53 protein-coding genes (1 of these 53 running past the window's edge) are annotated in these 57311 nt (G+C 65.7%); 27 read left to right on the top strand and 26 right to left on the bottom strand.

The genetic code is table 11. From position 1 onward, the window contains the following. The 10 genes from GM672_RS05240 to GM672_RS05290 form a co-directional block, all read right to left on the bottom strand. The coding region (locus GM672_RS05240) for an SGNH/GDSL hydrolase family protein (RefSeq protein ID WP_260115677.1) at positions 1-693 on the bottom strand (693 nt) is incomplete at its 3' end. Between the two features lie 153 nt (positions 694-846). Next, positions 847-1866, bottom strand: coding sequence for an L-threonylcarbamoyladenylate synthase (locus GM672_RS05250; protein ID WP_170299936.1), 1020 nt, complete (start codon positions 1864-1866; stop codon positions 847-849). Next, entirely contained in the window at positions 1863-3104 is a 1242-nt protein-coding gene (locus tag GM672_RS05255) for a 5-(carboxyamino)imidazole ribonucleotide synthase (RefSeq protein ID WP_155469560.1), read from the bottom strand. The genes GM672_RS05250 and GM672_RS05255 overlap by 4 nt, the downstream gene beginning before the upstream one ends. Beyond that, on the bottom strand, positions 3097-3603 hold the full coding sequence (gene purE / locus GM672_RS05260; protein ID WP_155469478.1) for a 5-(carboxyamino)imidazole ribonucleotide mutase: 507 nt from the start codon (positions 3601-3603) through the stop codon (positions 3097-3099). The genes GM672_RS05255 and purE overlap by 8 nt, the downstream gene beginning before the upstream one ends. Position 3604: 1 nt before the next feature. Next, positions 3605-4501: a phosphoribosylaminoimidazolesuccinocarboxamide synthase gene (locus GM672_RS05265; RefSeq protein WP_155469479.1), complete on the bottom strand. Its 897-nt coding sequence runs from the start codon at positions 4499-4501 to the stop codon at positions 3605-3607. A 101-nt stretch (positions 4502-4602) separates the two neighbouring features. Next, positions 4603-5667 (bottom strand): class II fructose-bisphosphate aldolase, encoded by a 1065-nt coding sequence (gene fba, locus GM672_RS05270; RefSeq protein ID WP_155469480.1) that lies wholly within the window; start codon positions 5665-5667, stop codon positions 4603-4605. 75 nt (positions 5668-5742) lie between these two features. Then, positions 5743-7191 (bottom strand): pyruvate kinase, encoded by a 1449-nt coding sequence (pyk, locus tag GM672_RS05275; protein WP_155469481.1) that lies wholly within the window; start codon positions 7189-7191, stop codon positions 5743-5745. 90 nt (positions 7192-7281) lie between these two features. Next, positions 7282-8499 (bottom strand): phosphoglycerate kinase, encoded by a 1218-nt coding sequence (locus GM672_RS05280; protein WP_155469482.1) that lies wholly within the window; start codon positions 8497-8499, stop codon positions 7282-7284. A gap of 69 nt (positions 8500-8568) precedes the next feature. Beyond that, on the bottom strand, positions 8569-8898 hold the full coding sequence (locus tag GM672_RS05285; RefSeq protein ID WP_155469483.1) for an AzlD domain-containing protein: 330 nt from the start codon (positions 8896-8898) through the stop codon (positions 8569-8571). Next, positions 8895-9656: an AzlC family ABC transporter permease gene (locus GM672_RS05290; protein ID WP_155469484.1), complete on the bottom strand. Its 762-nt coding sequence runs from the start codon at positions 9654-9656 to the stop codon at positions 8895-8897. Before GM672_RS05290 ends, GM672_RS05285 begins: the two co-directional genes overlap by 4 nt. Before the next feature lie 195 nt (positions 9657-9851). Here GM672_RS05290 and GM672_RS05295 point away from each other — a divergent pair, with 195 nt between their 5' ends. The 4 genes from GM672_RS05295 (at position 9852) to GM672_RS05310 (ending at position 12144) form a co-directional block, all read left to right on the top strand. Then, a complete protein-coding gene (locus GM672_RS05295; protein WP_155469485.1) occupies positions 9852-10043 on the top strand; it encodes a zinc-finger domain-containing protein in 192 nt (63 codons plus the stop codon). A 30-nt stretch (positions 10044-10073) separates the two neighbouring features. Then, positions 10074-10496, top strand: coding sequence for a YybH family protein (locus GM672_RS05300; RefSeq protein ID WP_155469486.1), 423 nt, complete (start codon positions 10074-10076; stop codon positions 10494-10496). 76 nt (positions 10497-10572) lie between these two features. Then, positions 10573-11553 carry a YheT family hydrolase gene (locus tag GM672_RS05305; protein ID WP_155469487.1) on the top strand — a complete coding sequence of 327 codons (981 nt, stop codon included), beginning with the start codon at positions 10573-10575 and terminating at the stop codon, positions 11551-11553. 3 nt (positions 11554-11556) lie between these two features. Beyond that, a complete protein-coding gene (locus tag GM672_RS05310) occupies positions 11557-12144 on the top strand; it encodes a DUF2946 family protein (RefSeq protein WP_155469488.1) in 588 nt (195 codons plus the stop codon). A 15-nt stretch (positions 12145-12159) separates the two neighbouring features. Here GM672_RS05310 and GM672_RS05315 read toward each other — a convergent pair whose 3' ends face one another. Then, positions 12160-13929, bottom strand: coding sequence for a beta-barrel assembly-enhancing protease (locus GM672_RS05315; RefSeq protein ID WP_155469489.1), 1770 nt, complete (start codon positions 13927-13929; stop codon positions 12160-12162). 40 nt (positions 13930-13969) lie between these two features. Between GM672_RS05315 and moaC the strand changes: the two genes are divergently transcribed. Then, a complete protein-coding gene (gene moaC / locus GM672_RS05320; RefSeq protein WP_155469490.1) occupies positions 13970-14452 on the top strand; it encodes a cyclic pyranopterin monophosphate synthase MoaC in 483 nt (160 codons plus the stop codon). Positions 14453-14582: 130 nt separating this feature from the next. Next, positions 14583-15293: a flagellar brake protein gene (locus GM672_RS05325; RefSeq protein ID WP_155469491.1), complete on the top strand. Its 711-nt coding sequence runs from the start codon at positions 14583-14585 to the stop codon at positions 15291-15293. Here GM672_RS05325 and GM672_RS05330 read toward each other — a convergent pair whose 3' ends face one another. From GM672_RS05330 to recA, 8 genes are all read right to left on the bottom strand, one after another. Then, positions 15294-15593 carry a hypothetical protein gene (locus tag GM672_RS05330; RefSeq protein ID WP_155469492.1) on the bottom strand — a complete coding sequence of 100 codons (300 nt, stop codon included), beginning with the start codon at positions 15591-15593 and terminating at the stop codon, positions 15294-15296. Positions 15594-15665: 72 nt separating this feature from the next. Next, positions 15666-16208: a pilin gene (locus tag GM672_RS05335; protein ID WP_155469493.1), complete on the bottom strand. Its 543-nt coding sequence runs from the start codon at positions 16206-16208 to the stop codon at positions 15666-15668. A 201-nt stretch (positions 16209-16409) separates the two neighbouring features. Then, positions 16410-17039: an FHA domain-containing protein gene (locus GM672_RS05340; RefSeq protein ID WP_155469494.1), complete on the bottom strand. Its 630-nt coding sequence runs from the start codon at positions 17037-17039 to the stop codon at positions 16410-16412. An 83-nt stretch (positions 17040-17122) separates the two neighbouring features. Then, positions 17123-18004 (bottom strand): succinate--CoA ligase subunit alpha, encoded by an 882-nt coding sequence (gene sucD, locus GM672_RS05345; protein WP_155469495.1) that lies wholly within the window; start codon positions 18002-18004, stop codon positions 17123-17125. A 14-nt stretch (positions 18005-18018) separates the two neighbouring features. After that, the gene (sucC, locus tag GM672_RS05350; protein WP_155469496.1) at positions 18019-19188 is read right to left on the bottom strand and encodes an ADP-forming succinate--CoA ligase subunit beta; all 1170 of its coding nucleotides are present in this window, start codon (positions 19186-19188) and stop codon (positions 18019-18021) included. A gap of 86 nt (positions 19189-19274) precedes the next feature. Beyond that, complete coding sequence (locus tag GM672_RS05355) at positions 19275-19847, bottom strand: DUF2889 domain-containing protein (protein ID WP_155469497.1); 573 nt, start codon at positions 19845-19847, stop codon at positions 19275-19277. A gap of 386 nt (positions 19848-20233) precedes the next feature. Further along, positions 20234-20701 carry a recombination regulator RecX gene (recX, locus tag GM672_RS05360; protein ID WP_155469498.1) on the bottom strand — a complete coding sequence of 156 codons (468 nt, stop codon included), beginning with the start codon at positions 20699-20701 and terminating at the stop codon, positions 20234-20236. Positions 20702-20881: 180 nt separating this feature from the next. Further along, a complete protein-coding gene (gene recA, locus GM672_RS05365) occupies positions 20882-21958 on the bottom strand; it encodes a recombinase RecA (RefSeq protein WP_155469499.1) in 1077 nt (358 codons plus the stop codon). A 155-nt stretch (positions 21959-22113) separates the two neighbouring features. Between recA and GM672_RS05370 the strand changes: the two genes are divergently transcribed. The 5 genes from GM672_RS05370 to GM672_RS05390 all read left to right on the top strand — a co-directional run bounded on the left by GM672_RS05370 (position 22114) and on the right by GM672_RS05390 (position 31292). Next, positions 22114-22806 (top strand): response regulator, encoded by a 693-nt coding sequence (locus GM672_RS05370; RefSeq protein ID WP_155469500.1) that lies wholly within the window; start codon positions 22114-22116, stop codon positions 22804-22806. Between the two features lie 6 nt (positions 22807-22812). Beyond that, complete coding sequence (locus tag GM672_RS05375; protein ID WP_229427688.1) at positions 22813-24318, top strand: sensor histidine kinase; 1506 nt, start codon at positions 22813-22815, stop codon at positions 24316-24318. A gap of 32 nt (positions 24319-24350) precedes the next feature. Beyond that, positions 24351-24611 carry a DUF4212 domain-containing protein gene (locus GM672_RS05380; protein WP_155469501.1) on the top strand — a complete coding sequence of 87 codons (261 nt, stop codon included), beginning with the start codon at positions 24351-24353 and terminating at the stop codon, positions 24609-24611. Continuing rightward, positions 24608-26668, top strand: coding sequence for a sodium:solute symporter family protein (locus GM672_RS05385; protein ID WP_155469502.1), 2061 nt, complete (start codon positions 24608-24610; stop codon positions 26666-26668). The genes GM672_RS05380 and GM672_RS05385 overlap by 4 nt, the downstream gene beginning before the upstream one ends. Before the next feature lie 85 nt (positions 26669-26753). Continuing rightward, positions 26754-31292 (top strand): beta strand repeat-containing protein, encoded by a 4539-nt coding sequence (locus tag GM672_RS05390; protein ID WP_155469503.1) that lies wholly within the window; start codon positions 26754-26756, stop codon positions 31290-31292. Positions 31293-31321: 29 nt separating this feature from the next. On the opposite strand, the gene trbK is transcribed toward GM672_RS05390, so the two are convergent. After that, entirely contained in the window at positions 31322-31537 is a 216-nt protein-coding gene (gene trbK / locus GM672_RS28240) for an entry exclusion lipoprotein TrbK (RefSeq protein ID WP_170299937.1), read from the bottom strand. 103 nt (positions 31538-31640) lie between these two features. On the opposite strand from trbK, the gene GM672_RS05400 reads away from it, so the two are divergent. The 4 genes from GM672_RS05400 (at position 31641) to GM672_RS05415 (ending at position 36596) form a co-directional block, all read left to right on the top strand. After that, positions 31641-33662 (top strand): S9 family peptidase, encoded by a 2022-nt coding sequence (locus GM672_RS05400; protein WP_155469505.1) that lies wholly within the window; start codon positions 31641-31643, stop codon positions 33660-33662. 64 nt (positions 33663-33726) lie between these two features. Continuing rightward, positions 33727-34701 (top strand): hypothetical protein, encoded by a 975-nt coding sequence (locus GM672_RS05405; protein WP_155469506.1) that lies wholly within the window; start codon positions 33727-33729, stop codon positions 34699-34701. 86 nt (positions 34702-34787) lie between these two features. Then, positions 34788-36002, top strand: a complete 1215-nt coding sequence (locus GM672_RS05410) for a 6-phosphofructokinase (RefSeq protein ID WP_155469507.1) — start codon at positions 34788-34790, stop codon at positions 36000-36002. 18 nt (positions 36003-36020) lie between these two features. After that, positions 36021-36596 carry a hypothetical protein gene (locus GM672_RS05415; RefSeq protein ID WP_155469508.1) on the top strand — a complete coding sequence of 192 codons (576 nt, stop codon included), beginning with the start codon at positions 36021-36023 and terminating at the stop codon, positions 36594-36596. Between the two features lie 37 nt (positions 36597-36633). On the opposite strand, the gene purM is transcribed toward GM672_RS05415, so the two are convergent. Then, positions 36634-37677 carry a phosphoribosylformylglycinamidine cyclo-ligase gene (gene purM / locus GM672_RS05420; RefSeq protein ID WP_155469509.1) on the bottom strand — a complete coding sequence of 348 codons (1044 nt, stop codon included), beginning with the start codon at positions 37675-37677 and terminating at the stop codon, positions 36634-36636. Between the two features lie 291 nt (positions 37678-37968). On the opposite strand from purM, the gene hda reads away from it, so the two are divergent. Genes hda through GM672_RS05445 form a run of 5 tightly spaced genes read left to right on the top strand, consistent with a single transcriptional unit; the run spans position 37969 to position 41689 of the window. After that, on the top strand, positions 37969-38637 hold the full coding sequence (gene hda / locus GM672_RS05425) for a DnaA regulatory inactivator Hda (protein ID WP_155469510.1): 669 nt from the start codon (positions 37969-37971) through the stop codon (positions 38635-38637). Between the two features lie 15 nt (positions 38638-38652). Then, positions 38653-39321: a histidinol-phosphatase gene (locus GM672_RS05430; protein WP_155469511.1), complete on the top strand. Its 669-nt coding sequence runs from the start codon at positions 38653-38655 to the stop codon at positions 39319-39321. Next, entirely contained in the window at positions 39314-40855 is a 1542-nt protein-coding gene (gene pcnB / locus GM672_RS05435; RefSeq protein ID WP_155469512.1) for a polynucleotide adenylyltransferase PcnB, read from the top strand. Before GM672_RS05430 ends, pcnB begins: the two co-directional genes overlap by 8 nt. A 1-nt stretch (position 40856) precedes the next feature. Then, positions 40857-41333 (top strand): 2-amino-4-hydroxy-6-hydroxymethyldihydropteridine diphosphokinase, encoded by a 477-nt coding sequence (gene folK, locus GM672_RS05440; protein ID WP_229427689.1) that lies wholly within the window; start codon positions 40857-40859, stop codon positions 41331-41333. Between the two features lie 8 nt (positions 41334-41341). Further along, positions 41342-41689, top strand: a complete 348-nt coding sequence (locus GM672_RS05445) for a DMT family protein (protein WP_155469514.1) — start codon at positions 41342-41344, stop codon at positions 41687-41689. Between the two features lie 18 nt (positions 41690-41707). Here GM672_RS05445 and GM672_RS05450 read toward each other — a convergent pair whose 3' ends face one another. The 3 genes from GM672_RS05450 to GM672_RS05460 are packed head-to-tail and all read right to left on the bottom strand — an operon-like array spanning position 41708 to position 45183. Then, positions 41708-43246 (bottom strand): FAD/NAD(P)-binding protein, encoded by a 1539-nt coding sequence (locus GM672_RS05450; RefSeq protein ID WP_155469515.1) that lies wholly within the window; start codon positions 43244-43246, stop codon positions 41708-41710. Between the two features lie 24 nt (positions 43247-43270). Next, positions 43271-44794, bottom strand: a complete 1524-nt coding sequence (locus GM672_RS05455) for an acyl CoA:acetate/3-ketoacid CoA transferase (protein WP_155469516.1) — start codon at positions 44792-44794, stop codon at positions 43271-43273. An 8-nt stretch (positions 44795-44802) separates the two neighbouring features. Then, on the bottom strand, positions 44803-45183 hold the full coding sequence (locus GM672_RS05460; protein WP_155469517.1) for a cupin domain-containing protein: 381 nt from the start codon (positions 45181-45183) through the stop codon (positions 44803-44805). A gap of 232 nt (positions 45184-45415) precedes the next feature. Here GM672_RS05460 and GM672_RS05465 point away from each other — a divergent pair, with 232 nt between their 5' ends. From GM672_RS05465 to GM672_RS05485, 5 genes are all read left to right on the top strand, one after another. Further along, complete coding sequence (locus GM672_RS05465) at positions 45416-45985, top strand: TetR/AcrR family transcriptional regulator (protein WP_155469518.1); 570 nt, start codon at positions 45416-45418, stop codon at positions 45983-45985. 106 nt (positions 45986-46091) lie between these two features. Beyond that, the gene (locus GM672_RS05470; protein ID WP_155469519.1) at positions 46092-46601 is read left to right on the top strand and encodes an HPP family protein; all 510 of its coding nucleotides are present in this window, start codon (positions 46092-46094) and stop codon (positions 46599-46601) included. Between the two features lie 124 nt (positions 46602-46725). After that, on the top strand, positions 46726-47577 hold the full coding sequence (gene panB, locus GM672_RS05475; RefSeq protein WP_155469520.1) for a 3-methyl-2-oxobutanoate hydroxymethyltransferase: 852 nt from the start codon (positions 46726-46728) through the stop codon (positions 47575-47577). Positions 47578-47902: 325 nt separating this feature from the next. Continuing rightward, entirely contained in the window at positions 47903-50473 is a 2571-nt protein-coding gene (locus GM672_RS05480) for a TonB-dependent receptor plug domain-containing protein (protein ID WP_155469521.1), read from the top strand. Between the two features lie 110 nt (positions 50474-50583). Next, a complete protein-coding gene (locus GM672_RS05485) occupies positions 50584-51117 on the top strand; it encodes a DUF2726 domain-containing protein (protein ID WP_155469522.1) in 534 nt (177 codons plus the stop codon). Here the strand turns inward: GM672_RS05485 and GM672_RS05490 are convergent. Next, positions 51108-52592, bottom strand: a complete 1485-nt coding sequence (locus tag GM672_RS05490; protein WP_155469523.1) for an aldehyde dehydrogenase — start codon at positions 52590-52592, stop codon at positions 51108-51110. The genes GM672_RS05485 and GM672_RS05490 overlap by 10 nt on opposite strands. 214 nt (positions 52593-52806) lie before the next feature. On the opposite strand from GM672_RS05490, the gene GM672_RS05495 reads away from it, so the two are divergent. Both GM672_RS05495 and GM672_RS05500 read left to right on the top strand, forming a co-directional pair. Beyond that, positions 52807-54321, top strand: coding sequence for a catalase (locus GM672_RS05495; protein WP_155469563.1), 1515 nt, complete (start codon positions 52807-52809; stop codon positions 54319-54321). A gap of 241 nt (positions 54322-54562) precedes the next feature. Continuing rightward, complete coding sequence (locus GM672_RS05500; RefSeq protein ID WP_155469524.1) at positions 54563-56023, top strand: high affinity choline transporter 1; 1461 nt, start codon at positions 54563-54565, stop codon at positions 56021-56023. A 24-nt stretch (positions 56024-56047) separates the two neighbouring features. On the opposite strand, the gene GM672_RS05505 is transcribed toward GM672_RS05500, so the two are convergent. Next, positions 56048-57311, bottom strand: partial view of an aspartate aminotransferase family protein gene (locus GM672_RS05505; RefSeq protein ID WP_155469525.1) — the 3' portion only. The gene runs 146 nt beyond the window's last position; the window shows 1264 of its 1410 coding nt (coding positions 147-1410); the start codon falls outside the window, past its right edge — the gene reads right to left on this strand; its stop codon occupies positions 56048-56050.

A 57311-nucleotide genomic window follows, 5' to 3' on the forward strand; every position in this document is an offset into this window, starting at 1 on the left:
CGTGGCCAGCGCGGCACCGATGGCCTGCGCGCCCGTGGCCGGGCTGGTGGTGCCGGCGGCCAGCTGGGTCGTCAGGCTGGTGGCAAACGCCGTCTTGCCGGCCGCGGTGGCGCCCGTCTGCAGCGCCCCCAGGCTGCCCAGCACGTCGTTACCGCCGGCCATGACGAAGACCACTTCGTCGCCCTTGAACTTGCCGCCCACGCGGGCCAGGTGATTCTTGACCTGCGTAACGACAGGCACCGTCAGCGCGCCCAGCGGGCTACCGGTCAGCTTGTGGCCGGGCCCGATGGGATTGGTGACGCGGGCGCCGCCCTGGGCATAGCTGAAGCAGCTGGTGTTTTCCACGACGGGCACCGAGAAGCCCTGCGCGGCATTGCCGTCCAGGCCGGTCTGGGCGGGGCACGGCGCGGGCAGGCCCAGCTGGGCCGCCATCAGTTCCGTCCAGTTCTTGCCCGTCAGTTCCGTCGCCACGGCCGTGTTGTTGCCGTTGATGGTGAACTTGCCGCCGCCCAGCGCCTTGACGGTGCCGACGTTATACGTGCCGACGTCGGACAGGCTGTCGCCAAAGCTGACCTGGGACGCGAACTTGACGCGGTTGACCTGCGCGCCCGGCTGCGGATCGCCGCTGCTGCCGCCACAAGCGGACAGGACGGCGGCGGTAATCATGGCCAGCGCTAGTTTGGTGTGACGCATCTTGTCTCCTGTTGTTTGAGATACCGGCGTAGGGCCAGCGAACGGACGTGCTTATCCGCAAGCTGACTAATATGCCAGTCTCAAGCCCTGCCGTACAAGGGGATTCTGGTAAAAACAACAGGTTTGAGTTGGTTGCAATGCAGCATTCACTATTTACCGCTGCAACGAATCCTTGGCGAGGAAGTCCTGCAGGATGCCGGTGGAGCCGTGGGCGGCGCGGCGCAGGCGGTCGTTGACGCCGAGCCAGTTGTCGTCCTGGGGTGGGGTTTCGACGAGGATCAGTTCGGCTTCCGTGCGGTCCATCGCGCGCAGTGCCGCGTAGAGGCCGTGGGCGTAGCCGGCCGGGTCTTCCGGCAACGCGTGCTGGGCGCAGGCGCGGGTCAGCAGCGGTGAGTAATGGATCAGCGCCACCTTGCGGCCACGCTCGGCCAGCGCATTCAGCGTGCCCTGCACCTGCTCGCCTGGCACCAGCGCCACCGGTGCCTTCGGCGCGTAGTGCGATTCCAGCGTGCCGGAAGCGCGCGGTGCCGTCTGGTCCGGTGCGACGGGCATGGCGCCGATGACGGCGGCGATCTGGGCGGCACCGATATGGCCGGGGCGCAGCAGCACGGGGCCGTGCGTGGCCAGGCGCGACAGGTCGAGGATGGTCGATTCGATGCCGACCTGGCTGGCGCCGCCGTCCAGCACGGCGATGCCGGCATCGCCGCCGAATTCATCCCGCACGTGCTGCGCCGTGGTCGGGCTGACGTTGCCGAACTTGTTTGCCGACGGGGCCGCCACGCCGCCCTGGCCGCCCTTGAAGGCCGACAGCAGCGCCATCGCCACCGGGTGCGACGGGCAGCGCAGGCCCACCGTGTCCTGACCGCCGGAAACGGCGTCGGGAATGTGGGCGTGGCGCTTCAGGATCAAGGTGAGCGGACCGGGCCAGAAGGCGGCGACCAGCTGGCGCGCTTCCTCCGGGATATCTGCTGCCCAGTAATCCAGGTCGGCGCCGGGCGCCAGGTGGACGATGACGGGGTGGTCGTTCGGCCGGCCCTTGGCTGCATAGATGCTGGCGACGGCGGCCGGGTTTTCCGCGTCCGCCCCCAGGCCGTACACGGTTTCCGTGGGAAACGCGACCAGGCCGCCGGCCGCCAGCCTGGCGGCCGCATCAAGAATGGCCTGCTGCGTCACGGCGCGATACCGAGGATGGTGCAGGCGGCCTGCAACTGCTGCTGCGCCTGTTCCAGGGTGGGCGCGACAAACGTCACGTGGCCCATCTTGCGGCCCGGACGGGGATCGTCCTTGCCGTACAGGTGCAGGCAGGCACCGGGCAGCGCGACGACCTTGTCCCAGGCCGGTTCGCGGTACGTGTCGCCGTCGAACCAGACGTCGCCCAGGATGTTGAGCATCACGGCCGGCGAATGCTGGCGCACATCGCCCAGCGGCAGGCGCGCCATGGCCCGCACCTGCTGGGCGAACTGGCTGGTGATGCACGCATCCATCGTGTAGTGGCCGCTGTTGTGCGGACGCGGCGCCATTTCGTTGACGACCAGCGAACCGTCCGCCAGCACGAAGAACTCGATGCACAGCACGCCCACATAACCCAGTTCGGCCACGATGGCGGTGGCCGCGTCCTGCGCCTTTTTCGCGCACACGCCGGACACGTTCGGGCCCGGCACGGTGGTGGTAAACAGAATGCCGTCGCGGTGCACGTTCTCGGCGATGGGGTAGACGACGGACTGGCCATCGACGCCCCGCACCGTCAGCACGGATACTTCATAGGCCAGCGGCAGCATCTTTTCCAAGAGGCACGTGACCTGGCCCATGCCATCGAATGCGGCGCGCACGTCCTCGCGCGAAGCGACGCGCACCTGGCCCTTGCCGTCGTAGCCCATGCGCACGGTTTTCAGGATGCCTGGCAGCAGCTCGTCGCCGATGGCGTCGATGTCGTCCGTGGAGGCAATCACCTTGTGCGGCGCCGGCAGCACGCCGGATTTTTCCGCACAGGACATGAAGAAGCGCTTTTCCAGGATGCGGTCCTGCGCCACCGACACGCCGGCCGCGTTCGGCGCGACAAAAATCTGCTGCGCCAGGCGGGCCAGGCTGTCGGCCGGCACGTTCTCGAATTCCGTCGTGACGGCGGCGCACTGGGCGACCAGCTCGTCCAGCGCGGCGGCATCGGTGTAGCCGGCGTTCAGCAGGCGCTGGGCCACCTGGCCGGCGGGACAATCGTCGCTCGGTTCCAGCACGGCGACCTGGTAGCCCATGGCCTGGGCGGCCTGGGCGAACATGCGGCCAAGCTGACCGCCGCCCATCACGCCCAGCCACGTGGCGGGGTTGGCGGCGGGCACTGCGGGAAGTAATTGTGGCTCGGACAGCGCGGCAAAATCGATGCCGCCCTGCCCTGGCTGGGAAACGATATCAGTCATCATTCGCGGGTAAGGTCATGGCCTGGGCGGCGGCCGTCTGCTGGGCGCGGAAGGCTTCCAGTTGCGTGGCCAGCGCGTCGTCGCCGGCGGCCAGGATGGCCACGGCCGTCAGCGCGGCATTGGCGGCGCCCGCCTCGCCGATGGCGAAGGTGGCGACCGGCACGCCTTTTGGCATCTGCACGATCGACAGCAGCGAATCCTCGCCGCGCAGGTATTTCGAGGGAACGGGCACGCCCAGCACGGGCACGATGGTCTTGGCGGCAACCATGCCCGGCAGGTGGGCGGCGCCGCCGGCACCGGCGATGATGGCGCGCAGGCCGCGGGCCCGGGCCGTGTCCGCGTAGGCGAACATTTCGTCCGGCATGCGGTGGGCCGAGATCACCTGCGCTTCGTACGGCACGCCGAACTGCTTCAGGATCGCCACGGCGTTCTGCATCACGTCCCAGTCGGAACTGGAACCCATGATGACGCCGACCAGTGGCTTGATTTGCTCGGTCATGTCAGGCCTTCAGCTTCTCGCCCGTCAGGCGCTCGATTGCTTCGAAATACTTGGCCTGGGTTTTCTCGATGACCTCGGGCGGCAGCGGTGGCGCCGGTGGGGTCTTCTTCCATTCCGTCAGCGTTTCCAGGTAGTCGCGCACAAACTGCTTGTCGAACGATGGTGGCGACATGTCCGGCGCGTAGGAATCGGCCGGCCAGAAGCGCGACGAGTCGGCCGTCAGCACTTCGTCCATCAGGTGCATCACGCCGTTTTCATCCAGGCCGAACTCGAACTTGGTGTCGGCGATGATGATGCCGCGCGTGGCCGCGTAATCCGCGGCCGTCTTGTACAACTCGATGCTGATGTCGCGCATCTTTGCCGCCAGCTCAGGGCCGATGCGGCTTTCCATGTCGGCAAAGCTGATGTTCTCGTCGTGCTCGCCCAGGTCGGCCTTGGCGGCCGGCGTGAACAGGGGCTCGGGCAGCTTGTCGGCCTGGCGCAGGCCTTTCGGCAGTTCGATACCGCAGATGCTGCCCGTGGCCTGGTAGTCCTTCCAGCCCGACCCGATGATGTAGCCGCGCACCACCGCTTCGACCATGATGGGTTTGAGGCGCTTGGCGACGACGGCGCGACCCTTGACCTGCTCCACTTCGTCCGGTGCCACCACGGATTCCGGCGCCACGCCGGTCAAGTGGTTCGGCACGATATGGCCGAGCTTCTCGAACCAGAAATCGCTCATCTGGTTCAAGACCATGCCCTTGCCGGGGATCGGTTCGTTCATCACGACGTCGAAGGCCGACAGGCGGTCGGTGGTGACGATGAGGATCTTGTCGTCGCCGACAGCGTAGTTGTCGCGGACTTTGCCGTGGCCGAGCAGCGGCAGGGACTTGATGGAGGACTGGTGAAGGCTTTTCATGGGGAGGAAATGTCTTGACGCAAAAGAAACAAAACCGGCGGGAAGGATGAACCCGCCCGCCGGTCGAGTGGGGGGCGGCAAGCCGCCCGAAAGACGAGATTTTACTTCACAATCTGGGACAGTTGACCGGCCTTGTAACGTTCCGCCATTTTCTCCAGCGGAATCGGCTTGATCTGCGAGGCACGGCCTTCGCAGCCGAAGGACAGGAAACGGGCCTTGACCACTTCTTCGGCCGCCAGGCGGGCCGGCTTCAGGAAGTCGCGCGGATCGAACTTCGACGGGTTCTGGAACATGTACTTGCGCACCGCCGCCGTCATCGCCAGACGAATGTCGGTATCGATATTGATCTTGCGCACGCCGTGGCGGATGCCTTCCTGGATTTCTTCCACGGGCACGCCGTAGGTTTCCTTCATGTCGCCGCCGAATTCGCGGATGATGGCCAGCAGTTCCTGCGGCACCGACGAGGAGCCGTGCATCACCAGGTGGGTGTTGGGGATGCGGGCGTGGATTTCCTTGATGCGGTCGATGGCCAGGATATCGCCGGTCGGCTTGCGCGTGAATTTATATGCGCCGTGCGAGGTGCCGATGGCGATCGCCAGCGCGTCGCACTGGGTGCGCTCGACGAAGTCGGCGGCCTGGGCCACGTCCGTCAGCAGCTGCTCGCGCGTCATCGTGCCTTCGGCGCCGTGGCCGTCTTCCTTGTCGCCCTTCATGGTTTCCAGGGAACCGAGCACGCCCAGTTCCGCTTCCACGGTGACGCCGATGGCGTGCGAGAACTTGACCACTTCGCGCGACACTTCCACATTGTATTCGTAGGAGGCGACGGACTTGCCGTCCGCTTCCAGCGAGCCGTCCATCATGACGGAGGAGAAGCCGGAACGGATCGCGGCCATGCAGACGGCCGGCGACTGGCCATGGTCCTGGTGCATGACGACGGGAATGTGCGGATACGCTTCGATGGCCGCGTCGATCAGGTGGCGCAGGAAGGCCTCGCCGGCATACTTGCGGGCACCGGCCGAAGCCTGCATGATCACCGGGCTGTTGACGGCGTCGGCGGCAGCCATGATGGCCTGCACTTGTTCCAGGTTGTTGACGTTAAAGGCTGGCAAGCCATAGCCGTTTTCGGCGGCATGGTCCAGCAGCTGACGCATGGATACGAGGGACATGGTGTTACTCCAATCAAATAAAAACCTTGTGGCGGGCAGCTCGTGGCCGGCCCGCCGAATTCTGGGTGCCTGCGCTCAGCTGAATTCGCCGATCTTGACGATTTTCAGTGCGTTGGTGCCACCGACCTGCCCCATCGGCTCGCCCCACGTAACGACGATCATGTCGCCCTTCTTGGCGATGCCGTGCTCGACCAGCAGGTCCTCGGCCTGCTTCAGCACGTCGCGGCTGGTGCCCTGCTGCAGCAGGTAGTGCGCGCGCACGTTGCGGTACAGCGAAGCCTTGCGCTGCGTCGTCACGCTGGGGGTCAGCGCGAAGATGGGGGTGTCGATATTGTGACGGCTCATCCACAGCGCCGTGGAACCGGATTCGGTCAGGGCCACGATGGCCTTCACGCGCAGGTGGTGGGCGGTAAACAGGGCGCCGTACGCGATCGACTGGTCGATGCGGGTAAAGCGCACGTTGAGGAAATCGGCGTCGAGCTTGTTGTATTCGGACAGCTCGGCCTCGACGCAGACGGCGGCCATCATCTCGACGGTCTCGACCGGATAGCGGCCCGAGGCCGTCTCGGCCGACGTCATCACGGCGTCGGTGCCGTCCAGCACGGCGTTGGCCACGTCGGACACTTCGGCCCGCGTCGGCACGGCGTTGAAGATCATCGATTCCATCATCTGCGTGGCCGTGATGGCGATCTTGTTCGATTCGCGCGCCATGCGGATCATGCGCTTCTGCAGCGCCGGTACGGCGGCATTGCCCACTTCCACGGCCAGGTCGCCGCGGGCGACCATGATGCCGTCGGACGCGTTGAGGATTTCCTGCAGCGCCGGAATGGCTTCGGCCCGCTCGATCTTGGCGATCATCTGCGGCTTGTGGCCGTACGGTTCGCCGGCGATATTGGCCAGCTGGCGCGCCATTTCCATGTCGGTGGCGTTTTTCGGGAAGGAGATGGCCAGGTAGTCGGCCTGGAAGCTCATCGCCGTCTTGATGTCTTCCATGTCCTTGGCCGTCAGCGCCGGCGCCGTCAGGCCGCCGCCCTGGCGGTTGATGCCCTTGTTGTTCGACAGCTCGCCGCCGATCTTGACGGTGGTGTGCACTTCGCTGCCATTGATGCGGTCGACCACCAGCACGATCAGGCCGTCGTTGAGCAGCAGCACGTCGTTCGGGCGCAAATCGTTCGGCAGGTTCTTATAGTCCAGGCCGACGCGGTCCTGGTTGCCCAGTTCGCCGTTCTCGCCCCACTTCGCGTCCAGGATGAACTTGTCGCCGTTGACGAGGTCGATCTTGCCGCCTTCGAACTTGCCGACGCGAATCTTCGGACCCTGCATGTCGGCCATGATCGCCACTTCCCGCCCGCACTCCGCCGCCGCCTGCCGCACCAGGTTGGCGCGGTCGATATGGTCCTGCGCCTTGCCGTGCGAGAAGTTCAAGCGGACCACGTCCACGCCCGCGCGGATCATCTTGGTCAGTACGTTGAAGTCGGTGGAAGCGGGGCCGATGGTTGCGACGATTTTGGTGCCACGGGACATTGAGGGTTCCTTGAGACGGTTCGTTAAAGAGAAAAAAGCGCAGCTCCGGTCCTCGGACTCGTCGCTGCGCTCTGTCACCAGGCTTGCAGTTTATTGCCCCGCAGCGCGGGTCGTCAGGATCTCCACTGCCGGCAAGGTCTTGCCTTCCAGGAACTCCAGGAAGGCGCCGCCGCCCGTCGAGATATAACCGATTTTATCGGTAATGGCGTATTTTGCAATCGCCGCCAGGGTGTCGCCACCGCCGGCGATGGAGAAGCCGTTCGACTCGGCAATGGCCAGCGCCAGGGTCTTCGTGCCGTTGCCGAACTGGTCGAACTCGAACACGCCGACGGGGCCGTTCCACACGATGGTGCCGGCCTGGGCGATCTGTTCGGCCAGCTTCTTCGCCGTTTCCGGGCCGATGTCCAGGATCATGTCGTCGTCCGCCACGTCGGCCACGGCCTTGACGGTGGCTTCGGCCGTTGGCGAGAACTCTTTCGCACACACGACGTCCGTCGGGATCGGCACCTGCGCGCCGCGCTTGGACATCAGGTCGATGATGGCTTTCGCTTCCTCGACCAGGTCCGGCTCGGCCAGCGACTTGCCGATCTTCAGGCCGGCAGCGAGCATGAAGGTGTTGGCGATGCCGCCGCCGACGATCAGGTTGTCCACCTTGTCGGACAGGGCCTTCAGGATCGACAGCTTGGACGATACTTTGGAGCCGGCCACGATGGCCAGCAGCGGACGGGCCGGGGCGCCCAGCGCCTTGCCCAGCGCATCGAGTTCGGCCGCCAGCAGCGGACCGGCCGCGGCCACGGGGGCGAACTTGGCGATGCCGTGGGTGGATGCTTCGGCGCGGTGGGCGGTGCCGAAGGCGTCGTTCACATACACGTCGCACAGCTTGGCCATCTTCTGGGCCAGCTCGTCGCTGTTCTTCTTCTCGCCCTTGTTGACGCGCACGTTTTCCAGCAGCACGACCTGGCCATCCTGCAGCTTGTCCAGGCCGGCACCGTCGACCCAGTCCTGCTTCAGCTCGACCGGCTGGCCCAGCAGCTCGGACAGGCGCGCGGCCACGGGGGCCAGGCTGTCTTCCGGCTTGAACTCGCCTTCGGCTGGACGGCCCAGGTGGGACGTCACCATCACCTTGGCACCGGCCTTGACAGCGGCCTGGATGGCCGGCACGGAGGCGCGGATACGGGTGTCTTCGGTGATATTGCCGGCATCATCCTGCGGCACGTTGAGATCGGCGCGGATAAAGACCCGCTTGCCTTGCAGCGCGTTTTGCGCGACCAGATCCTGGAGACGAATGAAGTTCAGAACAGCTTGCATGGTTTCCCAAAGGACAAGTGATAGAAAGGCTGCTATTTTACCGCAAGCGCGCCCTTGCCAGCTTAACCATTAGAACAAATGCAACAGTCGCACGGCCGTGAACACGAGCATGCCGAACACGATGGTTTCCAGCATATTGCGCCGCCACAGGTACCAGCCGACGGCCGCCACGCCGGCCACGACCTTGCCGTTGACGAGCGTGAACGCCAGGGAGGACGGTTCCAGCAGCAGGTCCGGGCCGACGATGGCGGCCAGCGCGCACGAGGGCGCATAGCGCAGCATTTCCTGCACGCGGCGCGGGATCGCCACCTTGTGCCCGACCAGCCAGAAGCCACTGCGGGTAATGGCCGTCGCCACGGCCAGCGCGATGATGACGATCCAGATCTCCAGGTCGCTCATGGCCGGCCCTTCCCCAGCTTGTCGCCGATTTCCTCGACGGCCATGGCCGTGACCATGCCCACCAGCACGGCCGCCAGCAGACCCAGCTTGTAGGGCAGCCCTGCCGCCAGCACCGACACGACGCCGGCCACCAGCACGCCGCACAGCGCCGGCCGGCTGGCAACCATCGGCACCATCACGCAGATGATGGCCAGGGTACCGGCAAAGCCCAGGCCCCATTCCGTCGGCACGGCGTTGCCGAGGAACACGCCGGCAATCGAGCCCACCTGCCACGCCGCCCAGTTCGGATACAGCAGCCCCTTCAGGTAGGACAGCTTGCCTGGCGCAGGTGTCGGCTCGGGATAGCGTTGGAGGAACAGGGCGACGGAAATGTCGCCGGAGACGAACCCCAGCCCGAGCCGCTTGCGCCACGGCAGCATGGCGAAATGGGGCGCCAGCAGGGCCGAGAAGATAATGAAACGCAGGTTGATGACGATGGCTGTCGTGAAAATCACCCAGATCGGCGCGTTCGCGGCAATCAGGGGCAGCGAAGCGAGTTGGGCCGAACCGGCAAAGACCAGCAAGGTCATGCCCAGGGCCTGCGGCAGGGTCAGGCCGGACTTGATCATCGCCACGCCCACCACGAGGCCCCAGGCGCCGATGCCGAACAGCGTGGGCATGCCGGTGCGCACGCCGTCGCGCCAGGCAGCCGGATCGTGGGTGACAACGTCGCGCAGGGCTTCCGGGTCGCCCGGACCGCCTAGTTGATTAACATGCATTTGTGTGGCGAATTTGTGTAGCTTTCCTGCCACAGACTAACGACGATCGATGGCGGCACATGCTTGGGAAGAACCCGGCCATTCCCGCGCGCGTGGAATTGTCCGGATATCGTGAGGGCATCATTTTAGCGGCGAATGCTGTAGCACGCGCTAATCCGTTAAAATCGTGCTTTTTGAACTCCGGAGCATCACAAGATGAGCAACGCCACCACGCCAGTCGAACTCGAAGGTAAGGACCTGCCGGCATACTGCCCGAACCCGGCCATGCCGCTGTGGTCCGGCCACCCGCGCGTGTTCCTCGACTTTGCCGCCAATGGCGAAGCCAAATGCCCTTACTGCGGCACGGCGTACCGTATCAAGCCGGGCTCGGCAGTTCATCACCACTGATCCCCTGCTCCCTCGTCGGCGGAGACCGCGATGAAAAAGAAACAGCTCAACGGCAGTCCGGCCGAAGTGGAAGCGGCCTTCTACGACGCGCTCAACCGCGCCGACGTGGAAGCGCTGATGGCATTGTGGGCCGACGACGAGGAAGTGGTCTGCGTGCACCCGGGCGGCGCCCGCCTGATCGGCCACGCCGCCATCCGCGCCTCATGGACCATGCTGCTGGAACACGGCGGCCTGCACATCCTGCCGTCGCAGCTGCACGAAACGCATAACCTGATGAGCGCAGTCCACACCGTCGTCGAGGGCAGCACCGCCTCGCAGGGCGAACCGCAACACCTGGTGGCGACGAATGTCTACATGAAGACGCCGAAAGGCTGGCGCATCGTGCTGCACCACGTGTCGATGGCCCCCGGCACGGCGGCCCCGGCCGACGCCCGCTCGCAGGTCCTGCACTAGTTGCTTAAATAATGGGCGGTCCGTCGTTCCGGACAGACCCCATTTTCTGAGCAACTTTTCCTACGCCGCACACGCCATGCACTACAAAGCTCCCCTGTGGCTGCCAAATGGCCATTTCCAGACCATCTATCCGGCCAAATGCATCCCGAAGCCGGCCGTGCGCTTCCGGCGCGAGCGGTGGCCGGCGCCCGATGGCGACTTCATCGACGTCGACTTCATCGACGGCGTCCCGGGCCAGCCCTTTGTCGTGCTGTTCCACGGGCTGGAAGGCTCGTCGGACAGTCACTACTGCCGTGCGCTGGGCGCCGAGCTGGTGGCGCGGGGCTGGTCCGGTGCCATTCCGCACTTTCGCGGCTGCTCGGGCGAGCCGAACCTGGCGCCCCGCTTCTATCACTCGGGCGATGCGCAGGAGGTGGACTGGATCCTGCGGCGCCTGCACCGGCGCGCGACAGGCAAGTTCTACGCCTGCGGCGTCTCGCTGGGCGGCAATGCGCTGCTGCGGTGGCTGGGCGAGTCGCAGCATGCGGCCGAATTCGTCGATGCGGCCGTGGCCGTGTCCGCACCGCTGGACCTGGCGCGCGGTGGCGAGGCGCTGGGCCGGGGCTTCAACCGCCTGTACCAGCGCATGTTCCTGCAAACCCTGAAGCCGAAATGCGCAGCCAAGCACCGGCAGTTCCCTGGCCTGTTCGACCTTGATGCGATGCATGCCGCGCCCGACCTGTACACCTTCGATAATGTCGTCACGGCGCCGCTGCACGGCTACCGGAGCGTGGAGGACTACTGGGACCGGGCCAGCGCCAAGCACGTGCTGGAAGACATCACCGTACCGACCCTGGTGCTGAACGCCCGCAACGACCCCTTCCTGCCCGGCCAGTACCTGCCGCGCAAGGCCTCGTCCCATGTGCTGCTGGACTACCCGGCCGAAGGGGGCCACGTAGGCTTCGCCACGGGCGGCCCGCCGGGCAGCCTGGCCTGGCTGCCGCGCCGCATGATCCACTTCCTCGAGGGAGAACGCAGTATCGGCGCGCCACAAATGGCCGCGCTGTGCGATGCTTGAACCATGGACGATATCGTAAAACAGGCCATGGCCAAATGGCCGAACGTGCCCCACTGTTATGGCTGGCTGGCGCTGGACGCGCGGGGCAACTGGCGCATGCGCGACGAGCGCGCCCAGCATCTGGGCGAACCGGGCGACAAGCTCAATAACGCCGCCCTCGTCGGCTTCATCAACCGCAACTACCAGCACGACGAACGGGGCTGCTGGTATTTCCAGAACGGCCCGCAGCGGGTCTACCTGAACCTGGAAGCAACGCCGTATATCGCCCGCACCGACCCCGGCCACGGCCTGGTGCTGCACACGGGCGCGCCGCTCGCAAGCATCGAGCACGCCTTCCTGACGGAGGCGGGCGAGCTGATCCTGCAAGCGGGCGACGTCGTCGCGCAACTGGACGACCGCGATTTCGCGCAGGTACTGGAATGGCTGGTGGTGGATGGCAAGCCGCTGGCCGATGACGCGCTGCTGGCCTGGCTGGAGGATGGCGCGGCGCCGCTGACATTGCGCAGCGGCGAACACAGCGTGCCTGTGCAACGCATTGCCCGCGCCGACGTGGCCGGGCATTTCGGGTTCATCCGCCTGCCACAACCCTGAGAAACTGCCTTCGATTCAGCGCTGGCTGCCCCACGGCGTGGCGCGCGGCGCGCCGAAGCGGCCGTCGCTGCAACGCGGTGAGCTGGCCAGCACGCCCCGGCAGGCCGGATCGGTGCCGAAGGGGTCGTCTTCCCTGGCCTTGGCCTCCTTGCCGTCCTTGGCGTCCTTGCCGTTCACGCTGCCCGTGACGGCCAGGCCGCTGAAGCCGGCGCCCTTCTTCTCGCCCATCGCCTCGCGCCGCTTGGCCTGCCATTCCCGTTCGCGCGCGTCGATGACGGCCTGTTCGTAGAACGAGGCGTCGCGTGCCTTGCGGGCCAGTTCCAGCTGGTCCAGCGCGGCCTGGGTTCCGCCCAGTAGCGCGTACGATTCGGCCAGCGCGATATGCTGCAACGCGATCTTGCCCATCTTCGAATACGCCTGCGCCAGCAGGTCCTGCAGTTCCGGCTCGCTGCGGTACATCTGCAGCTGGTCGCGCAGGAAGCGTTCGGCCTGCTCCGGCTTGCCGCCCTTGATCAGCGCATCGGCATACTGCCAGACGATGCCGCGCGACAGGGGGAACTTGGCGTGGGCCGCCTCGCCTTCCTTGATGGCCAGGGCCATCACTTCCGGCTTGTTTTCCTGGTCGACCTTGATTTCCAGCGACGTGTAGGCCAGCACGCTTTCGGCGATGCCCTTCGGCAGCGGCGAACTGAAGGCACCGGGCGCGGGTGGCCGCCCGATGGTGGCGGCGCTCTTGTCCAGCCAGCTTTGCGCGCCGGCGTAATCGTGCCGTTTCAGGGCCAGGATGGCCATGCCGTACTGGGCGGACGCGATCTGGTGGCGGCTCGGCTGGGCCAGCTGGTTGCGCAGGAATTCCTCCGTCTCGGCCAGGCCCTTGCTGCTCGTATCCTGCAGCACGCGGGCGCGGGCGCGCACGAGGAAGAAGTCCAGCGCGTCGACCCGCTGCCGGTAAGGCTGCTCGCGGATGCGGGCCTGGATGTCGGCGATGCGCTCCGTCGTCAGCGGGTGGCTTTGCAGGTAGGCCGGCACCAGGTCGCTGTAGTTGCGCGTGGCAGATTGCAGCCGCTGGAAGAAGGCCACCATGCCGTTCGTTTCGTAGCCGGCCTGGCCCATGATCTGGAAGCCGATGCGGTCCGCCTCGCGCTCGGCATCGCGACCGAAGTTCAGCTGGCGCTGGATGGCCAGGCCCTGCCCGCCCATCATGACGCCCATGGCCGCATCGGGATTGGACTTGGCCGCCAGCGCGGCCAGCACCATCGCCGCCAGCGGAATCAAGGCATCGGTCTTCTGCTCGCCCAGCTGGCGCGCGATATGGCGCTGCGTAACGTGGCCGATCTCGTGCGACAGCACGGAAGCCAGTTCGGATTCCGTCTGGGCCGCCAGCAGCAGCCCCGAGTGAACGCCGATGAAGCCGCCGGGCAGCGCGAACGCGTTCAGCATGGGGTCGCGCACGCAGAAGAAGAAGTAATCGTAGTTCGCCTCGCCGCGCACGTCGGGCCGCGCCGACACCAGCGTGTTGCCGAGCGAGTTCAGGTATTCGATGATGGGCGGATCGTCCAGGTAATCATGGTCGAAGCGGATATCGCGCATGATTTCCTCGCCCAGCTTGCGCTCCGTGATCGGCGACAGCGCCTCGCGCGACGTATCGCCCAGGCTGGGCAGGTTGGGCGTATGGGTCAGCACGACCTGGGCCGGCGCCAGCGGCGCGGCGAACAGCAGCGCGCAGGACAGCGCGAGCAGGGATCGGCGGGGGAAGGTTTTCACGATGCTATGATACCTGTTCATCTCTTTGTTGTTTCACTCGACGCTCATTTACCGAACCAGCATGACCGACCAGCTCACCCATTTCGATACGTCCGGCCAGGCCCATATGGTCGACGTCGGCGCCAAGGCGGAAACCCACCGCATCGCCGTTGCCTCCGGCACCATCCGCATGAAACCGGACACTCTCGCCCTTATTCTATCGGGAACGGCCAAGAAGGGCGACGTGCTGGGCATCGCCCGCATCGCCGCCATCATGGGCGCCAAGCGCACCAGCGACCTCGTGCCTCTGTGCCACCCGCTGGCCCTGACGCGCGTGACGGTCGATTTCGACACGGACGAAGCCGAGTCCAGCGTCCACTGCCGCGCGCAGGTCGAAACCTTCGGCAAGACGGGCGTGGAAATGGAAGCGCTCACTGCTGTGCAGGTGGGCCTGTTGACCGTCTACGACATGTGCAAGGCCGTCGACCGAGGCATGGTGATGCTTGATATCCGCGTCATGGAAAAGCACGGGGGCAAGTCGGGGGATTGGAGTGTCACGAGCTGAAGAACGCTCGGTGGGTTCGTTGGGGCCATGATACGTACACTCAACTTTAAATGCTTTCTGAACATCTTTGCTGAGACTTGGTCGTTGCCGCCGCTATAATGATCGTTTCTCTTGCGTTGAAAGAGCAGCGATGGCGAGCAGTGCGCCGGGCGAGAATGCGCCCACGGTCTATGAATTCGAACAGATGAACCTGCAGGTTGGCGGGCGCGTGCAGTTCATCACGCATCGCACCTTGAAGCCCATCCAGCACTTCTCCAGCGTCATCGGCTGGGTCAAGGACGAGTACCTGATCGTCAAGATTCCGTTCGAGAACGGTGCGCCCATCGCGCTGAACGAAGGCGACAAGCTGACCCTGCGCGTTTTTTCCGGCGTGAACGTGTGCTCGTTTTCCTGCATCGTGCACCGCATCTTCCAGCGCCCGCTGTACTACGCCCACGTTTCCTTCCCCGACCGCATCCAGGGGACGAACCTGCGCACGTCGATGCGGGTCAAGGTCGACATCCCCGCCCAGTTGCGGGGCGACGCCGGCATCGACCAGCGCGTATTCATCGTCAACCTGAGCGTCTCGGGCGCGCTGGTGGAAAGCGCCCGCGAGTTCGGCCAGCAGGAAGGCGAAGTGGCGCTGAAGTTCACCCTGATCGCGCAGCCGGACAACCGCGAAGTGCTGATGACGACCCGCGCCATCATCCGCAATGCTGGCACGGTCAAGGCACCCGCGCCCGACCTGCCGCCGCGCTATTCCTACGGCCTGCAGTTCATCGACCTGGAACATGCGCATTACCTGATGCTGCAGAACCTGACGTACGAAGCGCTGATCGCGGACCGGCAGAAGATCGTCTGATCAGCCGCGGACGATCCAAAGGAGCAGGACGACGCCAGCGGCGGTTATTGCCAAGCAGCGCAGCACCTGCATCAGTGCCGACGGCTGCTCCCATGTGCCCTGCGTCAGGCAAATGCCTTTCACCAGCAGGAACAGCGGTGCCAGCAAGAATAGCGGATTGAACGTAACCGGCATGCCGGTCACGAGCTGCCAGCCCACCCGGGCAAACGGTGCAAGTAAACAGACGACAATCCAGAACAACACGAGATTCTGAAAAGGCCAGATGCGCAGGTCTTCCTTCAGCTTGCGTAGCCAGTACATTGTTTCCTTTTTTTCTGATTGATGGACGAAAAAAAACCGGGCCGAAGCCCGGTTTCTTCTTGTTGTATTTGCTTAGGTGCCGGTGCCGGTGCCCGTGCCAGTGCCAGTGCCGGTGCCGGTGCCAGTGCCGGAACCCGACGCTGCTGCTGGGTTGTTCTTCGTAATGGCTTCGACAGCGGCCGCGTTATCGGTAGCGCTGATATCGGTGCTGTTGGTCCAGGTGATGTTGCTGGTGCCTGGGTTCGACGTCATCGTGATCTTCTTGCCCGACGTGCCCTTGCCAATGTCGGTCAGGGTCAGCTCGACGTTACCGTTGGTGACGGTTGCAGCGGAGACTTCCTTGGTTGCAGTAAAGGTGTTGGCCGCCGGAATGCCATTAGCGCCGTTATCGCAGGCATCCTTGTCGCCGCTGGTTTCTTGCAGGCACATACCAACGACGGTCTTCAGCGAATCGCCGGCGGTCAGCGCGTTGGCGATTTTCGCCTTCACGGTGTAGTTGCTGTACTGAGGAATCGCGACAGCGGCCAGGATGCCGATGATGGCCACGACGATCATCAGTTCGATCAGGGTGAAACCGGCCTGGGCTTGTTGCTTCATCATTTTCATGGATTTCATTTGCTGCTCCTCGGGGTGAATTACGAATTGGGTTGCGACACTTGATGTACAGCAATTGGCGTGCCAGCCCGTTTACCCCCGTTTTCCCGTCCGAAACCGACAATTCGCGGCATTCTTCGGCCCCACATTGACGTTTTTTGTCAGTCCAACTCTCACAAATTGTCACAAGCGCGCGCCGGAATTGTCAGCTGACGAAATTTGTCAGTGGCTGCGGAAGGCCATCCGCGTGCCGGACAGTTCCAGCACGTCGCCGTCCGCGAGCGGTTGCGGCTGCGGGCCCAGCGGCGTGCCGTTCAGGAGCGGGACGCGGTCCCCTTCCGTGTGGGCGGCCGCGTAACCGGCGGGGCCGCGGCTGATGACGACCACCTGCACGCCACTGCGGCCCAGGCTGGTTTGCGGCTTGGCCAGTTCCAGGCGCTTGCCGGCATTGCTGCCGTTGAGCACTTCGATGCGGGCCGGTGGCGGCAGGCTTGCCGCCGTCGGCGCAAATGTGGCATGGGGCAGCGCGGCCGGCGACAGGGCGGCGCCCGTCAGGGGGCGGATGCCGTCGGCGACAAATTCGATGCGGTAGCGGGCCAGCTTGATCTGGTCCTTGTTCTGCAGGTAATGCTTGCCGATGCGGTGGCCGTTCACGAAGGTACCGTTGGTGCTGTACAAATCTTCCAGGAAGGAGTCGTCCAGGATGGTCGTGATGACGGCGTGCTCGCCGCTGACGGTGGGCTGCTCCAGCACGATGTCGTTGTGACGATGGCGTCCGATCGTCATGCGCTCGCGGGTCAGCTGCACGGTTTGCTCCAGCACGCCGTCGCGGGAAATCAGGATTTTCGCCAAATCGGTCCTCCAAATGAATAACGGGGGCTTGCGCCCCCGTTATTATCCCGCCAATGGCGGGTGCACGTCGTGAAACGTGTCGATTACAGCATGGCCTTCAGCAGGCGCGCCATTTCCGACGGGTTCTTCGTCACGGTGATGCCGCATTCTTCCATGATGTCCAGCTTGGCTTGTGCCGTATCGGCGCCACCGGAGATCAGCGCGCCGGCGTGGCCCATGCGCTTGCCTGGAGGCGCGGTTACGCCGGCGATGAAGCCGACCACTGGCTTCTTCATGTTGTCCTTGATCCAACGGGCGGCGTTGGCTTCGTCCGGACCGCCGATTTCGCCGATCATGATGACCGCGTCGGTCTCAGGATCATCGTTGAACATGCGCATCACGTCGATGTGCTTCAGGCCGTTGATCGGGTCGCCGCCGATACCGACTGCCGACGATTGGCCCAGGCCCAGCGCGGTCAGCTGACCGACCGCTTCGTACGTCAGCGTGCCCGAACGGGACACGACGCCGATACGGCCCTTCTTGTGGATGTGACCTGGCATGATGCCGATCTTGATTTCGTCAGGGGTGATCAGGCCTGGGCAGTTAGGACCCAGCAGCAGGGTCTTCGAGCCGGCTTTGGCCATGCGGTCCTTGATTTCCATCATGTCACGGACTGGGATGCCTTCGGTGATGCAAATGGCCAGTTCCAGTTCGGCTTCGACGGCCTCCCAGATCGCGGCGGCAGCGCCTGCTGGTGGCACGTAGATCACCGACACGGTCGCGCCGGTCTGGGTTGCGGCTTCCTTCACGGAACCGAAGATTGGAATGCCTTCGAAGTCTTCGCCGGCTTTCTTCGGGTTCACGCCTGCCACGAAGGCGTTCTTGCCGTTCGCGTAGTCGCGGCACATGCGGGTGTGGAACTGACCGGTCTTGCCGGTAATACCCTGGGTGATGACTTTGGTGTCTTTGTTGATCAGAATCGACATGTTGGTTCCTTAAATTATGCTTGGCCAGCAGCAGCGGCAACAACGCTCTTGGCTGCGTCTTCCATCGTATCGGCAGCGATGATCGGCAGGCCGGAGTCGGCCAGCATCTTCTTGCCCAGGTCTTCGTTGGTGCCCTTCATGCGCACGACCAGCGGAACCTGCAGGGAAACGGCCTTCGATGCGGTGATGACGCCTTCGGCGATCACGTCGCAACGCATGATGCCGCCGAAGATGTTCACCAGGATGGCTTTCAGGCCTGGGTTCTTCAGCATGATCTTGAATGCTTCGGTCACTTTCTCGGCCGTGGCGCCACCGCCCACGTCCAGGAAGTTGGCAGGCTCGCCGCCGAACAGCTTGATGGTGTCCATCGTGGCCATGGCCAGGCCGGCACCGTTCACCAGGCAGCCGATATTGCCGTCCAGGGAGATGTAGGCCAGGTCGAACTTCGACGCTTCGACTTCGGCTGGATCTTCTTCGTCCAGGTCGCGGTAGGCGACAATTTCAGGATGACGGAACAGGGCGTTGGCGTCGAAGTTGAACTTGGCGTCCAGGGCGATGATCTTGCCGTTGCCGGTGACGATCAGCGGGTTGATTTCGGCCAGCGATGCGTCCGTTTCCCAGTAGGCTTTGTACAGGCCTTGCAGGTTGGCGCGGGCGTCGGCGATCGAACCTTCCGGCACGCCGATCTTGCGGGCGACGTCGTCGGCATCCGCGTCGGTCAGGCCCACGGCCGGATCGATGATGATGTTGTGGATTTTTTCAGGATGGGACTCGGCCACTTCCTCGATGTCCATGCCGCCTTCGGAGGACGCCATCAGCACGACGCGCTGCGAGACGCGGTCCGTCACCAGCGAAACATACAGTTCCTGCTTGATGTCGGCGCCTTCTTCGATCATCAGGCGGCGCACTTTCTGGCCTTCAGGGCCAGTCTGGTGCGTGATCAGCTGCATGCCCATGATCTGTTCCGAGTATTCCTTGACCTGCTCCAGCGACTTGGCCACCTTGACGCCGCCGCCTTTGCCACGGCCACCGGCGTGGATCTGCGCCTTCACCACCCAAACCGGGCCGCCCAGCGTTTCGGCAGCTTTCACCGCCTCTTCCACGGTCATGCACGGAATGCCGCGCGGAACCGTCACTCCGAATTTTCGGAGGATCTCTTTGCCTTGATACTCATGGATTTTCATGCTGGCTTCCCTTCTGATACAGATTTGAATGGTTAATGGTACTAATGGGTGCAAATGGTGTTACGGATGCTGCGGTCGTGCGGCACCTAGGCTGTGTCGGCGGATTTGACCACCCAGCGTGGGTAGAACTGGGCAACTGCCCCGCCATCGGTACGGAGGGCGTGGCATTTGTCGAGTTGGAACGGTTTCTCGGTTGGCTGGACGGCGGTGGCACTGTCATAGGTGGGCCAGACGTCGTTGGCGAAGGCCTGGACGGCGGCCGTCGGCAGGATCTGCGCCAGCTCCGTCAGGTGCGTGCAGCCGGCAATGCCCGACAGGCGCGCCTTCAGCTCGTGCCGGAAGCCGCGCATCAGGTTCAATCCGACGAGGGCGCCGTAGGCGGGGCCGATGGTATTGCAGAAGCCGGTATAAGGCACGGCGTCCGACACAGCTTCGGCGGCGACGATGGTCAGCTGCCGGTCCACGGTAATACGCAACCAGAGATCATGCAGGGGCTGTCCGCCCGGGCGCAAGCCGGAAGCCAGCAGGGTGTCGGCGACTTTGATGTCGGTGATATGGGCGTCGAGGTCCCACAGGCCATCCTCGCGCGCGAACGCCTGGATGTCGATGGCGCGCGTATGGCGCAGCGCGCGACGTGAGACTGGAGTTGACAGGGACATAAACACCGATGCCGCTTGCGCGGCCAAATTAGTAAGCAGCCATGTACAGAAAAGTACGTTGCCGCAGCTTCTACGGACAACCACCGCACCCGCGGTGCTGCATAAAACCACAAAAGTGTAGCACACCGAACAGGGCTGCGCGAGCGATGTGATCGTACAACTACCCGGTTTATGCTGCACTGCAGAGTAAAACGGGCCGCAATCTTGCCATTCACACTACGAATCGCATGTGTCTCTTTTGCAACTAGCCAGCTTATAACTGGGAACGGCAGCAAAACGCCCCCCGTCTTCCTCTGTCGCCGAGAAACAGTTGCCGCAAAAATGGGGTCTGTCCCCATTTTTCGAGCAAGTTTCTTTAAAACAGGGGACTGTCCCCGGTTTTTTCGTCAGCCGAAGAAGTCGTCGTCGGGATCGATGCCCTTCATGGCGGCGCGGACGGCTTTCTGGGAGAAGCCGCGCTGGATCAGGAAGCGCATCTGCTTGGCGCGGGTTTCCGCGTCTTCGGCCACCTGGCCGTGGAACTTGCGTTGCCACACCTCGCAGCAGCGCGCCACCTCGTCTTCGGCCAGGCCGGCCTTCAGGTCCTGCAGCGCGTCGCCGACGATGCCGTGGCTTTGCAGCTCGGCCAGGATGCGGCTGTTGCCGTAGCGGGCCGAGCGGCGGTGCACGAGGGATTCGGAGAAGCGCTCCTGCGACAGCCACTTGTTTTTTTCCAGCCAGTCCAGCAGCGCCTCGACGTCCTCGCCCTCTTCCGCGTGGCGGGCCAGCTTGCGGCCCAGCTCCAGGCGGCTGTGTTCGCGGGTGGAGAGGAGGCGCAGGGCACGGGCTTTGAGACTGGGGGGTGGGGCTCGCATGGGCAACGCAAAGGTGGAGTTTGGGTAATCGACGGAGGTAGAAACGAGCAACAACGGAGCAACAACGGAGCAACAACGAGACCCAAGGCAGGGTCTCGGGGCAGGCGCCAACGAGAAACGCCACCGCCGCGGAGCGGTCGGTGGCGTTGGCATCTTACTGGATTTGCTGCGCTGCGGTGCTTAGTCGACGGCCTTCAGCTTCGGGGCCGGCGCATCGCCGTCGCCCGCCGATGGCGGCAGTTCGCGCACGCCCAGCGAGGCGCGAACCTTGTTCTCGATCTCGCGGGCCAGTGCCGGACGTTCCTTCAGGAAGGTACGGGCATTGTCCTTGCCTTGACCGATGCGTTCGCCGCCGTAGCTGTACCAGGAACCGGACTTCTCGACGATCTTCGCTTCCACGCCCAGGTCGATGATCTCGCCTTCGCGCGACGTGCCTTCTCCATACAGGATGTCGAAGTGGGCTTCCTTGAACGGCGGCGCGATCTTGTTCTTGACGACCTTGACCTTCGTTTCGTTACCGATCACTTCGTCGCCGGACTTGATCGAGCCGGTACGGCGGATGTCCAGGCGCACGGAGGCGTAGAACTTCAGCGCGTTACCACCGGTGGTCGTTTCCGGGCTGCCGAACATCACGCCGATCTTCATGCGGATCTGGTTGATGAAGATGACCAGCGTGTTGGTGCGGTTGATCGTGCCGGTCAGCTTGCGCAGTGCCTGGGACATCAGGCGTGCCTGCAGGCCCGGCAGCGAGTCGCCCATATCGCCTTCGATCTCGGCGCGTGGCGTCAGCGCCGCCACGGAGTCGATGACGATCATGTCCACGGAGCCGGAGCGCACCAGCGCATCGCAGATCTCCAGTGCCTGTTCGCCCGTGTCCGGCTGCGAGATCAGCAGCTCGTGCAGGTTCACGCCCAGCTTCTGGGCATAGGTGACGTCCAGCGCGTGTTCCGCGTCGATGAACGCGCAGGTGCCGCCGATCTTCTGCATCTCGGCGATGGTCTGCAGGGTCAGGGTGGTCTTGCCCGACGATTCAGGACCGTAGATTTCGACCACGCGGCCGCGCGGCAAGCCGCCGACGCCGAGGGCGATATCCAGGCCCAGCGAGCCGGTGGAGACGGTCTGCACTTCTTCCAGCGGAGCACTGGCGTCCATGCGCATCACGGAACCCTTGCCGAACTGCTTTTCAATCTGAGCCAGCGCTGCGGCAAGCGCCTTGGCTTTTTCCGATGCAGGTACTGCCGCTTTCTTGTCGTCCATGATCATCTTTCGCCTTAATCGTTTCGTTCAGCCGATACTGTATATGCATCCAGTGGTTTTTGCAAGCGCTGTTTATGCTCGCGTGCGCACCCCCAGATCGGCCGCCAAAGCCCCGCGCATTGAGTAGAATGAAAGCTACTCTTGTGCGGATCACCATGCGTATTTTACTAGCCGAAGATGACAGCGTCCTGGCGGACGGATTGACGCGTTCCCTGCGCCAGTCCGGCTATGCCATCGACTGCGTCAAGAACGGGCAGGAAGCCGACACGGCCCTGTCCACGCAGGAATTCGACCTGCTGATCCTGGATCTGGGCCTGCCCAAGCTGTCCGGGCTGGAGGTGCTGCGCCGGCTGCGCTCGCGCGCCTCGCTGCTGCCCGTGCTGATCCTGACGGCGGCCGATTCCGTCGAGCAGCGGGTCAACGGCCTGGACCTGGGCGCGGACGACTACATGGCCAAGCCCTTCGCCCTGTCGGAGCTGGAAGCGCGGGTGCGGGCGCTGACCCGCCGCGGCCAGGGCGGCGGCTCCACCGTCGTCAAGCACGGCCCGCTCACTTACGACCAGGTCGGCCGCAGCGCCTATATCAACGAGCAGATGCTGGAATTGTCGGCGCGCGAGCTGGGCCTGCTGGAAATCCTGTTGGCCCGCACCGGCCGCCTGGTGTCGAAGGAGCAGCTGGTCGATCACCTGTGCGAATGGGGCGAGGAAGTGAGCAACAACGCCATCGAAGTGTATGTGCACCGCCTGCGAAAAAAAATCGAGACGGGCGGCATCCGCATCGCCACCGTGCGCGGGCTGGGCTACTGCCTGGAAAAATACAGCGGCGCCGCGCCGGCCGACGTCAAGTAAGCCCCCGTGAGTGCCGACGACCAGAGCTGGAACGACGCGCCCGAGGAAGAAGGCGAGATCCACCATTCGCTGTTCGGCGAGATCCTCGACTGGATGCTGGCGCCGCTGCTGCTGCTGTGGCCGATGAGCATCGCCATCACCTACCTGGTGGCCAAGTCCATCGCCAACCAGCCGTTCGACCACGCGCTGGAGGATTCCGTCACCGTGTTGGCCCAGCAGGTACGCGAAGTGAACGGCAAGCTGGTGCAGCGCCTGCCCGGCTCGGCCCGCGACATCCTGCGCGCCGACGATATCGACAGCATCTACTTCCAGATCCTGGGTCCCCAGGGCGGCTATGTCGACGGCGACCGCGACCTGCCCCGCCCCGAGCCGCAGGCCGACGACGACACCCTGCACGCGGGCGCCGTGCGCTTCCGGGGCGACAACCTGCACGGCACGCCGATCCGCGTGGCCTACGCCTACGTCAATCTGGAAGAGGACGCCCGGCGTCCGCCCCGGCTGGCCCTGGTGCAGGTGGCCGAGACGCTGGAAAAGCGCGCCAAGCTGGCCAATGAAATCATCAAGGGCGTGATCCTGCCCCAGTTCATCATCCTGCCCGTGGTGCTGGGCCTCGTGTGGTTCGCCCTGTCGCGTGGCCTGCTGCCGCTGGCCGAGCTGCAGGAACGCATCCGCGCGCGCCCGTCGGACGATCTGTCGCCCATTGCGCCGACCCAGGTGCCGGAAGAGATCACGCCGCTGGTGCGCTCGCTCAACGAGATGCTGGCGCGCCTGTCGCAGTCGATCGACATGCAGAAGCGCTTCATCGCCGACGCCGCGCACCAGATGAAGACGCCGCTGGCCGGCATGCGCATGCAGTCGGAGCTGGCGCTGCGCCAGACCGACCAGCAGGAAATCCACCGCTCGCTGGAACAGCTGGCGAAAAGCTCGGAAGCGGCCACGCGCCTGGTGAACCAGCTGCTGGCGCTGGCGCGGGCCGAAAACCAGCCGCAATCGGGCGCGCCGTTCGAACTGCTGGACCTGGCCGACGTCGCCCGCAACGCCGTGCGCGACTGGGTGCCCGCCTCGTTCAGCCACCGCATCGACCTGGGTTACGAAGGGCCGGACAGCCCCGTCGATATCGACGGCAACCCCGTCATGCTGCGCGAGCTGCTGTCGAACCTGATCGACAACGCGCTGCGCTACACACCGGCCGGCGGTAGCGTGACGGTGCGGGTGCGCGCCGACGGTGACGCGGCCGTGCTCGAAGTGGAGGACACGGGCCCCGGCATTCCCCCGGCCGAACGGCTGCACGTGTTCGAGCGCTTCTACCGCATCCTGGGCAGCAATGTCGAAGGCAGCGGCCTGGGGCTGGCCATCGTGCGCGAGATCGCCCAGCAGCACGGCGCCGAGATCGACGTCTTCAGCAACCCGCGCGCCACCCAGCCGAAATACCCCGGCAGCCTGTTCCGGCTGACCTTCCCGCCCCGGCCGGCGCCGGCCGCCGTGGACGACGAACCGCCCTATTTCGGATAACAAGCGTGGATAACAAGCGTGGATGATGAACGATGACTGAAGAGCGCCTCGCGCGGCACTGGCGCGCCACCCGCCGCCTCACCGCGATCCTGCTGCTGGCCTGGCTGCTGACGGGCTTTTTCGCCGTCTTCTTCGCCCGCGAACTGAATGGCCTGACCGTGTTCGGCTGGCCCCTGTCGTTCTACCTGGCCGCCCAGGGCGCCTCGCTGGTCTACCTGGCCCTGATCGGCATCTACGCCTGGCGCATGCACCGGCTGGACCGCCGCTGGCGCCGGGCACGGGAGGCCGCTTGAGTTCCAGCCGCGCCGCGCAGCGCGCCTTCTTCCAGCGCCTGACGCGCTACTACGGCTTCTTCACGCTGGGCTTCGGCGCCTTCCTGGTGGCGCTGGCCGTGCTGGAAAACGAAGGCATGCCGCGCGTGTGGATCGGCTACATGTTCATGTTCGCCACCATCGTGCTGTACGCGTCGATCGGCCTGGTCAGCCGCACGTCGAACGTGGCGGAATACTATGTGGCGGGGCGGCGCGTACCGGCCCTGTACAACGGCATGGCGACGGCGGCGGACTGGATTTCGGCCGCCAGCTTCATCAGCCTGGCCGGCGGCCTGTACCTGCACGGCTTCGACGGCCTGGCCTACATCATGGGCTGGACCGGCGGCTACTGCCTGGTGGCCCTGCTGATCGCGCCCTACCTGCGCAAGTTCGGCCAGTACACCATTCCCGACTTCCTGGCGGCCCGCTACGGCGGCGCCAGGGGCGGGCGCGCCGTGCGGCTGGTGGCCGTTGCCGCCACCATCCTGATCTCGTTCACGTATGTGGTGGCGCAGATCTATGCCGTGGGCCTGATCGCGTCGCGCTTCACGGGCGTCGATTTCTCCGTCGGCATCTTCCTCGGGCTGGCCAGCATCCTCGTGTGCTCGTTCCTGGGCGGCATGCGCGCCATCACGTGGACCCAGGTGGCGCAGTACATCATCATCCTGGCCGCCTTCCTGATTCCCGCCATGTGGCTGTCGGCCAAGCACAGCGGCAATCCGATCCCGCAGGTCGCCTACGGCAAGCTGCTGCCGCAACTGAGCGCGCGCGAAGCGGCCCTGATCGTGGACGACAAGGAAGCCCAGGTACGGAGCATCTTCCGCCAGCGCGCGGCCGACTACCAGCACCGCCTGGACGGCCTGCCCGCGTCGTGGGAAAACGGCCGCGCCACGCTGCAGCATCATCTCGACAGCGTGCGGCAGCGCAATGCCTCGCTGATCGAGATCCGCAGCGCCGAGCGGGCCCTGATCGCCTATCCGAAAAACGCCACCGACGCCGTCGGCGCCTGGACCGCCCTGCGCGACGAGAACCTGGCGCGGGCCCGCCCCGTCACGCCGCATGCCGTGCCCTTCCCTGGCGCCAGCCGCGAGGAGTCGGACAGCAAGCGCAATAATTTCCTCGCGCTGGCCTTCTGCATGATGCTGGGCACGGCCGCCCTGCCCCACATCCTGATGCGCTCCTACACGACGCCGTCGGTGGACCAGGCCCGCATCTCCGTATTCTGGACCCTGTTCTTCATCCTGCTGATCTACCTGACCATCCCGGCCCTGGCGGTGCTGGTGAAATACGACGTCTACACGGCCCTGGTGGGCAGCGATTTCGCCCACCTGCCCACGTGGGTGTCGTACTGGGCCAACGTGGACCGGGCCAATCCCCTGATCAGCATCGCCGACATCAATGCCGACGGCATCGTGCAGCTGGCCGAAATCGCCATCGACGGCGACGTGCTGGTGCTGGCCACGCCGGAAATCGCCGGCCTGCCGTATGTGATCTCGGGCCTGGTGGCCGCCGGCGGCCTGGCCGCGGCCCTGTCCACGGCGGACGGCCTGCTGCTGGCCATCTCGAACGCGCTCTCGCACGACGTGTACTACAAGACCATCGATCCGAAGGCCTCGACGCAGAAGCGCGTCACCATCTCCAAGCTGATTCTGTTGGGCGTGGCGTTCGTGGCCGCCTATTCCGCCTCGACCCGGCCGGGCGACATCCTGTCGCTGGTGGGCGCGGCGTTCTCGCTGGCCGCGTCGACGCTGTTCCCGGCGCTGGTGGTGGGCGTGTTCTGGCGCCGCGCCAACCACTACGGCGCGCTGGCCGGCATGGCCACGGGCTACCTGGTGTGCCAGTTCTACATGCTGCACACCAATCCCACGCTGGGCGGCAGCACGGCCGACCAGTGGTTCCACATCGCGCCCATCTCCGCCGGCGTGTTCGGCGTGCCCGCCGGCCTGCTGGCCCTCGTACTGGTCAGCCTCGTGACGCCAGCGCCGGACGCGCGCAGCGCGGCGCTGGTGACGCATGTCCGCACGCCGGAAGGAGACTGACCACCCCGCAAAATCGCCGCCAGGTACTTGCCCAATGTTATCATTAGCAAAATAATAATTTAACCACGATAACAGGGATGTACTCATGGCACTAATCTCAGGCACCGGCGACGACGATCTCATGGAAGCCACCAGTGTGTTCAATGTCACGCTCGCGGGCGGCGCGGGCGACGACGCCTATCTGGTGTATTCCAGCGCGACGAAGGTGATCGAGCAGCCTGGCGAAGGCAACGACACCATCTTCACCACCCTGGCCAGTTATACGCTGGGGGCGAACGTGGAGAACCTGGAACACGAAACGGCGATCGGCTTCGTCGGCACGGGCAATGCACTGGACAACCTCATCCTCGGCCACAACGGCAACGACCGGCTCGATGGAGGAGACGGCAACGATACGCTGGGGGGCTTCGACGGCAACAATACCCTGCTGGGCGGCGCCGGCAACGACTACCTGGAAGCGGGCGGCACGACCGACCTGCTCGATGGCGGAACGGGCGACGACACCCTGTTCGGCAACGACGGCAAGTCAACCCTGATCGGTGGCACCGGCGACGACCGCTTCGTCGCACTTGGCATGGAAGGTCTGGTGGATGGCGGCGCCGGCGCCGACCGCATCTGGATGCCGGGCTCGCGCAAGGACTATGCCGTCATACGCCTCAATGACAACGATACGCAGTTGCTCGATGCCACCGGCAAGGCGGTCGTGCTGCGCGGCGTGGAAACCATCCAATTCATCGACAAGACTTACGCCATCGAATCGCTGCGGGCCAAAGGCGCGTCGGCCCTTGCCGAAACCATCACGACGACGGGCGACGGCCAATTGCTGGCCGGCGGCGGCGGCAACGACACCTATGTCATCGGGCATGCCGCCGCGATCGTGCTGGAGGCGGCCACGGGCGGCATCGATACGGTGCGCACGACGGGCAGCATGGGCCTGGCCGCCAATGTCGAAAACCTGGAACTGCTGGGCAACGCCGACCTGTGGGGCACCGGCAACGACCTGAAAAACACCATCACGGGCAACGACGGCAACAACCTCCTCGACGGGGGCGCCGGTGCCGACACGATGCGCGGAGGCCTCGGCAGCGACCTGTACATCGTCGACAATGCCGCCGACGTCATCGTCGAAGGACTGGACGCGGCCAACGTCTACGACATGGTCGAAACGACGCTGGCGACCTACACGCTGGGCCAGAACGTGGAAGACCTGCGCTATGCCGGCACGGCCGCGTTCACAGGCACGGGCAACGCCGCCAACAACTACCTCCACGGCGCCGGCGGCAACGACAAACTGACGGGCAACGCCGGCAACGACGGTCTGATCGGCAACGGCGGCAACGACAGCCTGCAAGGCGGCACCGGCAGCGACCTGCTGCGCGGCGGTGCCGGCAACGACACCCTGGACGGCGGCGCCATCGCCGGCAACGACCTGAACCGGGCGTCCTACGTGGACGCCACGGCCGGCGTCAACGTCAACCTGGCCACCGGCAGGGCCAGCGACGGGCTGAAAGGCACCGACACACTCGTCAACATCAACGGCGTGCAGGGCAGCGAGTACGACGACACCATCACGGGCAGCACGGCCCTCGTCGCCGAATCGTTCGACCTGCGCGGCGGTAACGACAGCGTGGACGGCGGCGCCATCACGGACACCCTCGGCTATGCCAACCGGAATATGGTCTTCTACGGCTTCTCGACCGAAGCCGTCACCGTCGACCTGGGCCGGCAGACGGCCACCGGCGCGGACACCGGCTCGGATATGCTGGTCAACATCAACCAGGTAGTGGGCGGACGTGGCCACGACAGCATCACCGGTTCGGACAGCGCCCTGATCGAATGGCTCGAAGGCGGCGCCGGCAACGACACGCTGGACGGCGGCGCCGGCACCGATTTCGTCAGCTACATCAATACGGGCGGGCGGGCCGTCACCGTCAACCTGGGCACGCAAACGGCCACCGACGCCAGCGGCAACACCGACACGCTGGCCAATATCGAGGGCGTGCTGGGCACGAACTTCAACGACACCATCACGGGCTCGGACGGCACGGCCATCGAGATCTTCACCGGCAACGGCGGCAACGACGTCATCGACGGCGCGGGCGGCATCGACCTGGCCGACTACCTGTCCAGCACCACCGCCGTGGCCGTGGACCTGGCCGCGCAGTCGGCGCAGGACGGCCTGGGCGGTACCGACCGGCTGCTCGGCATCGAAGGCGTGCGCGGCTCGGGCTTGCATGACACGCTGCAGGGCAGCGATGCCGACGAGTCCTTCAATGGCCGCGCGGGCAACGACGTGCTGGACGGCCGTGGCGGCTTCGACGTGGCCGATTATTTCGACGCCAGGGCCGGCGTCACGGCCAGCCTCGTCACGGGCAAGGCCAGCGACGGCTTTGGCGGCACGGATACCTTGCTGGCCATCGAAGGCCTGTCCGGCTCGCGCGACTTCGCCGACCGGCTGACGGGGAACGGCGGCCACAACCTGCTGAGCGGCCTGGGCGGCAACGACACGCTCGACGGCGGCGCCGGCAACGACACCTTGGCCGGCAACGGCGGCAACGACAGCCTGCAGGGCGGCCTGGGCGACGATGAGCTGCACACCGATGGCGGCAGGGACACGGTCGACGGCGGCGCCGGTGCCGATACGCTGGTGCTGGCGGGCGACCTGGGCGACTACGCGCGCGAAAAAGTGTCCGCCACGGACCTGCGCCTGACGCACAAGGCCGGCGGCGACACGGTCCTGGTGCGCAATGTCGAACAGTTCCGCTTCGACTCCGGCACCCTGGGCCTGGACGACGTCACGTTCAACATCGCCTCCTCCGCCAACGACACCATCGCCAGCACGCAGGCGGACGACGTGCTGGCCGGCGGCGCCGGCAACGACGTGTACGTGGTCAGGCACGACGGCGTAAAGGTCATCGAACTGGTCAACGGCGGCAGCGACACGGTGCAGTCCGACCGCAGCCATGTGCTGGGCGAGAACGTGGAAGCGCTGGTGCTGACGGGCGAGGCCACCATCGACGGCACCGGCAATGCGCTGAACAACGCGATCACCGGCAACGCCGCCGACAACACGCTGGATGGCGGTATCGGCAAGGACACGCTGGCCGGCGGTGCCGGCGACGACTTCTACGTGATCGACAATGCCGGCGATGTCGTCATCGAACTGGCCGGCGGCGGCAATGACGCCGTGCGTACCACCCTGGCCAGCTACACGCTGGGCAGCGCCGTCGAGCAGATGCTGTACACCGGCGCCGGCACCTTCACGGGCACCGGCAACGGCCTGGGCAACCTGTTGATGACGATGTCGGCGGCCGGTGCCAGGCTGTCCGGCCTGGACGGCGACGACACGCTGGTGGGCGGTGCCGGCGCGGACAGCCTGGCCGGCGGCAACGGCAACGATGTGCTGGTCTACAACGGCGGCAAGGACAGCATCGACGGCGGCGCCGGCACGGACTCAGTGGTCTTCCTGCCGGGCCTGGACAATTACGACACGGTGCGCACGGGCGAGCGCGAACTGCAGCTGACGGACAAGGCCAGCCAGGCCGTCATCGTCGTCAGGAATGTCGAGACCTTCCACTTCGGCCAGCAGGCTTATGATTTCGCCGACCTTGCCGGTGCGGGCAATCCCGGGTCCTGGGGCGACCGCGTCACGGGCACGGTGGACAACGACCTGCTGGATGGCAAGGGCGGCGCCGACACGATGACCGGCCTGGATGGCGACGACCGCTACACCGTCGAGAACAAGGACGACGTCATTGTCGAACAGGCCGACGGCGGCACCGACACGGCGCTGGTGACCATCGCCACGGCCGCGACCTATGTGCTGGCCGACCATGTCGACAACGCTGTCGTGACGTCGAAGGCAGCCGTCAACGTGACGGGCAACGGCGGCGACAATGTCTTGACGGGCAACGGCGCGGCCAATGTGCTGGACGGCGGCAGCGGCAACGACACGCTCGACGGCGGCGCCGGCAACGACCGGCTGCTGGGCGGCGCGGGCGACGACGTCTACCGCGTCGACACAGTGGGCGACAAGGTGGTGGAATTGCCCGGTGCGGGCACGGACACGGTGCAGACCTCGCTGGCCACCTATACGCTGGCGGCAGACGTCGAGACGCTGTATTACACCGGCATCAACGGCAAGGCGGGCAACTTCACGGGCACGGGCAATGCGTTGGACAACCTGATCGTCGGCAACGACGGCAAGGACAAACTGGCCGGCGGCATCGGCAACGACAGGCTGGAAGGTGGCCTGGGCGCCGACACGCTGACGGGCGGCGCGGGCGGGGATGCCTTCGTGCTCGGCCACGATGCGCTGGACACCGTCACTGATTTCGTGTCGGGCAGCGATCGCCTCGTGTTCCATGAACAGGGCGACCTGGTGTTCCTGCAGACGGCGGCGAAAACGCTGTCGGCCGCTGCCGCCGTGGCCGCTATCGGTGACGCCAGCCATGCCGACGGCACCCTCTTCGTGCTGGCCAATGCCGCCGCCACCGGCATCTTCGTCTACACGGCCGCCGACGGCGACGCCGTGGTCTCGGCCGCCGAGCTGACCCAGGTCGCCATCCTGACGGGCGTGAGCAAGGTCACGGCGGGCGATATCGCGTTCGACGGCCTGCCCTGACGGCGTGCCGGCCCTGGCGGGCCGGCAGCTTACTGGTTCGCCGCGCCCGGGCCCGCATCGCGCCGGGCGCAGCGGGCCGCGAACTTCTCGCGCACGGCTTCGTCGGCGATCTTGCCAATTTCCGCCTGGGCACAGGTAGCGTCGCTGAGCGTCATCTGGTCGGCCTGCAGTTGCGGGTCGACCTTGCTGTTGCAGGCAGCGAGGACAACGAGGGAGAGGGCGGCAAGCATCGTCTGGAGCGTCATGGTGTGGGCCTGTTCGGTGGAAGGAGCACCGGCAGTGTACGCCAAATGCCGCCAGGCCGGCGCCGTCGGCCCCTCCCCTTTTTTGACGATTCTTGAAATGATCATGCGTATCCTGTTTTCCTTTTTCACGTGGCTGCTGTGCGCCGCCATGCCGGCCCTCGCCGCCCCGGGCGCCACGCCCCCGCCGGCCAGTGCCTTCTTCAATAACCCGGGCTTTACCGGCGGCGTGCTGTCGCCCAACGGACGCTTCCTGGCCGCCAAGGTCGCCGCCAGGACGGACCGCGACGCACTCGTCGTCGTTGACCTGGACGACAATTCCGTCAGCAAGGTGGCCGGCTTCATCGATGTCGATATCGGCAACGTCCAGTGGGTCAATGACGAGCGGCTGCTGTTCGATACGGTAGACCGGCAGCTGGCCGTGGGAGCGATGCGCTACGCACCGGGGCTGTACACGGCCCTGCGCGACGGCACCATGTTCCGGCAACTGGCCGAACGCACGAATCCCATCGTGCGCAGTGGCAATGACCGGCGCATGCTGCCCTGGCATACCTACATGATGGACAGCGTGGGGAAGCAGGATTCCGACTTCGTCCATGTGCGCAATATTTTGTTCAACGGAACCCAGCCGGAAGCGGTGGAACTGCTGCGTCTCAATACCACCACGGGCCACACCACCCGCGTGCCGGCGCCCTTCACGGCCATCGCCTGGATGCTCGATCACGACGGCGAACCGCGCCTGGCGACGTCACGGGACGAAGGTGTGCTGACGGTCTGGCTGCGCGACCGCGCAAGCGGCCAGTGGCGCCCGCTGACGACGCTCAAGGCCTACGTCAACGACGGCAAGTCCTTCTATCCGCTGGGCTTCGGCCCGGACGGCACGCTGTACGCCACCTCTCACCAGGGCCGCGATCACCGTGCGGTGCACACGGTCGACCTGGCCACCGGTACCATCAGCGCCATGCCGGTGCTGATCGTGAAAGATTTCGATTTCACGGGAAGGCTGGTGGCAAACGGCCAGCGTCTGCTGGGCCTGCGCTACCTGGGCGAAGCGTACGAGACCGAATGGTTCGATCCGGGCTTCAAGGCCATCCAGGCCGATGTCGATGCCCAGCTGCCGAACACGATCAACCTGCTGACCGTGCCGCGCAGCCTGGACGCGAAAAACGTGCTGGTGACGGCGTTTTCGGACGCCCAGCCGAAAGTATATTTCATCTATAACACGGCCACGCGCAAGCTGAGCCGGGCCGTGCTGGCCCACGAGCAGATCAGCGCCCGCACGATGGGGCACCAGCATGTGGTCAGCTACACGGCGCGCGACGGCTTGAAGATTCCCGCCATGCTGACCTTGCCGCCGGGCGTCCCGGCGCCGGCGGCCGGCCAGCCGCCGGCCCGCCTGCCCATGGTGGTGCTGGTGCACGGCGGGCCGTATGCGCGCGGCAGCCGCTGGGAATGGGACCCGGAGGTGCAGTTCCTCGCCTCGCGCGGCTATGCCGTGCTGCAGCCGGAATTCCGGGGCAGCACGGGCTTCGGACGGCGCCACTTCGCGGCCGGCCTGAAACAGTGGGGCCTGGCCATGCAGGACGATATCGCCGACGGCACCCGCTGGGCCATCGCCCAGGGCCATGCGGACCCGGCCCGCATCTGCATCGCCGGCGGCGACTACGGTGGCTATGCCACCTTGATGGGACTGATCCGCGATCCCGACCTGTACAAGTGCGGCATCAGCCAGTCCGGCATCACCGACATCAACCTGATGTACACGGGCCACTGGCGCTCGGCGTACGACCTGCCGCAGGAATTCAAGCGCTACGGCATGCCGCAACTGATCGGCGACCCCGTCACGGATGCCGAGCAGCTGAAGGCCACGTCGCCGCTGCTGCAGGCGGCGCGCATCCGCCAGCCGCTGCTGCTGGCTTACGGTACCGCCGACCAGCGCGTGCCGTTGGTCCACGGCACCCGTTTCCGCGATGCCGTGCGCGCCACCAACAAGAACGTCGAATGGATCGAGTACCAGCACGAAGGCCACGGCTGGGCATTGCCGCAGACCCGCATCGACTTCTGGACCCGGGTCGAGCGCTTCCTGGCGCGCAACATCGGCACCGGCGCGGCTGCTCCCACGCCTTGAGCGGCCCAGTCCATTCATATACAATTGACAATTGTCTTTTTAAAAACGATGTGTCGACAACACCATGGATGACCTGAAAGAACCCGCCGCGCCCGGCGCTCCTCCTGCCGCGACCGATGCACCGGCGCCCCCGCGGCCGCGCCGGCGCTGGCTGCGCGCCCTGCTGTATCTGTTCGCCGCGGTCGGCGTGCTGGCGCTGGCCCTGGTCGGCTACGCCGTCTACGACCATTCCAAAAAGCCCGCGGCGCCGGCGCGCGTGACCATCGACGAGGCGGCCGTGATCGAAAGCATGATGGCCGACACCTACGGCAAATATTCGGCTTCGAAGAAGGGCTGGCTGTACGTGGGCGAGGACAATCGCACCTACCTGATGCGGGTGGTGCAGCAGGTGAAGATCCCAGACGGCGCCGACGGTGACGAGCTGTATTTCGTCGCCAGCGGTGGCGGCACTGATGGCGACGGCGCGGTCGTCGGTGTCTTCCACGTGCGTCCCACGGTGCCGCATGACGGCGGCCTGACCCAGGTGAACACGCAGCTTGCCATGCCGTGGGCGCAGGCGGTCAAGCCCGAGCAGGTGCATTTCGAGGCGCTCAGCGAGAACCTGTGGGGCTGGGTCGTCAAGGTGCAGACCGGCAGCGATGCCAAGGTGTCGCCCGTGACCGTCAGTAACATGGTGTTGGCCCCCCATGGCGACGAGATCGCCGTGCTGGGACGCTTCGATGGCGCCAGCGACTTCGATCCGGGCGTGCCCTGCGCCGAGGCCAAGGCCGACTGGGATGCCTACGTCAACCACGTGACGCCGGAAGTGGAAGGCGAGGACATCGAGGAGCCGGAAGAGCCCCTGCGCTGCGACAAGCGTCGCTGGACCTACCGCACCGGTACCGTCAGCGGCAATATTCCCGTGCCGATCACGGTGACGGCCGGCGGCACGCGGGACGGCCTGCCGGTCGAGCCGCGCAAATGGAAGCTGATGTTCGACATGAAGAGCTTCACCTACAACGTGCCGAACGAGTTGCACGAAACCACCGGCGAAGAGTAGGCACAAAAGGGGCGCGCCGGCGAAAACGGAGTAAGCTGGCGGCTCGGCCGGCACTGGACCGGCCGCCTTTTCCAAAGGAGACGCGCATGGGCTCTGGCAGGATTCTGGTGGCACAGGGAGGCGGTCCGACCGCCGTCATCAACCAGTCGCTGGTGGGCGTGGCGCTGGAAGCGCGGCGCTTCCGCGACGTCACGCGGGTGTACGGCGCGCTGCACGGCGTGCGCGGCATCGTCGACGAGGAGTTCGTCGACCTGACGCAGGAAACCAGCCATAACCTGGAGCTGGTGGCCGCCACGCCGTCGTCGGCGCTGGGTTCCACGCGCGACAAGCCGGACGAACAATACTGCGCCGAGATCTTCCACGTGCTGCGCGCCCACGAGATCGAGCACTTCTTCTACATCGGCGGCAACGACTCGTCCGACACGGTGCGCATCGTCAGCGAACAGGCCCGTGCCGCCGGCTACCCGCTGCGCGCCATCCATATCCCGAAAACCATCGACAACGACCTGGTCGGCAGCGACCACACGCCCGGCTTCCCGTCGGCGGCCCGCTTCGTGGCCCAGGCCTTCGCCGGGGCCAACCTCGACAACGCCTCGCTGCCGGGCGTCTACGTGGGCGTCGTCATGGGCCGCCATGCCGGTTTCCTGACGGCCGCCGCCGCGCTGGGCAAGAAGTTCCCGGACGACGGCCCGCACCTGATCTACGTTCCCGAACGCACCTTCGAGCTGGAACGCTTCCTGGCCGACGTCAAGGAAACCTACGCCCGCCACGGCCGCTGCGTCATCGCCGTCTCGGAAGGCATCCATGACGCCAGCGGCGCGCCCATCGCCACCTTGCTGGCCAAGGACGTCGAGAAGGACGCGCACGGCAACGTGCAGCTGTCCGGCACGGGCGCGCTGGCCGACCTGCTGTGCGACGCCATCAAGGCCCGCCTGGGCATCAAGCGCGTGCGCGGCGACACCTTCGGCTACCTGCAGCGCTCCTTCATCGGCTGCGTCTCCGACGTCGACCAGCGCGAGGCGCGCGAAGTGGGCGAGAAGGCCGTGCAGCACGCCTTCTGGGGCGAGCGCGACGGCTCGGTGGCGATCCGCCGCACGGGCTTCTATTCGGCCGACTACGCGCTGCTGCCCCTGACGGACGTCGCCGGCAAGACCCGCACGATGGAAGACGAATTCATCGCCGCCAACGGCACCGACGTCACCGATGCGTTCCGGCTGTACCTGCGGCCCCTGCTGGGGTCGGGAATGCCGGATGCGTTCCGGCTGCGCTGCGCGCGGGTGCCGAAGATTTTGAAACCGTAATCCCAAAAGGAAAATTACATGGCATTTCGAACGATCGCGGCCGGCTTGCTCGTTGCATGCGTGGCGCAGTGCGCCATGGCCGCGGAGACCAACACCTCCGCCGAACTGGCCAATCTGTTCAAGGAAGACCAGGCCGATCGCAAGGCGCAGGAAATCGACTGGAGCGTGGTGGGCGCACGCGACGCGGAACGCGAGCGGCGCGTGAAGGCGCTGATCGCCGCGGATGCGCTGAAAAGCGGCATGGACTACCTGCACGCCGCAATGATCCTGCAGCACGCCCATGCGCCGGAAGACCATCTGCTGGCGCACGAACTGTGCGTGATTGCGATCGCCAAGGGCGAGCACCGGGCGAAATGGCTGGCGGCCGCCAGCCTGGACCGTTTTTTGACGGGCATCGACCGGCCGCAGCGCTTCGGCACGCAATACCAGTCGAAGGGCAGGACGGACCCGCCGGTGCTGCTGCCCGTAGATCCGGCGGTGACGGATGCGCTGCGCCGCGAGATGAGCGTGCCAACGCTGGCCGAAGCGAAGCGGCAGGAAACGGAGTACGCGAAGGAGTTCGAGGAAAGGAAGAAGCGCGCGGGGGCGCGCTAGAAACCTGCCGCGGCGCTGCGCGGCAGGCCGGATCGTCTTAGATCACGATGGTCTGGTGCTCGCGTTCGGCGCGGGCGCGGATAGTGCCGATGCGCGAGACGGTTTCGCCGGCCGCCGTCAGCTGGGCGATGGCGGCGTCGGCGTTGTCGGCCGAGACGATGACCGTCATGCCGATGCCGCAGTTGAAGACGCGGTGCATCTCCGCGTCGGCCACGCCGCCGTGCTGCTGCAGCCACTGGAACAGCGGTGGCATGGTCCAGGATTTGCCGTCCAATTCGGCCGTCAGGTGCGGTTGCAGCACGCGCGGGATGTTTTCCACCAGGCCGCCGCCCGTGATGTGTACCAGGCCCTTCACGTCCATCGATTCCATCAGCGCCAGCAGCGGCTTGACGTAGATGCGGGTCGGGGCCATCAGCACGTCGGCCAGCTTGCGGCCGTGGAAGTCGGCGTCCAGGTCCGGCTTGGCCACCTCGATGATCTTGCGTACCAGGGAGTAACCGTTCGAGTGCGCGCCCGACGAGGCCAGGCCCAGGATCACGTCGCCCGGGGCGATTTTTGTGCCGTCGATCAGCTTCGATTTTTCCACCGCGCCCACGGCGAAACCGGCCAGGTCGTATTCGCCGGCCGGGTACATGCTGGGCATTTCCGCCGTTTCGCCGCCGATCAGGGCGCAACCGGCCTGCTCGCAGCCTTGCGCGATGCCCTTGATGACGTCCGTCGCGATGGCCACGTCCAGCTTGCCGCAGGCGAAATAGTCGAGGAAGAACAGCGGTTCGGCACCCTGCACGAGGATGTCGTTGACGCTCATGGCCACCAGGTCGATGCCGACCGTGTCGTGACGGTTCAGCTCGAATGCCAGCTTCAGCTTGGTGCCGACGCCATCCGTGCCGGACACCAGTACAGGCTCCTTGTACTTCTTGCTGATCTCGAACAGCGCGCCGAAGCCGCCGATGCCACCCATGACGCCCTCGCGCAGGGTACGCTTGGCAAACGGCTTGATCGCTTCAACTAAGGCATCGCCCGCGTCGATATCGACGCCGGCGTCACGGTAGGACAGGGATACATTCGAAGGTTGGCTCATGGTGTATTTCGCAGCGGAGGCGGTAAAATAGAAGGCGGAGGCCGCAATTCATACTTTTTGGGTGCGAATTGGGGCAAGTCCGCTATTTTATCAAAATGGCCCGTCCCTTCCCCTAAAAATCCAGCCATTCCCACTTCATGCCATTTCCGATGACCGAAAAACAAGAACAAACGGCATCCCGGGCCAGCGCCGCGCCACCCTTCCCGGCCCCCCTGCGCCGGCAGCTTCTATAATGCATGCTGTAATGAGCCAAAACACGATGCAGACCAACAGGAAACCGGGGCAGCCGCGATGAAGCAGCTGGTCCTGGACCTGGGCGCCGAACCGGTGCACACCCTCGAATCGTTCGAGGTGGGCCGCAATGCCGAAGTGGCGGCGCTGATGCGCCAGTTCGCCCAGCGCACCGCGCGCGAGCACTTCGCCTACCTGTGGGGCGAAATCGGCGCCGGCAAGTCGCATATCCTGAAGGCCCTGGCCGCGACCGACCGTGCGCGCTACATTTCGCCCTTCTCCATCGAGTCCGAATTCGTGTATTCGCCCGACATCGACCTGTACCTGCTGGACGATTGCGAGAAGCTCTCGCCCGTGGCGCAGATCGACGCCTTCGCCCTGTTCAACGAGATCCGTGCCAACGGCGCCTGGATGGTGTGCAGCGGCGCCGTGGCGCCGGCCGTGCTGCCGGTGCGCGAGGACCTGCGCACGCGCATGGGCTGGGGCCTGATCTACCAGCTGCACGGCCTGTCGGACGACGAAAAGGTGGCGGCCCTGTCGCAGGCGGCAGCCAGCCGTGGGCTGACGCTGTCGCCCGGCGTGTTACCCTATTTGCTGTCGCACTTCCGGCGCGACATGCGCTCGCTGTCCTCGATGCTGGACTCGCTCGACCAATATTCCCTGGAAACCCAACGCCCGATCACCCTGCCGTTGCTGCGCGAGTGGCTGCAGGCCGAGGCGAAAGACTGAAAACTGAGAGACTGCATGAACCTGGCCCTGTTCGACCTCGACCACACCCTGCTCCCGATCGACTCCGATTTCGAATGGGGACAGTTCCTGTGCCGCGTGGGCGCCGTCGATACGGCCGCCTTCGAACGCCGCAACAAGGATTTCTTCGGCCAGTACGAAGCCGGCACGCTGGACGCGGTCGAATACCTGGAATTCGCCCTGGGCACCCTGGCGACCATCGATCCGGCGCGTCTGGCCGCGCTGCACCAGCAGTTCATGGCCGAAGTGATCGAGCCGAACATCCTGCCCGTCGCGCGCGCGCTGCTGCAGAAGCACCTGGATGCCGGCGACCTGGTGGCCATCGTGACGGCGACGAACCACTTCGTCACCGCGCCGATCGCCAAGGCCTTCGGCGTCGAGCACCTGATCGCGGCCATGCCGGAAGTAGTGGACGGCCGCATCACGGGGCGCCTGGGCGGCACGCCCACGCAGGGCGAGGGCAAGATCGTCCACACCAAGGCGTGGCTGGAACAGATGGGCAAGACGCTGGACCATTTCGACGCCGTCTACTTCTACAGCGATTCGCACAACGACCTGCCGCTGCTGTCGATCGTCACACACCCCGTAGCGACCAACCCCAACGCCGCGCTGACCACGCACGCAACCGCGCAAGGCTGGCCTTTACTCCATCTATTCAATGATTAAGAAATTTATCCGCAAGATCCTGGGCGTCAAGGAAACACGCAGCGCCAACGAACTGGAAATACTGGGACCGGAGCAGCACGGCATCGACCCGAAGATGCTGTCGTCGAACGCCGTGCGCGTTACTTCCACGCTGCAGGAAGCCGGCTTCGAGGCCTTCGTGGTGGGCGGCGCCGTGCGCGACCTGCTGCTGGGCGTGAAGCCCAAGGACTTCGACATCGCCACCAATGCCACGCCCGAGGAAGTCAAGCGCCTGTTCCGGCGCGCCTTCATCATCGGCCGGCGCTTCCAGATCGTGCACGTGATGTTCGGCCAGGACCTGCTGGAGGTGACCACCTTCCGCGGCACCGCCACGGCCAACGCGCCGAAGGATGAACACGGCCGCGTCCTGCGCGACAACACCTTCGGCACGCAAGCCGAGGATGCCGAGCGGCGCGACTTCACCATCAACGCCATGTACTACAACCCGGCCACGCAACAGGTGCTGGACTACCACGGCGGCATGCGCGACATGCGCGCGCGCACGCTGCGCATCATCGGCCAGCCCGAAGCGCGCTTCCGCGAAGACCCCGTGCGCATGCTGCGCGTAGTGCGTTTCGCGGCCAAGCTGAAGTTCGACATCGAGCCCTCCACGGCGGCCCCTATCGCCGTGATGGCGCCGCTGATCGACAACGTGCCCGCCGCGCGCGTGTTCGACGAGATGCTGAAACTGCTGATGAGCGGCCACGCGCTGGCCTGCCTCCAGCAGCTGCGCAAGGAAGGCCTGCACCACGGCCTGCTGCCGCTGCTGGACGTGGTGCTGGAGCAGCCGCTGGGCTTCAAGTTCGTCACCCTGGCGCTGGACTCGACCGACCGCCGCATCGCCGCCGGCAAGACCGTGTCGCCCGGCTTCCTGTTCGCGTCGCTGCTGTGGCACCAGGTGCTGGAAAAATGGAACGCCTACCAGGCCGCCGGCGAATTCCCCATTCCGTCGCTGCACCTGGCAGCCGACGAAGTGCTCGACTCGCAGACGGAAAAACTGGCCCTGCAGCGCAAGATCGGTTCGGACATGCGCGACATCTGGGCCATGCAGCCCCGCTTCGAGCGCCGCAACGGCAAGAACCCGTACAAGCTGCTGGAGCACGTGCGCTTCCGCGCCGGCTACGACTTCCTGCTGCTGCGCTGCGCCTCGGGCGAGCTGGATCCGGAACTGGGCGACTGGTGGACCGCGTTCTACGAAGGCGACGAGATCACCCGCGCCGAACTGGTGTCGTCCGCATCCGGCACCGGCGCCAAGCGCAAGCGCCCGGCCCGCCGCGGCCAGCGCCACAAGGACGCGCCGGAAGGCACCGAGCAGGACGAACACGCCGAGCATGACGATCACGCCGCACCGGGCGAGCATGCGGACGCGGAAGCAGCCGAAGCGGCTGCCGACGACGCCTACTTCGATGCCGCCGCCGAAGCGACGGCCGCACCGCGCAAGCGCCGCCGTGGCCCGCGCCGCCGCAAGCCCGCCGGCGACGGCGGCGCAGCACCCGCGGGCGACACCGGCGAATAACGTGGTCATCGCGTATATCGGCATCGGCGCCAACCTGGGCGACGCCCGCGCCAACGTCGAGGACGCGGTAGTGCGCCTGCGCCGGCTGCCCGGGACGCAGGTCACGGGCGTCTCCAGCCTGTATGCCACCGCGCCCATCGATTCCTCCGGCGACGACTACATCAATGCCGTGGCCCGCGTCGACACGAACCAGGATGCGGAAAGCCTGCTGCAGGCGCTGCACGGCATCGAACTGGCCCACGGCCGCGAGCGGCCCTACCGCAACGCCCCGCGCACGCTCGACCTGGACGTGCTGCTGTACGGCGACGAACGCATCGCCAGCGCCACCCTGACGGTGCCGCATCCGCGCATGACGCAGCGCGCCTTCGTGCTGGTGCCGCTGCTGGAACTGGCGCCACGGCTCGACATTCCCGGCCTCGGTCCGGCGGCCGCCTTTGCGCCCGGCGTGGCGGACCAGGGCATCACCCTTCTTCCCTGAGAATTCCCATGCAGATCCCCGTGATTGCGCAGACCGTTGGCCTGTTGACCCTGTCGAATGTCTTCATGACGATCGCCTGGTACGGCCACCTGAAAAGCCTGTCGAGCAAACCCTGGTGGATCGCCGCCTTCATCAGCTGGGGCATCGCCCTGTTCGAGTACCTGCTGCAGGTGCCGGCCAACCGCATCGGCCATACGCAGTACAGCCTGGCCCAGCTGAAGATCATGCAGGAAGCGATCACCCTGACGGTATTCGTGCCCTTCGCGATGATCTACATGAACGAACCGTTCAAGACCGACTACATCTGGGCCGCCCTGTGCCTGGTGGGCGCGGTCTACTTCATCTTCCGCAGCTGACCGCGCCCTCCTCCTGGCTTACCCCTGCAGCCGGCGCGGTTGCGCCACGTCGGCTGTGTCGAATGCCGCCTGCGCGAAGACCGTGGCGCAACTGCGGGCATGGCGGGCGTTGATGTCGAGGGCACTGGTGAAGAAGAAGGTCCCCGTGGTCAGCTCGCCCAGCGCATGCAGGCGCCCCTTGCGGCCGCCCACCCCGATCACTTCATAGCTGCGCGGATCGACGGCGATGCCGCCCAGCGGATGGGCCACGGCCGTGCCCCGTTGCAGCAGGTTGGCCAGCAGGGTCGAGTCCAGCTGCCGGGCCGTGCGCGGCGAACCGGTGGCGTTGATCAGGTAATCGTAGCCCAGCGCCGCCTGCTGCCGGTCGCCACGCGGCTGGACCAGGGGCTTGCCGTCGGCATCGGCCTCGATCGAAAAGTCGCCCGCCTGGAAGCGCAGCTGGCCGGACTTCAGGTAGCCCAGGATCTTCGCCGCGTTCTCGATCGGGATCGACACCCGGTAGCTCATGAAGGTGCTGAAGTATTCCGACAGGAACAGCGCCTTTTCGCTTTCCTTCAGCGCGGCCCACAGCTGGTCGATGATGGCGTTGGTCGAGTACAGCACCGCCTGCCACGGGCGGGGACCGCGCGCCAGCTCGATTTCCCGTTCCAGGTAGGCGGCGAGGTCAAGGGGCGGTGCCGGTGCCCGTACCAGGTCCGGCGGCAGGTCGCCGCCACCGGCGCGGGCGATCTCCTGCCTGACCAGGCCGACGATGTCGCCCAGCCGCAGCTTGCCCTTGGCGCGCACCAGCGCCTCGATGCGGTCCTGGCGCAGGTACTCGGGCACGATGCGACCCTGGGTACCGCGCACGCAGGGGAAATAACCGCTGCGCGAATGGATGACGATGGGCCCGCGGTGGCCGCCCTCGACCAGGCCGATGACGGCGTCGATGCAACTGAGGCGTGCGCCGACGATGCCGACCTTCGCATCCAGAGGGATCTTGTGCGGCAGCTCGGCCACCGGATACGGGTTGGGCAGGATGCGCCCGGCCTCGCCCGCGAACGGCGCCTGCCGTGCCGGCAAGGTGCCGCAGCACAGGAACACGTGATCCGAGTGCAGGGTCAGGCTGCAGTTGGTGCGGGCGATATAACCGTTGCCGACGGCGGCGACGTCGATCACTTCCGCGTCGACCTGGATGATGCGGATGTTCGTGGCCAGCGCCTGCTTGACGACCCAGGCCATCCGCGCCTGCAGGTACATGCCGAACAGGGGCCGCGGCGCGTAGCTGTCCGGATCAGCGTCGAAGGCGGGGAAGTGCCGGCGCCACTGCTGCCCGTTCTCGCGCAGCCAGTCCAGGAAGTCGCCGGGCCGGTCGTGGAAGGGCGTGATGAATCCCGTCTTGGTGTTGAGGATGTTCGACGCCACGTCGGGCGCATAGGCGGCGCCGGGACCGAACACGCCGCGCTTCTCGACCAGGTAGATGGTGGTCTCGGGCCGGCGTTCGGCCGGCACGGCGGCGATATAGTTATACAGGAATGCCAACGACGTCGCGCCGCCGCCTACGATAGTAATGACCATGGTAATGCTCCAATATCTTCAGTCTCAGTGGATCGATTCGAAGCCCGCCATGGGCTTCAATGTGGGAGCGACGTCGAAGTCGCAGTCGACGGCGCGGCGGATGTCGGCCACGTCGATGCCGGGCGCCAGCTCGACCAGTTCCAGCCGGCCTGCGCCCAGGCGGAACACGGCCCGCTCCGTCACGTACAGCACTTCCTTCCCCTGCGTGGCGGCCCGCTCGCCGTTGAAGGTCAGCTGCGACACGTGCGTGTGGAACTTGCAGGTGCGCCCTTCGCGGGCGATGCGCAGCCGACCGTCCACGATCTCCACGGCCAGGCCGCCGGCCGTCAGGGTGCCGCAGAAGACGATTTTTTTCGCCGACTGCGAGATGTTGATGAAGCCCCCCGAGCCGACGAAGCGCCCGCCGAACTTGCTGACATTGACATTGCCTCGCGTGTCGACCTGGCCGAAGCCGAGGAAGGCCACGTCGATGCCGCCGCCGTCGTAGAAATCGAACAGCGCCGATTGCTCGATGACGGCGCGCGGATGCATGACGGCGCCGAAGGACAGGCCTTCGTCCGGCACGCCGCCGATCAGGCCCGATTCAACCGTCAGCGTGAAGTCCGCCATGCCCAGCGCGCGGGCCCGGGCCCCGATCAGTGCCGGAATGCCGATGCCCAGGTTGACGTTGGCACCGGGGTGCCTTGCCAGTTCCAGCGCGGCGCGGTGGGCGACGATGCGCTTGGCGCAGGCGAAGGCCTTGGCCGGCGCGTGCCGCCGCACGGACGGCGCCCCCGTGTAGGCCGGGTCGTAGAAGGTGCCGTAGGTCTGCGGATGCCGGTGCTCCGGTGCCGGCACGACGTAGTCCACCAGGAAGCCCGGAATCCTGACGTCGCGGTGGTTCGGCACGGGACCGTCCAGCAGCTGCTTGACCTGCACGATGACGATGCCGCCACTGTTGTGGGCCGCCTGGGCCTGCGCCAGCGCGTCCATGTACGAAGTCTCTTCGTCGAAGGTGATATTGCCTTCGCTGTCGCAGGCGGTGCCGCGCAGCAGCGCGCAATCGACGCGCCGGGCCGGATAGAACAGGTGGCGGCGCCCGTCGAAGTCGAGCTTCTGCACCAGCGGCGCGAACCTGCGCCGGTCGATCACGCCGCCTTCCACGTCCGGGTCGACGAAGGTATCCAGGCCGACATGGGTCAGCACGCCCGGCGCGCCGGCCGCGATGGCCGCGAACAGCTTGCTGACGACGCCCTGGGGCCAGTTGTGGGCTTCGATCGCGCCTTTCAGGCCCATGTCGGCCAGCGCCGGGCACAGGCCCCAGAAGCCGCCGATCGCCTTCGCCACGAGGCCGGGCACGGCGAGCATGTCGACGCCCTGTCCCGCCTTGTCGCCCGGGCCGGCCCCGAACAGCAGGGACAGGTCGCGCGGGCTGCCCGTTTCATCGAAACGCCGGCGCAGCGCTTCCGTCAGGGTATCCGGGTGGCCGCAGCTGCCGAAGCCGCCGGGGATGACGGTCCAGCCGTCCTGCACCAGCCGCGCCGCTTCATGTGCCGTGATGATCTTCATGGCGGACCTCACGTGAGCTGCTGCACCGGCACGTCGCGCATGGCGAGGATGGTGCAACCGTTCTTCGAGCGCATTTCATGGGTGGTGCCGGGCGCGCGGATGATCAGCGAGCCGGGTGCGAAGCTGACGTCGTTCTCGATATAGTCGCCCTGCAGCACGAATACCATTTCATAGCCCATGTGCAGGTGGCGCGGCGTGAACGCATCGGGCAGATAGCGGATCAGCGCCGCATCGGAGCCCTTCGGGTCGTCCTTCGTGTTGTCGAACAGGGGGTGGATCAGCACCCCCTTGCGCAAACCCGGCTGGTATTCGCGGAACGCGATATCGGGCAAGTGGATCGCGCCGACATCCATCTTCAGGACCTTGTCGAGCAGTTCTGGTGTGTTCATGTTTTCCCTGGCTTTCGAAATATGTTTTGGAAAGTTGGGCGAACCACGCCTTCGCCCTGGCCCAGCCCCGGCGGTAGCACAGGGCTGACGGAAGAGATGCTACCGAACGTTTGTTTGGTTTACTGCGCTGAATATTCCGAGATTTGTAACGACATGGCGGTGTTTCTTCATTTGACGGGCCGAGCCGGGCGGCGTAATCTAGCCAAACATTCAGTATGTTTGAAGCCCATCCATGCGCAAGATCATCGAAAAAGTCGACCTGGTCGACATCGCCGCCGGCCTGTTCCGGATGAAGGGCTACTCGGCCACGAGCATCGACGACATCGCCAAGGCCTGCGGCCTGACCAAGGGCAGCCTGTACCACCACTTCGCCGGCAAGGAGGAGCTGGCCGTCGCCGCGCTGGAGCAGGTGCACCAGTTCTACCGTGGCACCATCTTCGCCATCATCCGCGACAGCGACGCCCCCGGGGTGAAGGAACTGGAGGCCTTCAACCTGGCTGTCGAGCGCTTTTTCACGGATCACCCGCACGGCTGCCTGCTGGCCAACCTGAGCCTGGAAATCGGCGGCGCTGCGGACCTGTTCAGCCCGAAAATCAAGCGCTTCTTCGAGGAGTGGCTGGACTGCTACATGGTGGTATTCTCCCGCTACTTCCCCGCCGAGGAAGCCCGCCACCAGGCCCAGGATGCCGTCGCCATCGTCCAGGGCTGCATCCTGATGAACCGCATCTGGCGCAATATCTCGCCACTGCGGCGCCAGCATGCGCGGCTGCTGGCATCGTGCACGGCCGCGACATTGTCGTGACATAAAACCGCAAACGCAGTGAAATTCCTGTGCCACACTATCAGCATGAAACATACCAAACGTTTGGCATGATTGTCTTTTAACCCACCTTGAAAGGACCCACACCATGTACGCTTTCCTCAGCAAACTGCGCGGCGACGGCGCCGACCTGCCGCCCCAACCCAGCCACAAGAACGTGCTGCTCGCCTGGCTGGGCGGCGTCCTCGCCATCGCGGCCGTGGCGGCGCTGACGGATGCGATGTCGACCGTTCTCCTGCTGGGATCGTTCGGCGCCTCTTGCGTGCTGGTATTCGGCTACCCGGACGTGCCGTTCTCGCAGCCGCGCAACGTCGTCGCTGGCCACGTGTTCAGTTCCGCCATCGGCCTCGTGTTCCTGCACCTGTTCGGGCCGACGTGGTGGGCTGTTGCGCTGGCCGTGGGCACGGCCATTGCCGTCATGATGATGACACGCACCGTGCACCCGCCGGCTGGCTCGAACCCCGTCATCGTGTTCCTGTCCCAGCCCGGCTGGGGCTTCCTGCTGTTCCCCACCATGTTCGGTGCCCTCGTCATCGTCTGCGTCGCCCTGGCTTACAACAATGCCACGCGCAGCGCACGTTATCCGAAGTACTGGTAGGGCCGGCGGAGTCCGGCAAGCGGCCGTGCCGCAGTTTTCCGCACGGTCGTGCTGCAAGGTAGAATACGCGCCGTCAGCACATTATTGAAGGACTCCCATGTCTGGTTATCTGCAAGGAAAAGAAATGGCCGCACCGGCACCTGCCGCGGCGGGTTCGCCGGCACCGGCCGCCAAGGCGGTGGCCAACAAGGCCGTCACGACTCCGTCGCTGCGCGCGCTGCATGCGGCCGGCGAGAAGATCGCGATGCTGACCTGCTACGACGCCAGCTTCGCTTCGCTGATGGAACGCAGCGGCGTCGAGATCCTGCTGATCGGCGACTCGCTGGGCATGGTCTGCAATGGCCACACGTCGACCTTGCCGGTAACGGTGCAGGAAGTGGCCTACCACACGGCCGCCGTCGCGCGGGGCGCCAAGTCGGCGATGATCATGGCCGACCTGCCCTTCGGCAGCTACGGCTCGCCGGAACAGGCACTGGCCAGCTGCGTGCAGCTGATGCAGGCCGGTGCCCATATCGTCAAGATCGAAGGGGCCGGCTGGCTGGCCGACACGGTGCGCTTCCTGGTCGAGCGGGGCGTGCCCGTGTGCGCCCACATCGGCCTGACGCCGCAGTTCGTCCACCAGCTGGGCGGCTACAAGGTGCAGGGCAAGACGGTCGAAAGTGCCGAGGCGCTGAAGGCCGACGCGCTCAAGCTGCAGGCGGCTGGCGCCTCGCTCGTGCTGCTCGAAGCGGTGCCGTCGACCGTCGGCAAGGACGTCACGGCGGCGCTGTCGATTCCCACCATCGGCATCGGCGCGGGCCCGGACTGCTCGGGCCAGGTGCTCGTCATGCACGACCTGCTGGGCGTCTTCCCCGGCCGCAAGGCCCGCTTCGTGAAGAACTTCATGGACGGCCAGGCCAGCATCGAAGCGGCCTTCGGCGCCTACGTGGCCGCCGTCAAGGACGGCAGTTTCCCGGCGCTGGAACACTGCTTCTAAGCGCTGCCAGCCCGACCAAAACCGGGGACTGTCCCCGGTTTTTTTGCATAAGCTTTCCATTTTTTATTCGTTCGTCTCCGCCTTTGCCATCGGTATAGTGTGAACTCCCGCTTCACCTGATTGCCCAACCGTTCATGCCTTACCCGTCTCACATCGCCGACCGCCACGTCCTGTACATGCTGTGCATGGCGCAGTGCATGTGCCTCTCGCGCACGCTCTAATCCGCCACCCTTAAGCCTGCTGTCCCGCACCGTCCCACAAGGCCGGCCAGGGACGCGCTCGCCCTGTCGCATCGTGACGGGGTCACTCCCACCAAGAGGAAACCATGCATCAACCACTTCAGCGCCAGCTCGTCCTGGCCATCGCCGCCGCCCTGCCCCTGTTCGCCATCGCGCAGGAATCTGCCCCCATCGACAAGGTCGTCATCACCGGCTCGAACATCCGCACCACGCAGAAGGAAGGCGCCAGCGCCGTGCAGGTAATCTCGGCCAAGGAAATCGCCGCCAGCGGCAAGGCCAGCATCGCCGACGTGATCCGCGCCATCTCCGCCAACAGCGGCAACAGCTACAACGAGCAGTACACGGGCAGCTTCTCGGCCGGTACGGCCGGCCTGTCGCTGCGCGGCATCGGCCAGAAGAACACGCTGATCCTCGTGAACGGCAAGCGGGTCAGCCCGTATGCGACGGCGCAGGACCTGCAGGAAGTCTTCGTCGACCTGAACAGCCTGCCGATGGCGGCGGTGCAGCGCATCGAAGTGCTGAAGGACGGCGCGTCGTCCGTCTACGGCTCCGACGCCGTGGCCGGCGTCGTCAACCTGATCCTGTACAAGGAATTCACGGGCACCGAGGTGACGGGCCAGTACGGCGGTTCGACGGAAGGCACGGGCCAGCGCGAGAAAAGCGCCGCGCTGCAGGCGGGCTTCGGCAAGCTCGATGCGGACGGCTACAGCGTCGTGCTGTCGGTCGACGCCCAGCAGCGCGACACCCTGCAGCAGACCGACGTGGCATGGCTGAAGGACAGCGACTTCCGCGGCAACCCGAGCGGCACGCTGGGCTGGACCCCGACCAACTACGTCAACGGCAATCCGACCCAGCTGCTGGGCGGCCTGCAAGGCCCGCTGCAGCTGCAGCCCTACAGCGCCATCACGCCCGGCAAGAGCGGCCAGGTGCTGGCCTTCAATCCGTCCCGATACCGCACCTTGATCCCCAGCATCAAGCGCGTGCACGCGTCGCTGCGCGGCACCGTGAAGATCGACGACGACAACGAAGCGTATGCAGACGTCCTGTACGGCCACTCGCGCGCCGACCAGACCTTCGGCGCGCCGCTGACGGTGGGCAGCGGCCTGCGGGCCTGGAACAACGCCAGGCAGCAGCTCGACACGATCAACGTCGTGCTGCCGGTCGGCCATCCGAACAACCCCGGCACGACGCCGCTGCCCATCAACGCCACGCTGTTCGACCTGGGCGCGCGCATGAAGCAGGACAAGGTGGACTTCTTCCGCGTGCTGGCGGGGGCCAAGGGCACCGTGGCAGGCTGGGACTACGACGCCTCCATTGGCCGCTCGGGCAGCAAGTTGAAGGAGACGGTGCAGAACTTCGTCAACCGCTACGAATTCGAGAAGGTGCTGGCCGACGGCAGCTACGACTTCGTCAACCAGGCCAACAACAGCGAGGCGGTGCGCAACCGACTGCGCCTGTCCACCCTGCGCCCGGCCGAATCGAAGCTGACGACGGTGGACTTCTCGGCCACCCGCGAGTTGCTGCAACTGCCGGCCGGCCCACTGGGCTTCGCGGCCGGTGCCCAGTGGCGCCGCGAGGAGATGGATTCGCAAACGTCGACGGCCGTCCTGTCCGGCACCGAGCTGCGCCCGGCCATCAACATCATCGACGGCACGCGCGACGTGGCGGCGCTGTTCGCCGAGTTCAACGTGCCGGTAGTGAAGGACGTGACGGTCAACGTGGCCGGCCGCGCCGACCGCTACAGCGACTTCGGCAGCGCCTTCTCGCCCAAGGCCAGCGTGCGCTGGCAGGCGGCCCAGTGGCTGCTGCTGCGCGGTACCGTCTCGCGCGGCTTCCGGGCGCCGTCGCTGCCGGAGATTACCAACTCGACCTCCGTCAGCTACGGCAACGTGGTCGACCCGCGCGACCCGATCTCGCCGACGCAGGCGCGCGGCGTGACGAACCTGACCATCGCCAACGCCGACCTTAAGCCGGAGCGGTCGAACAACCTGAATCTGGGCGTGGTGCTGGCCCCGAGCAGCCGCACCAGCATCGGCGTCGATTACTATCACATCAGGACCAAGGGCGTGATCGACACCGAGTCGGCCGACAACATCATCGCCAACGAGGCGCAGGCGCCGCAGAAGGTGGTGCGCGACGCGCAGGGCCGCATCCTGACCCTGTATCGCCAGTACGCCAACCAGGGCGACCGCAACGTTTCGGGCATCGACATCGACCTGCGCCACACGCTGCCGCTGGGGTCATTCGGCAAGCTGACCGTCAACGGCCAGTTGAGCCGCGTGCTGAAGTTCGAGGCGCCGCTGGCATTGGGCGAGCCGCTGACGGAAGGCGCCGGCAACAACTGGTTCGGCTCCATCCCGAAATGGCGCGGCGTGACGGGTGCCACCTGGGACATCGGCGCCTGGTCGAACACGCTGGTGTGGAACTACGTGGACGGCTACGACCAGACCACGCGGCCCGGCGAGCGCGTCAAGCCGGTCGGCACCTTCGACGTGACCCTGGCGTGGAAGGCGACACCTGCGGCCACCGTCAGCCTGATCGTGCAGAACGTGGGAGACAAGCGGCCGTCGTGGGATTCGTCGCAGACCTTCTTCGACTTCACCCAGGCCGACCCGCGCGGACGGGTGGCGGCGGTGAAGGTGAATTACCGGTTCTGAGCGTTCCCGCCAACCCGTATGATTGACAGCATGGGAAGCGCATAAAAGGCTTGCCGAGATTTGTTTCCTTAAGGAATAATTAATTCCCCAAAGAAACATCAAGGATTCCCATGAACAGCAGTATGACCGTTCTCGTTATTTTGCTCGTGGTCGCCATGGCCGTGGCGACGCTCGCGGCCCTGAAGACAGCGAAGCGCCACGAGGCTACTTTCCGCGCCCGCCCGCCGATGACGGACAACGAACTGGAATTCTTCGGCCGGCTGGTCAAGGCCGTGCCGGAGCACTTCATCTTCCCGCAGGTTGCCATGTCTGCGATCCTGCAGACGACGGAAACGGACCGCAAGAAGGCCTACGGAGACCATCTGCGCATCGCCCAGCAGCGTGTCGATTACCTGGTGTGCAGGGCCGATGGCAGCATCGTCGCCGTCGTAGAACTGGACGACAAAAGCCACAAGGCGGCCAAGGACCAGTTGCGCGACGCTCGCCTGCAGGGGGCCGGCATCCGCACCCTGCGTTTCGAATCGCGCAAGAAGCCGGCGGTGCCGGCGCTGCGCGATGCGCTGATTCCGCCGCCAGCAGTGGAGACGCCGCGCGCCGTGCCGCCCACCTTACACGTCGTGCCGGCAGCCGTGGCTCAGACCTGAATCCACGTCGTCTTCAACTCCGTATATTTATCCAGCGCGTGCAGCGACTTGTCGCGGCCGTTGCCGGACTGCTTGTAGCCGCCGAAGGGCACGGTGATGTCGTCGTTGTCGTACTGGTTGACGTGCACCGTGCCTGCGCGCAGCGCGCGTGAGGTGCGGATGGCTTTCGACAGGTCGGCCGTCCACACGGCCGCGTGCAGGCCGTAGGGCGAGGCGTTGGCCTGCCTGACCGCCTCGTCGACGTCCGTGAAGCCAAGAACGGACAGCACGGGCCCGAAGATTTCCTCGCGGGCGATGCTCATGCCGGCGTCGACGCCGTCGAAGATGGTGGGCGCGACGTAGTAGCCGCCCGTCTCCAGCCTGACCCGTTCGCCGCCCGCCACCAGCCGCGCGCCGGCCGCCTTGCCCTGCTCGATATAGCCCAACACGGTGTTCAGCTGGATATCGTCGACGATGGCGCCCATCACGGTCGCCTCGTCCAGCGGGTCGCCCGGCGCGAAGGCCGGCACCATCGCCAGCGCCTGCTCGATGAAGCGCTCGCGGATCGATTCCTCGACGAACAGGCGTGACGGCGCATTGCAGCTTTCGCCCTGGTTGAAGAAGATCGAGCCGATCGACGCGGCCACGGCAGCGCCCAGGTCCGGGCAGTCGGCGCAGACGATATTGGCCGACTTGCCGCCCAGTTCCATCCAGGCCCGCTTCAGGTTCGACTGGCCCGCCATCTGCATGATCTGCCGGCCCGTGCGGGTCGAGCCCGTGAAGGCGATGCAGTCCACATCCATGTGCAGCGCCAGCGCGGCGCCGGCTTCATTGCCGAAGCCCGGCAGCACATTGAACACGCCCGGCGGAATGCCCGCCTGCAGCGCCAGGTCGGCCAGCCGGAGCGCCGTCAGCGGCGACTTTTCCGAGGGCTTGAGCACGACGCTGTTACCCGCCGCCAGGGCCGGGGCGATCTTCCACGACGCCATCAGCATCGGGTAGTTCCACGGCACGATGGCACCGACGACGCCGACCGGCTCGCGCGTGATCAAGGCCAGGCTGTCGCTCGGGGTGGGGGCGATTTCGCCATACACCTTGTCGATGGCTTCGCCGTACCAGCGGATGCAGTTGGCGGCGCCCGCGACATCGACGGCCTGGCTGTACTTGATGGGCTTGCCCATGTCCAGCGTTTCCAGCAGCGCCAGTTCGGCCGCGTGCTGTCCCATCAGGTCGGCGAACTTGAGCAGGATGCGCTTGCGTTTCGCGGGCGCGAAAGCGGCCCAGCGGCCGTCGTCGAAGGCGGCGCGGGCGGCGGCCACGGCGACATCGACGTCGGCGCTGTCGCAGCGGGCCACGACGCCCAGCTTGCGCCCGTCGATGGGCGAGTGGTTGTCGGACTGCCGCTCGCCCCGTGCCCAGACTCGTTCGCCATCGATCAGGGCGCGGCCGTCGATCTGCAGGTCGCGCGCGCGTTCGTGCCAGGTAGTGGTCGTCATGCCGGTCTCCTTGGTGGGTTTGTTCGATTCTACTGCGGGGCGCCCCGTGTGGACATTTAGGCAATAGCTATCTCATCGATAGCTACAATAAATTTCTATAATGACAGGTGAGTCGATAGCATAAGCATTCTCCAAACATATAAATCAATAGGAAGAGTATATGAGCAATCTTCTCGCCAGCCAGCCGGCCCGTACGCTGTTGTGCGGCCTCGTCATGTTGTCCGGTGTAGCGGCCTTCGCTACCGGCGCGCAGGCGCAAAGCCAGACCAATGCCCAGACCCTGACCAAGGATAACGGCGCCCCCGTGGGCGACAACCAGAACAGCCAGACCGCCGGCCCCGGCGGCCCCACCCTGCTGCAGGACGTGCACCTGGTGCAGAAGCTGCAGCGTTTCGACCGCGAGCGCATTCCCGAGCGCGTGGTGCACGCCACCGGCACGGGCGCCCACGGCACCTTTACGGCCACCGACGACCTGTCCGACCTGTCGAAGGCCAGGCTGTTCGCCAAGGGCACCGTCACGCCCGTGTTCGTGCGCTTCTCGACCGTGATTCCGGGCCGCTCCGGTGCGGAAACGACGCGCGACCCGCGCGGCTTCGCCACCAAGTTCTATACGCAGGAAGGGAACTTCGACCTGGTCGGCAACAACCTGCCGATCTTCTTCATCCGCGACGCCATCAAGTTCCCGGACATGATCCACGCATTGAAACCGGACCCCGTCACCAATGTGCAGGAACCGGAACGGGTGTTCGACTTCTTCTCGCACGTGCCGGAAGCGACCCATATGCTCACCCGCGTCTATTCGAACCTGGGCACGCCGGCCAACTACCGCCAGATGCACGGCAGCAGCGTCCATGCGCTGAAACTGGTCAATGCCAGGGGCGGCTACGTGTATGGCAAATTCACGTGGACGTCGCGCCAGGGCGAACGCAACCTGCGTCCCGGCGAGATCGCCGCCGTGCAGGGCAAGAGCACCAGTCACGCGACGGTCGATCTGTATGATTCGATCGCCAAGGGCGCCTTCCCCGTGTGGGACCTGACGGTGCAGATCATCAAGCCCGAAGAGCTGGACAAATTCGACTTCGACCCGCTGGACGCCACCAAGGTATGGACCGGCGTGCCGCAGCGTAAAGTGGGCACGATGGTGCTGAACCGCGTGCCGGACAACTTCTTCGAGGCCACCGAGCAGGTTGCGATGGCACCGGGGAACCTGGTGCCGGGCATCGAGGCGTCGGAAGACCGCATGCTGCAGGGCCGCCTGTTCTCGTACATCGACACGCAGCACCACCGCCTGGGCGCGAACTTCCAGTCGCTGCCGATCAACAAGCCGCTGGTGCCCGTGGTGAACAACCATATCGACGGCGCGGCCAATACGTCCGGCCGCACGGGCCGCGTCAACTACGAGCCGAGCCGCCTGGCCCAGGTCAAGGAAGACCCGAATGCCCGCAGCAGCCAGCTGCCGCTGGCCGGCACGACGCAGCAGGCGCGCATCGCCAGGACCCTGAACTTCCAGCAGGCCGGCGAGTTCTACCGCGCCCTGCCGGCGCAGGAGCGTGACGACCTGATCGCCAACCTGTCGGGCGACCTGAAACGGGTGAAGAACCAGGACAGCCTGTACACGATGCTGTCGCACTTCTGGAAGGCCGATGCCGACTACGGCCGCCGCCTGGTGAAGGCCGTCGGTGCCGATGGCGCCAAGGTCGCCACCCTGGCCGCCGGGCTGAAAGAGTAAGCGCACGTCCTGTCCGTGCAACAAGCCGTCGCCCTTTGACCGGGGCGGCGGCTTTTTTGCCCTGGGGACCGCGCAACATGCGTGGTATTCATACTACAATTGCCCGGCACGATATGCCCGGGCGTTCCCTGCCGGCCTGGCGACGCCGGCGCAAATCCGAGGACAGCCTCTTTCCGAAGCTGGTCCAATTGCCGGGTTCTGCCTTTATAATCGCGGATTTTCCGCCCGATATTTCTCGCCCATGAACACCACCCTGATCATCTTCGTCGTGCTCTACCTCCTGGGCACGCTGGCCGTCGGCATGTGGGCGGGCCGCCGCATCAAGAACACGGCCGATTTCGCCGTGGCCGGCCGCAGCCTGCCGCTGATCATGGTGATCACAACGACCTTTGCCACCTGGTTCGGCGCCGAAACCGTGATGGGCGTGCCGGCCAAGTTCGTCCAGGGCGGCCTGAATGCCGTCATCGAGGACCCGTTCGGCGCCGGCACCTGCCTGATCCTCGTCGGCCTGTTCTTCGCCACCAAACTGTACAAACTGAACCTGCTGACCATCGGCGACTACTACCGCCAGCGCTACGGCAAGGGCGTCGAGGTATTCTGCTCCGTCACCATCATCCTCAGCTACCTGGGCTGGGTGGCCGCGCAGATCACGGCCCTGGGCCTGGTGTTCACGGTGCTGACGAACGGCGCCATGTCGCCCGCCGCCGGCATGGTGATCGGCACACTGGCGGTGCTGATCTACGTCGTCGTGGGCGGCTTCATGGCAGTCGCCATCACGGACTTCATCCAGATGATCGTGCTCGTCGTCGGCATGACCGTCATCGCCTTCTTCGCCGCCGACCTGGCCGGCGGCGCCGACAAGGTGCTGGGCATGGCGCAGCAGGCCGACCTGTGGCGCCTGTGGCCCGAGCCGACCTTCACGGACATCGTCTTCTTCTTCGCCGCCGCCATCACGATGATGTTCGGCTCGATCCCGCAACAGGACGTGTTCCAGCGCGTGATGTCGGCCAAGAACGCGCCGACGGCGCGCAGCGGCGCCGTCATCGGCGGCGCCAGCTACATCCTGTTCGGCTTCGTGCCCATGTTTATCGTCGCCGCCGCCGTCGTCGTCATGGGCGACAGCGCCATGGACATCGCCAAGAACGACTACCAGCGCCTGCTGCCCACCTTCGTCATGACGAAGATGCCGCTGGTGATGCAGATCCTGTTCTTCGGCGCCCTGCTGTCGGCCATCAAGAGCACTTCGTCGGCCACCCTGCTGGCACCGGCCACCAGCTTTGTCGAGAACATCCTGAAGAACCTGCGTCCGGACATGAAGGACCGCCAGCTTCTGCTGGCCATGCGCGTGACGATCGTTGTCTTCGCCACGCTGGTGCTGGCCTACGCCATCGCCATGCAGGGCACGTCGATCTACGAACTGGTGTCGAGCGCCTACCAGGTCACCCTGGTCGGCGCCTTCGTGCCGCTGGTGATGGGCCTGTACTGGAAGCGCGCGACGACGCAGGGCGCAGTGCTGTCGATCGGCGCCGGCATCGCCGTGTGGGTGCTGTTCTTCCCGCAGCTGACCAGCTGGGGCACCGCCTTCCCCGGCCAGCTGGCCGGCCTGCTGGCGGCATTCGCCGGCATGTTCGTCGGTTCGCTGGCGCCGCAGGTGCTGCAGGACCGACAGGATGCGACCGCCCGCCTGCACGCAGGCGCCTGAAGCCCCCGCCCTGCCCAGCCGCGCTCAGCTCATCCAGCCGCGCCGCTCCAGGTCTTCCAGCGTGCGGTCCAGGCACAGGCGGATCAGTGCGATCATCTCGTCGATCTGGGCGCGCGTCATGACCAGCGGCGGCGCGATGATCATGCGGTCGCCCACGGCGCGCATGATGACGCCGTTGTTGAACATATGGCCGCGGCAGATCATGCCCACGCCCAGCGACGGGTCGAAGCGCACCTGGTAATGCACGTTGGCGGCCTTGCGCCGCACCAGGTTCAGCCCCGCCACGAAGCCGCAGCTCTCGGCCATGCCCACCAGCGGGTGCGCGGCCAGGCTGGCGAAGCGCGCCTTCAGGTAGGGCGCCGTGTCGTGCGCCACCTGCTCGACCAGCTTTTCCTCTTCCAGGATGCGGATGTTCTCCAGCGCGGCGGCGCAGGCCACCGGGTGGCCCGAGTACGTGAAGCCATGATTGAAGTCGCCGCCGGCCACGATGACGTCGGCCACGCGCTCGCCCACCAGCACGCCGCCCAGCGGCACATAGCCGGACGTGACGCCCTTGGCGAAGGTGATCAGGTCCGGGCGGATGTCGAACAGCTCGGAGGCGAACCATTTGCCGAGCCGGCCGAAGCCCGTGATGACTTCGTCCGCGATCAGCAGGATGTCGTATTTGTCGCAGATGCGGCGGATCTCCGGCCAATAGCCGGGCGGCGGGATGATGACGCCGCCGGCACCCTGCACCGGTTCGCCGATAAAGGCGGCCACCTTGTCCGGCCCCAGCTCCTTGATGCGCTCTTCCAGCCAGCCCGCCGCGTGCACGCCGAATTCCTCCGGCGTCATGCCGGCGCCGTGGTCGGCGTAGCTGGGCTGGTTGATATGGACGATGCCGGGAATCGGCAGGCCGCCCTGCACGTGCATGCCGCTCATGCCGCCCAGCGACGCCCCCGCCATCGTGCTGCCGTGGTAGGCATTGTGGCGGCTGATGATGACCGTGCGGTCGGGCTGGCCCTGCAGGTCCCAGTAGCGGCGCACCATGCGTACATTGGTGTCGTTCGCCTCCGAACCGGAGCCCGTGTAGAACACGTGCTTGAAGCCGGGCGGCGCGATGCGGGCCAGCTTGGCCGCCAGCTGCACGGCCGGGATCGTGGTGGTGTTGAAGAAGCTGTTATAGAAAGGCAGCGTGTCCATCTGCCGCGCCACTGCCTGCGTGATGCTGGTGCGGCCGTAGCCGACATTGACGCACCACAGGCCCGACATGGCGTCGAGCACCTTGCGCCCTTCGGAATCCCACAGG

The organism is Pseudoduganella buxea (genome assembly GCF_009720835.1).
GTDB classification, from domain to species: domain Bacteria; phylum Pseudomonadota; class Gammaproteobacteria; order Burkholderiales; family Burkholderiaceae_D; genus Rugamonas; species Rugamonas buxea.

Coding starts and splice junctions, on each gene's coding strand:
- GM672_RS05445 (WP_155469514.1), top strand. CDS start 41,342: ATGCAGATCCCCGTGATTGCGCAGACCGTTGGCCTGTTGACCCTGTCG.
- GM672_RS05430 (WP_155469511.1), top strand. CDS start 38,653: ATGAACCTGGCCCTGTTCGACCTCGACCACACCCTGCTCCCGATCGAC.
- GM672_RS05400 (WP_155469505.1), top strand. CDS start 31,641: ATGCGTATCCTGTTTTCCTTTTTCACGTGGCTGCTGTGCGCCGCCATG.
- hda (WP_155469510.1), top strand. CDS start 37,969: ATGAAGCAGCTGGTCCTGGACCTGGGCGCCGAACCGGTGCACACCCTC.
- sucC (WP_155469496.1), bottom strand. CDS start 19,188: ATGAAAATCCATGAGTATCAAGGCAAAGAGATCCTCCGAAAATTCGGA.
- GM672_RS05410 (WP_155469507.1), top strand. CDS start 34,788: ATGGGCTCTGGCAGGATTCTGGTGGCACAGGGAGGCGGTCCGACCGCC.
- GM672_RS05285 (WP_155469483.1), bottom strand. CDS start 8,898: ATGAGCGACCTGGAGATCTGGATCGTCATCATCGCGCTGGCCGTGGCG.
- GM672_RS05315 (WP_155469489.1), bottom strand. CDS start 13,929: ATGAACAGGTATCATAGCATCGTGAAAACCTTCCCCCGCCGATCCCTG.
- GM672_RS05415 (WP_155469508.1), top strand. CDS start 36,021: ATGGCATTTCGAACGATCGCGGCCGGCTTGCTCGTTGCATGCGTGGCG.
- GM672_RS05405 (WP_155469506.1), top strand. CDS start 33,727: ATGGATGACCTGAAAGAACCCGCCGCGCCCGGCGCTCCTCCTGCCGCG.
- GM672_RS05295 (WP_155469485.1), top strand. CDS start 9,852: ATGAGCAACGCCACCACGCCAGTCGAACTCGAAGGTAAGGACCTGCCG.
- sucD (WP_155469495.1), bottom strand. CDS start 18,004: ATGTCGATTCTGATCAACAAAGACACCAAAGTCATCACCCAGGGTATT.
- GM672_RS05485 (WP_155469522.1), top strand. CDS start 50,584: ATGAACAGCAGTATGACCGTTCTCGTTATTTTGCTCGTGGTCGCCATG.
- GM672_RS05335 (WP_155469493.1), bottom strand. CDS start 16,208: ATGAAATCCATGAAAATGATGAAGCAACAAGCCCAGGCCGGTTTCACC.
- purE (WP_155469478.1), bottom strand. CDS start 3,603: ATGACCGAGCAAATCAAGCCACTGGTCGGCGTCATCATGGGTTCCAGT.
- GM672_RS05330 (WP_155469492.1), bottom strand. CDS start 15,593: ATGTACTGGCTACGCAAGCTGAAGGAAGACCTGCGCATCTGGCCTTTT.
- GM672_RS05390 (WP_155469503.1), top strand. CDS start 26,754: ATGGCACTAATCTCAGGCACCGGCGACGACGATCTCATGGAAGCCACC.
- GM672_RS05325 (WP_155469491.1), top strand. CDS start 14,583: ATGGCGAGCAGTGCGCCGGGCGAGAATGCGCCCACGGTCTATGAATTC.
- pcnB (WP_155469512.1), top strand. CDS start 39,314: ATGATTAAGAAATTTATCCGCAAGATCCTGGGCGTCAAGGAAACACGC.
- GM672_RS05500 (WP_155469524.1), top strand. CDS start 54,563: ATGAACACCACCCTGATCATCTTCGTCGTGCTCTACCTCCTGGGCACG.
- recA (WP_155469499.1), bottom strand. CDS start 21,958: ATGGACGACAAGAAAGCGGCAGTACCTGCATCGGAAAAAGCCAAGGCG.
- GM672_RS05355 (WP_155469497.1), bottom strand. CDS start 19,847: ATGTCCCTGTCAACTCCAGTCTCACGTCGCGCGCTGCGCCATACGCGC.
- panB (WP_155469520.1), top strand. CDS start 46,726: ATGGCCGCACCGGCACCTGCCGCGGCGGGTTCGCCGGCACCGGCCGCC.
- GM672_RS05455 (WP_155469516.1), bottom strand. CDS start 44,794: ATGAAGATCATCACGGCACATGAAGCGGCGCGGCTGGTGCAGGACGGC.
- GM672_RS05495 (WP_155469563.1), top strand. CDS start 52,807: ATGTTGTCCGGTGTAGCGGCCTTCGCTACCGGCGCGCAGGCGCAAAGC.
- GM672_RS05280 (WP_155469482.1), bottom strand. CDS start 8,499: ATGCAAGCTGTTCTGAACTTCATTCGTCTCCAGGATCTGGTCGCGCAA.
- GM672_RS05300 (WP_155469486.1), top strand. CDS start 10,074: ATGAAAAAGAAACAGCTCAACGGCAGTCCGGCCGAAGTGGAAGCGGCC.
- trbK (WP_170299937.1), bottom strand. CDS start 31,537: ATGACGCTCCAGACGATGCTTGCCGCCCTCTCCCTCGTTGTCCTCGCT.
- GM672_RS05490 (WP_155469523.1), bottom strand. CDS start 52,592: ATGACGACCACTACCTGGCACGAACGCGCGCGCGACCTGCAGATCGAC.
- fba (WP_155469480.1), bottom strand. CDS start 5,667: ATGTCCCTCGTATCCATGCGTCAGCTGCTGGACCATGCCGCCGAAAAC.
- GM672_RS05265 (WP_155469479.1), bottom strand. CDS start 4,501: ATGAAAAGCCTTCACCAGTCCTCCATCAAGTCCCTGCCGCTGCTCGGC.
- GM672_RS05380 (WP_155469501.1), top strand. CDS start 24,351: ATGACTGAAGAGCGCCTCGCGCGGCACTGGCGCGCCACCCGCCGCCTC.
- GM672_RS05465 (WP_155469518.1), top strand. CDS start 45,416: ATGCGCAAGATCATCGAAAAAGTCGACCTGGTCGACATCGCCGCCGGC.
- GM672_RS05255 (WP_155469560.1), bottom strand. CDS start 3,104: ATGACTGATATCGTTTCCCAGCCAGGGCAGGGCGGCATCGATTTTGCC.
- GM672_RS05460 (WP_155469517.1), bottom strand. CDS start 45,183: ATGAACACACCAGAACTGCTCGACAAGGTCCTGAAGATGGATGTCGGC.
- GM672_RS05450 (WP_155469515.1), bottom strand. CDS start 43,246: ATGGTCATTACTATCGTAGGCGGCGGCGCGACGTCGTTGGCATTCCTG.
- recX (WP_155469498.1), bottom strand. CDS start 20,701: ATGCGAGCCCCACCCCCCAGTCTCAAAGCCCGTGCCCTGCGCCTCCTC.
- GM672_RS05370 (WP_155469500.1), top strand. CDS start 22,114: ATGCGTATTTTACTAGCCGAAGATGACAGCGTCCTGGCGGACGGATTG.
- pyk (WP_155469481.1), bottom strand. CDS start 7,191: ATGTCCCGTGGCACCAAAATCGTCGCAACCATCGGCCCCGCTTCCACC.
- purM (WP_155469509.1), bottom strand. CDS start 37,677: ATGAGCCAACCTTCGAATGTATCCCTGTCCTACCGTGACGCCGGCGTC.
- GM672_RS05310 (WP_155469488.1), top strand. CDS start 11,557: ATGGACGATATCGTAAAACAGGCCATGGCCAAATGGCCGAACGTGCCC.
- GM672_RS05480 (WP_155469521.1), top strand. CDS start 47,903: ATGCATCAACCACTTCAGCGCCAGCTCGTCCTGGCCATCGCCGCCGCC.
- GM672_RS05290 (WP_155469484.1), bottom strand. CDS start 9,656: ATGCATGTTAATCAACTAGGCGGTCCGGGCGACCCGGAAGCCCTGCGC.
- GM672_RS05305 (WP_155469487.1), top strand. CDS start 10,573: ATGCACTACAAAGCTCCCCTGTGGCTGCCAAATGGCCATTTCCAGACC.
- moaC (WP_155469490.1), top strand. CDS start 13,970: ATGACCGACCAGCTCACCCATTTCGATACGTCCGGCCAGGCCCATATG.
- GM672_RS05470 (WP_155469519.1), top strand. CDS start 46,092: ATGTACGCTTTCCTCAGCAAACTGCGCGGCGACGGCGCCGACCTGCCG.